Origin of the sequence: Duganella sp. Dugasp56, from assembly GCF_047304105.1 — a bacterium.
In the GTDB taxonomy this organism is placed as follows: Bacteria; Pseudomonadota; Gammaproteobacteria; order Burkholderiales; family Burkholderiaceae_D; genus Rugamonas; species Rugamonas hordei.
Window position 1 is genome coordinate 1 of the sequence record NZ_JBGLYQ010000036.1, and the last position, 56,653, is coordinate 56,653.

A 56,653-nucleotide genomic window follows, 5' to 3' on the forward strand; every position below is an offset into this window, starting at 1 on the left:
GGAGCGGGAGAAGAGTCTCGAACTCTCGACCTCAACCTTGGCAAGGTTGCGCTCTACCAACTGAGCTACTCCCGCGTCGCCGTCATCAACAACAGGCCAGCATTATAGAGGATCTGAGCAGGCTGTCAATGGTAAAAACTTTGTCGAATAAAAAATATTGTTTATTTAGTTTTTACCGCGCGCTCAGAGCTGGCCGGATTTTTCCTTGATCAGCGGCCACGCCAGGCGCAGGTAGTAGAACATCGACCAGACCGTCAGCACGGCCGCCACTTCCAGTAGGCGCGAGCCCCAGAACTGGGTGTCGATGGCGCCCCACAGCACGTCGTGGAACAGCAGCAGCGGGATCGCCGTCATCTGCGCCGTGGTCTTGATCTTGCCCAGCGAGCTGACCGCCACCGACTTGGACGCGCCGATCTGCGCCATCCATTCGCGCAGCGCAGAAATGGCGATCTCGCGGCCGATGATGATGAACGACAGCACGGCGTTGGCGCGGTCCAGCTGCACCAGCACCAGCAAGGCGCCGGCCACCATCAGCTTGTCGGCCACCGGGTCGAGGAAGGCGCCGAAGGCCGAGGTCTGGTTCCAGCGCCGGGCCAGGAAACCGTCGAACCAGTCGGTGATCGCGGCGACGATGAACACCAGCGTGGCCGCCAGGTTTTGATCCGCCACGGGCAGGACGGTGGTGGGCAGGTAGTAAACGCCTACCACCAGCGGAATCAGCGCAACGCGCAACCAGGTCAACAGTATCGGTATATTGAAAGGCATAAGCTCGGAAATTAGTGCAGCCGTGAAAATTTGTAATGCGCCGCTAGTCTACCTTGCCGCAGCACATTAAACCAGCGCACTGTTGCCATACATGAATTGAATCGGTCAACGCGGGTGTGGCTAGGCGCGGCGACGAAGACAGTGCGCCTGCACGGCAAGGAGCCGCAACAACGCCACGGCCGCGTTGACCGGTTCAATGGAGCTGTTTGTAGATCTCCTCGGCCAGGGCGCTGGAGATGCCTTCGACCTGCTTCAAGTCCTCGATGCTGGCGTCGACCACGCCGCGCAGGCCGCCGAAGCGCGCCAGCAGGCGCTGGCGGCGCTTGGCGCCTATGCCCTCGATCTCCTCCAGGCGCGAGGTCTGGCGCGTCTTGGCGCGCTTGGCGCGCATGCCGGTGATGGCGAAGCGGTGCGCCTCGTCGCGGATCTGCGCCACCAGCATCAGCGCCGCAGATTCCTTGCCCAGCTCCTGCGAGGCCCGGCCGTCGACGAACATCAAGGTCTCCAGGCCGACCCGGCGCCCTTCCCCCTTGGCCACGCCGACGATCAGGCTGATGTCCAGCCCCAGCTCGGCGAACACCTGGCGCGCCATTTCGATCTGGCCCTTGCCGCCGTCGATCAGCACCACGTCCGGCATGACGCCGTCGCCGTTGGCCACCTTTTCGTAGCGGCGCATCAGCACCTGGCGCATCGCCGCGTAATCGTCGCCGGGCGTGATGTCGTTGATGTTGTAGCGGCGGTATTCGCCGTTCTGCATCTGGTGGTGATGGAACACCACGCACGAGGCCTGCGTGGCCTCGCCCTGCGTGTGCGAGATGTCGAAGCACTCCACGCGCAGGGCGTCGATGTCTTCCGGCTCCAGCTGCAGCGCCTCGACCAGCGCGCGCGTGCGCGACTGCTGCGAGCCCTGCTCCTGCAGCAGCCGCGCCAGCGAGATCTCGGCGCCCTTCTGCGCCAGTTCCAGCCATTTGCGGCGCTGGTCCTGCGGCTGGAAGATCAGGTTGATGCGGTGGCCGCACTGCTCCTGCAAGGCCTGCATCAGCGCCGGGTGGTCGAATTCGATATTCAGGATCAGCGTGCCGGGGATGAATTTCTCGGTGTAGTGCTGGACCAGGAAGGCGGCCAGCACCTCGACCTCGATCGGTTCCTCGGCGATGGCGGCGGCGTCGCCGATATGGTTGGGGAAGTAGGCGCGGTCGCCCAGGTGGCGGCCGCCGCGCACCATGGCCAGGTTGACGCAGGCGCGGCCGCCCTGCACCAGCACGGCGATGATGTCGACGTCGGCGTCGCCGGTGGTCTCCATGCTTTGCTGGTGCAGCACGCGCGACAGCGACTGGATCTGGTTGCGCACCGCGGCTGCCTGCTCGAATTTGAGCTCGGCGGCGTAGGCGTGCATTTTCTTTTCCAGGTCTTCCATCACTTCGCTCTGGCGTCCGCGCAGGAAGCGGGCGGCGTTTTCAACGTCGACCTTGTAGTCTTCCTTGCTGATCAAATCGACGCAGGGCCCGCTGCAGCGGCCGATCTGGTGCAGCAGGCAGGGGCGCGTGCGGTTCGAATAGACGCTGTCCTCGCAGGTGCGGATCAGGAACACCTTCTGCAGGATCTGCATCGATTCCTTGACCGCCCACGAGCTGGGGAACGGTCCGAAATACTGGTTCTTCTTGTCGACCGCGCCACGGTAGTAGACCATGCGCGGCGCGTCGCCGCCGGTGATCTTCAGGTAGGGATACGATTTGTCGTCGCGGAACAGGATGTTGAAGCGCGGGCTGAGCGCCTTGATCAGGTTGTTCTCGAGGATCAGCGCTTCGGCTTCGCTGTGGGTGACGGTGGTTTCCAGCCGGGCGATGCGCTCGACCATCATGGCGATGCGCGGGCTGCTGAGGTTTTTCTGGAAGTAGCTGGACACGCGCTTCTTCAGGTCGCGCGCCTTGCCGACGTAGAGCACCTTGTCCTCGGCGTCGAAATAGCGGTACACGCCCGGCAGGTTGGGCAGCTTGGCCACGGTGGCCAGCACTTGTTCGCGCGGATCGGGCGCGATGGTTACTTCGTCAGTCAATTTCCATACCTCTAGCGCCGCCTGGCCGTCATTCCCGCGCAGGCGGGAATCCATGGAACGCGTGACATGACGCTCAGCATGGGTTCCCGCTTTCGCGGGAACGACGATGTATCTCTTAATTCGATTGTTCGACGATGACGAAAGCGACGGCGTATTCCTCCTCGTCGCTGACCGTCACCTGTGTCGTCAGCTTATTCTTTTCCATGAATTCCTTCAGCACCCCGCTGCAGACGATCATCGGCTTGCCGCTGGGGTGATTGAGCATCTGCGCGGCCGGCCAAGTCATCGGCATGCGGATGCCCAGGCCGATGGCCTTGGCAAACGCCTCCTTGGCGGCAAAGCGCGTGGCCACGAAGCGGATGCCGCGCACCGGGTTCTTGGCCTTGCGCGCCAAATACTTTTCCATCTCCTGCGGGCCCAGTATCTTTTTCGCGAAGCGGTCGCCGTGGCGCGCTAGCGCTTCCTCGATGCGGGGAATCTTGCAGATGTCGGTGCCTATGCCGTAGATCATTTCCGCGCGCCCAGCCGGGTCGACACCATGATGGCCTTCATCTCGCGCACGGCGTTCTCCCAGCCGACGAACACCGAGTGGGCAACGATGGCGTGGCCGATATTGAGCTCGGCGATTTCCGGGATCGCGGCGATCGCCTGCACGTTGGTGTAGTGCAGGCCGTGGCCGGCGTTGACCTTCAGACCCTTCGCCACGCCATACAGCACGCCGCGATGGATGCGTTCCAGTTCGGCGGCCTGCTCGGCGCCTTCGGTGTCGGCGTAGCGGCCGGTGTGCAGCTCGATCACCGGCGCGCCGATGGCGGCGGTGGCGTCCATCTGCTTTTCATCGGCGTCGATGAACAGGCTGACGCGGATGCCTTCGGCCTGCAGCTGCTTGACGGCGGCCTGCACGGCGTTGAAATGGGTGACCACATCGAGACCGCCTTCGGTGGTGACTTCGGTGCGCTTCTCCGGGACCAGGCAGACGTCGGACGGCCGGATCTTGCAGGCGAAGTCGATCATTTCCTGCGTGACGGCCGCTTCCAGGTTCATGCGCGTCAGCAGCCGCGGCGCCAGCGCGACGACGTCGGCGTCCTTGATGTGGCGGCGGTCTTCGCGCAGATGCAGCGTGATGCAGTCGGCGCCGGCCTGCTCGGCCAGCAGCGCGGCGCGGATCGGGTCGGGATAGCTGGTGCCGCGCGCGTTGCGCAGGGTGGCGACGTGGTCGATGTTCACGCCGAGGTCGATGATGGTGCCGCTTGGTTGCAGGAAGCTCATTGTTTTATACCGTTTATGTCGTTATAACTGTATTTAAAGCTGAATTCATAGTTGACTGAGATCGATCAGGATCTGCCGGGTGTTCAGCGGCGCGCCGCCCAGGTGGTGCGCCAGCAGGAAGCGCATCAGCTGCTTGCTTTGCGATTGCGTGGCGCTGTCCTGGTAGTCTTCGCGCTCCATGTCGAGCAAGGTCTTGCCGGCCACGCGGGGCCAGGGATCGGACGCGCGCTCGGGGCGCGGGCCGCGTTCCGGGTCCACCACGTAGACCACGTCGGCCTGCACGGCGCGGCGTGTTTCGGTGCAGCGGGTCAGGTCGGCGGAGACGCCTGTCTCCTTAAGTAGGGCTCGTTCAAATTTTCTCAAGACGATGGGCGCCGGCTCGTTGTGCGCAAGCTGGTTCAGCGTGGCGACGTAGTGGTCGAACAGGGCCGGGTGCGCGTCGTCGCGGGCCAGCAGCTTGACCAGCAATTCGTTCAGGTAGAAGCCGCACAGCAGCGCGGTTTTCTCCAGCGGCAGCATGCCACCCACCCATTCGGCGTCGGTCAAGGTGCGCAGTTCGGATTTGCCGACCCAGCTGGAGGACAGCGGCTGGAAGGTTTGCAGCACGCCGCGCAGCTGCGAATGCGGGCGCTTGGCGCCCTTGGCGATCAAGGCCACGCGGCCGAAGTCGCGCGTGAACAGGTCGATGATGAGGCTGGTTTCTTTGTAGGGATAGCTGTGCAGCACGAAGGCGGGCTGGCCGGCCACCTTGGTGCCGAAGGTGCGCTCGCGCGGCGGCGCGCGCAGGCGCTTGGGGGCGGGAGCCGCTGCGGCGGGCACCACCTCACGCTCCGCGACTGGTGCGGGTGCCGCTGCGATGTCGGCGTCTAGCGTGGTGGTGGACATCGCCTCTCTTTATTCGTAGCCGTAGGCGCGCAGACCCGCTTCGTTGTCGGCCCAGCCGGATTTGACCTTGACCCAGATTTCCAGGTACACGGGGCCGCCGAACAGCTTTTCCATGTCCAGCCGCGCCTGCGTGGACACTTCCTTCAGGCGCGCGCCCTTGTTACCGATGATCATGGACTTGTGCGTGTCGCGCTCGACCAGGATGGCGGCGAACACGCGGCGCAGGTCGCCCTCCTGCTCGAACTGCTCGATCAGCACGGTGCTGGTGTACGGCAGCTCGTCGCCGACAAAGCGGAACAGTTTCTCGCGGACGATCTCGGAGGCCAGGAATTTCTCGCTGCGGTCGGTGATGTCGTCCGGCCCGAAGATCGGCTGGTTCTCCGGCAGGAATTTCTTGATCTCTTTTTCCAGGCCGTCCAGCTGGAAACGCAGCTTGGCCGACACCGGCACGATGGCGGCGAAGTTGAACTTGGCCGCGACCTGCTGGGCGAACGGCAGCAGCACCGCCTTGTCCTTGACCCGGTCGGCCTTGTTGATGACCAGCACCACCGGCACTTCGGTCGGCAGCAGGTCCAGCACCTGCTGGTCGGCCGGGCCGAAGGTGCCCGCCTCGATCACGTACAGGATCAGGTCCGACGAGATCAAGGTGTTGGTGACGGTCTTGTTCAGCGTCTTGTTCAGCGCGTTCGCGTGGCGGGTCTGGAAGCCAGGCGTGTCGACGTAGATGAACTGGGCATCGTCATGGGTCTGGATGCCGGTGATGCGGTGGCGCGTGGTTTGCGCCTTGCGCGAGGTGATGCTGACCTTGGCGCCGATGAGCGTATTCATCAGGGTCGATTTGCCCACGTTCGGGCGGCCCACGATGGCGATATAGCCACAACGGAAGTTGGCGGAGGTCGTTTCGGTATTCATTTTATTTCTCTTTACTTGTTTGCTGCTTTGGCAGGCGGTGGCGACGGCTTGGGATCAACCGGCGCCTCGTTCGTCTGCACGGTGGCGATGCCGGCCAGCTTGAGCTGGGCGGCGCGCGGCTTGGTCTTGCGGCCGGCGGCCGGAGTCTTCAGCAACGCTTGTTCGGCCACTTCCAGCGCCAGCTTGGCGGCGGCCTGTTCGCCGGCGCGACGGCTGCCGCCGCGTCCGTAGACCTGGATGCCCAGCTTGGGCACCAGGCATTCGATTTCGAATTCCTGGCTGTGCGCGGCGCCGTGGGTGGCCACCACATTGTACAGCGGCAGCGAAATCTTCTTACTTTGCAGGAATTCCTGCAGCAGCGTCTTGGCGTCCTTGCCCAGCGTTTGCGGATCGACCGTGTCCAGGATGGGGATGTAGAAGGCGCGGATCACGTCGCGCGCGGGGTTGAAGCCGCCATCCAAAAAAATGGCGCCTAACAGCGCCTCAAGCGTGTCGGCCAGGATCGAGGGACGGCGGAAGCCGCCCGATTTCAACTCCCCTTCCCCGAGCCGCAGGAACTGCGACAGCTCCAGCTTCTGGGCGATTTCATACAGCGACTGCTGCTTGACCAGGTTGGCGCGCAGGCGCGACAGGTCGCCCTCGTCGATCGCCACGTAGCGCTCGTACAGGATCGAGGCCACCACGCAGTTCAGGATCGAATCGCCCAGGAATTCGAGTCGTTCGTTATGCAAACTGCTGTGGCTACGGTGCGTCAAGGCCTGCTGCAGCAGGCCAGCATCCTGGAACGTGTAGCCTAAACGGTTTTGCAATAACTGAAGATTCATTGTTCTGTTCGGTTCTGTTTTAGCTGACTGGTGTCTTATTGATCGGTCTTGGCGGGGGCGGCGGCGGTTTTCGACGTCGTGCCCTGGTACTCCAGCAGCAGGCTGGCCGGTCCGACCAGCGGGATTTTCTTTTCGTAGGCGAAGCTGATTTCCATCTCGCCGTTTTCCTTGCCGATGATCAGGTCGCGGCTGGTGATCGAGCTGATGTAACCGGTGGTGGCGCTGGCGTCGAACGATTTCTGGATCTCGATCACCGAGCCGCCGGTGGCCTTGGCGGTGACGATGGCGTTCTGGATCGCCCGGTACTCGGTGTAGGTCGGCACGATCTTCAAGCCCAGCACGCCGATAAAGCCCAGCGCCGCCAGCACGAGGATCAGTCCGACCAGGGAAATGCCGTTCTGCCGCTTCAAGCCTGCTTGCATCATCATATGCCCTTTCACCGCGGATTAATGGATGCTGCCGATGCGGCGCAGGTTACCCAGGTTCATCCACACGAAAAATGCTTTTCCAACAATATTCTTGTCCGGCACGAAGCCCCAGTAGCGGCTGTCCGCGCTGTTGTCGCGATTATCGCCCATCATGAAGTAGTTGCCTTGCGGAACTACGCAGGTAAAGCCTTCGTACTTGTAGGTGCAGTTTTCGCTGTGCGGGAACTTCTTCACGCCATCCAGGCTCAGCGTGGGCGCCGCCTCGTTGTTGAGGATGCGGTGGTTGACGCCGGTCAGGTTTTCCGTGAATTGCTTGTTATAAACAAGATGCTCGTCGTCCAGGTAATCGTCCAGTGGAGTGTACTTCACTTCCACGCCGTTGACCGTTAAGCGCTTGTTTTCATACGTGATTTTATCACCCGGCACGCCGATGACGCGCTTGATGTAATCCTGGGTCATATCCAGCGGATATTTGAACACCATCACGTCGCCGCGCTGCGGATCGTTGATCTGCACGATCTTCTGGTTGATCACCGGCAGGCGGATGCCGTAGGTGAACTTGTTCACCAGGATCAGGTCGCCCACCAGCAGGGTCGGCACCATCGACGACGACGGGATCTTGAACGGCTCGTACAGGAACGAGCGCAGGAAGAACACCAGCGCGATCACCGGGAAGAAGCTGCCCGAGTATTCGATCCAGGTCGGCTGGCGCAGCAGGTTGGCCTCGATCGCCGCGCGGTTGCCGGCGTTGTCGACCTTGATGCCGTCGGCGGTCAGCTTGGCGTTGCGGGCGTCGTAGTCGGCCAGCGCGCGGTCGGCGGCGGCACGGCGCTGCTTGGCCAGGTAGAACACATCGAGGAACCAGATCACCCCGGTGATCACCATCAGTACGAACAGAATTAAAGCAAAATTACCCAAGATCACTTGCAGGTTCATTTGTCGTCCACTTGTAAGATTGCCAGGAATGCTTCTTGTGGAATCTCCACCGAGCCCACTTGCTTCATGCGTTTTTTACCGGCCTTCTGCTTCTCCAGCAGTTTCTTCTTGCGGCTGATGTCGCCGCCGTAGCACTTGGCCAGCACGTTCTTGCGCAGCGCCTTGACGTTTTCACGCGAGATCACGTTGACGCCGATGGCGGCCTGGATCGCCACGTCGAACATCTGGCGCGGGATCAGCTCGCGCATCTTGGCCGCCACCTGGCGGCCGCGATACGCGCTGTTGGAGCGGTGCACGATGATGGCCAGCGCATCGACCTTCTCGCCGTTGATCAGCATGTCCACCTTGACCACGTCGGAGGCGCGGTATTCCTTGAACTCGTAGTCCATCGAGGCATAGCCGCGCGAGGTCGACTTGAGCTTGTCGAAGAAGTCCAGCACGATCTCGCCCATCGGCATTTCGTACACCAGCTTGACCTGGCGGCCATGGTAGGCCATGTCCATCTGCACGCCGCGCTTGCCGATGCACAGCGTGATCACCGAGCCGACGTACTCTTGCGGCATGTACAGGTTGACGGTGACGATGGGCTCGCGGATCTCGTTGATCTTGGTCGGCTCCGGCATCTTCGACGGATTGTCGACCTTGACGATGCTGTTGTCGCGCATCACCACTTCGTACACCACGGTCGGCGCCGTGGTGATCAGGTCCATGTCGAATTCGCGCTCCAGGCGCTCCTGGACGATTTCCATGTGCAGCAGGCCGAGGAAGCCGCAGCGGAAGCCGAAGCCCAGCGCCTGCGACACTTCCGGCTCGTACATCAGCGCGGCGTCGTTCAGCTTGAGTTTTTCCAGCGAGTCGCGCAGCGCGTCGTACTGGTTGGCCTCGACCGGGAACAGGCCGGCGAACACCTGCGGCTGCACTTCCTTGAAGCCCGGCAGCGGCGCCGCCGCGGGACGGTTGGCCAGGGTGACGGTATCGCCCACCTTGGCGGCCTTCAATTCCTTGATGCCGGCGATGATGAAGCCCACCTGGCCGGCCGACAGCTGCGGCAGCGAGACCGAGCGCGGCGCGAAGATGCCGACGTCTTCCACCAGCTGCAGCGAGTCGGTGGCCATCAGCTTGATCTTGTCCTTCGGCTTCAGCGTGCCGTTCATCACGCGCACCAGCATGACCACGCCGACGTAGGCGTCGTACCACGAGTCGACGATCAGCGCCTGCAGCGGCGCGTCCGGGTCGCCCTTCGGCGGCGGCACCTTGGCGATGATCGATTCCAGCACGTCTTCGACGCCCAGGCCGGTCTTGGCCGAGCAGTGCACGGCGTCGCCCGCTTCGATGCCGATCACGTCTTCGATCTCGGCAATGGCGGTCGGCGGGTCGGCGTTCGGCAGGTCGATCTTGTTCAGCACCGGCACCACTTCCACGCCCAGGTCGAGCGCGGTGTAGCAGTTGGCCACGGTCTGGGCTTCCACGCCTTGCGAGGCGTCGACCACCAGCAGCGCGCCTTCGCAGGCCGACAGCGAGCGCGACACTTCATACGAGAAGTCGACGTGGCCGGGCGTGTCGATCAGGTTCAGGTTGTACATCTGGCCGTCGCGGGCCTTGTATTGCAGGGCGGCCGTTTGCGCCTTGATCGTGATGCCGCGTTCGCGCTCCAGATCCATCGAATCGAGCACTTGCGACTCCATCTCGCGTTCGGACAAACCGCCGCACAATTGAATAATGCGGTCCGCCAGGGTCGATTTGCCGTGGTCGATGTGGGCGATGATGGAAAAATTGCGTATGTTGTTCATTAACAAATATTCAAAAACGGGTTTGAAACGACAGGGCGCGACCGGTACACGATACCTTGCGCAATACAAAAAAAGCGCTCCGTGCGGGGCGGTAATGCCCTGGCGAGCGCCTTGATGACAGCTAACCCCGCATTTTACCGGATTTCAGAGGGGAAAGGCCGACTTATGCAATGTGAAATGCATTTTCGCCCCCGGGGCGCTTATTTGTTGAGCACTTCCAGGACTTTGGCCTCGTCCAGGAAGTAGTGGCACAGTTCCGGAGCGGCCAGGTCGGCGTACAGCACGGGCACCAGCTCGTCGAAACGGGCCACCAGCGCGTCGTCCCCATCGACGTCGATGACATCGACGGTGATCGGGCGCTCCGGGCTCTGCAGGCGCATCAGCGCGTCCAGCATGTCCTGGCACAGATGGCAGTAGCTGCGGGAATAGAGGGTGAAATGCATCGAAAACGCCCCGCCGGCGGCCGGCGGGGCTTGCTCCTTACTTCACGCTGGGGCGCACGGAAATGTACTGCGTCACCTCGCCGCGGCGCACCAGCAGCACCGAGGCCTTCTTCGGATCGAGCTTGGCCACGGCCGCGTTGAACTGCTTGGCGTCCTTGATCTCGATGTTGTTCACCTGCAGCAGCACGTCGCCCTCGGCCACGCCGGCGCGGCCTGCCACGCCCTCGGCCGAGTCCACCACCACGCCGCCGTCGACGCCCAGCTCCTTCTTCTGCTCGGCCGTCAGGTCGCTGACCTTCAAGCCCAGCGCATTGGCCTTGACCGTTGCCTCCGGCTCGGCCTTGCCACCCTTGCCCTTGCCCGCCTTGGCGGTCTTTTCCGCTTCCAGCTCGGCCACGGTCACCGGCAGGTCCAGCTGCTGACCCTTGCGCCACACCGTCACGATGGCCTTGCTGGCCAGCGCGGTGCCGCCCACCAGGCGCGGCAGGTCGGACGAGCGGTTCACCGGCACGCCGTTGAACTTCAGGATGATGTCGCCCGCCTTGATGCCGGCCTTGTCGGCGGGACCGCCCGGCTCCACCAGCGACACTTCGGCGCCCTGCGCGCTCTTCAAGCCCAGCGATTCCGCCACTTCCTTGCTGACTTCGCCGATCTGCACGCCGATGCGGCCGCGCGTGACCTTGCCGCTCTTCTTCAGCTGTTCCGACACGCGGATCGCCTCGTCGATCGGCACCGCGAACGAAATGCCGTTGTAGCCGCCGGACAGCGTGGCGATCTGCGAGTTGATGCCGATGACTTCGCCGCGCATATTGATCAGCGGACCGCCCGAGTTGCCCGGGTTGACCGCGACGTCGCTCTGGATCAGCGCCAGGTAGTCGCCGGTGTCGCGCTGCTTGGCCGAGATGATGCCGGCGGTGACCGTGTTCTCCAGGTTGAACGGCGAGCCGATCGCGATCACCCATTCGCCGACGCGGATCTTGTCCGAATCGCCCATGACCAGGAACGGCAGCTTGTCGCCCTCGATCTTCAGCACGGCGACGTCGGTGCGCGCATCGGCGCCCAGCACCTTGGCCTTGAATTCGCGCTTGTCGGTCAGCGTGACGAACACCTCGTCGGCGCCGTCGACCACGTGGGCATTGGTCATCACATAGCCGTCGGCCGACAGGATGAAGCCGGAACCGACGCCGCGCTGCACCGGCTCGTCGGACGGCGCCTGGCGGCGGCCGCGCGGCGCGCCCTTGCCGCCCGGGACGCCCGGTTGCGGCAGCGCGCCGCCAAAGAAGCGACGCAGGAATTCCTGCATTTCCTCGTCGCCCGGCTGGCCCTCGGCGCCGTTGCGCCCGCCCAGCTTCAGGCGTTCGGTGGTGCGGATATTGACCACGGCCGGACCGACGCGGTCGACCAGGTCGGCAAAGTCGGGCAGGCCGATGACGGCGCCGGTCACCGGCGCGGCGGCCGTGGCGGCAGCCAGGCCGAGCACGGCGGGCGACATCCATACGCTTGCGCCGACCAGCAGCGCCAACAGGGTTTTACTACAAGGAGTTTTACCACCAACGGAGATATTATTTTTCATGGAAAGTATCAATCTTTGTAAAGTTCCGGAACGCAAACGCCCCTCGGCGGGGTCGCACGACGCGAGGCTAGCGTATGGTAAGCGAAAAGTCGCCGTAAAGCGCGCTCAAAGATTTTATAAGAGTATGCGGTTCAGGGCAAAATGACGTCCGCCCGAGACTTGGACTGGCCCGCCGGCGGCGCGGCGGAGTCGGCGGTGGTGTCGGCAGCGGCGCGCCCGGCGGGCGCAGGCGATGGCGTCAGGGGGGCTTCAGCCGCGAGGCGGGTCGCCAGGCTGGCGCTGAAGCCGTTGCTGAGCGCGCCGCTGGCCTGGTCGCGCAGCACGTCTCCGATCAGATGGTAAGCATTCCACGCGGCCTGCCCTTCCGCAGTGCCGAGCGCGGCCATCGCCAGTTCGCGCTCGCCGTCCGGCAGCTCACCATCGGCCAGCGCCGAGATGTTTTCGTGCAGTCTTTTCTGGGTATCCATCGCGTTTCCCGCCATGTCAAAACAAATCCGCTGCGCCGTTTGCACGCGCATTGCCAAAAACCAATGACAATTGCCATCATTCCATCCTTACCAGCGCTTGTCAATCGGCATATCCAGCAAGGGTTTCAGTTTTTCAGCGATGACTTCGCGGGCGCGAAAAATGCGGCTGCGCACGGTGCCGATGGGACAGGCCATGATGTCGGAAATTTCCTCATAGCTCAGCCCCTCGATCTCGCGCAAGGCGATCGCGGTACGCAAATCCACGGGCAAGGCATCCATCGCCGCATTGACGGTTTGGGCGATCTGCTTGCTCGCCAGCATGGATTCCGGCGTGTTGATGTCGCGCAAATGCTCGCCATCGGTAAATGCTTCAGCATGTTCGGCGTCGGCTTCGGTCGACGTAGGCGTACGCCTCCCCTGCGTCGCCAGAAAATTCTTGGCGGTATTGATGCCGATACGATACAGCCAGGTATAAAAGGCGGAGTCGCCGCGGAAATGCCGCAACGCGCGATACGCCTTGATAAAAGTCTCCTGCACCACATCCTCGGCTTCGACCGGATCGTGCACTATACGCGACAGCAGACGCATCAGGCGGCGTTGGTATTTCGCCACCAGCATGTCGAACGCCTGCTTGTCACCGGCACGGACCCGGTCGACCAGTACCTGGTCACACTCACGTTCTGTCGTCACTCCTGCATTCCTCGATGGCCTGCAGCGTAGCCGATACTTATAGCCATATGCTATAGAGTTAGCTCGCTGCAAGAAGTTCACAGTGTTTGCGGTTTTATTTCAGCCCGTGCGGCAATCGCCCGGCACGCCAGCGACAGGACGCGCCAATCGGCTCGCGTCACACTATCGGGCAGCACCAGCAGCAGCCGCACATCGCCGTCATCCCCGCCCAGCCGCAATAGCAGCAGGCCCGGCCATAAGGTCGAACCCTCCAGCAGGCGCAATGGCGCCCCGTTCTCTTGGTATACCGTCAGCCGCAACTGCCCGACACCGGATATATCAAGCCGGCGCACAATACGCCGCGAGCGGCCCGCCAGCAGGCCGGCCAACCCGGCCAACCCGCACAGCAATGGCGCAGCCCAGCCCGCGTCCAGGCAGAGGACGGACGAGGCCATCACGCAACAGCACAAGCCGGCATGCAGCGCGCGCAGGCCGGACGAGGGGCGAACGATGACAGAGACCGCAATCGACATGGCAGACGAGGCCTGGCAAACAACAGTCAATCAAACAGGGGGATTACATTCGGAAGCGCCGGCCGCGAAGGCCGGGCAATTCTGGCGCCGGCGAATGCCGGCGCCGAATCCACGCTCACCCTGTTTAGACAGGGATTGCGGGGATTAGTTCAACGCGGGGTCGAACTTTTTGAAGCTTAGATCTTGCCGAACACCAGGCTGCCGTTGGTGCCGCCGAAGCCGAACGAGTTCTTGACTGCATACTCGATCTTCATCGGACGGGCCACGTTGGCGCAGAAGTCCAGGTCGCACGCCGGGTCCTGGTTGAACAGGTTGATGGTCGGAGGCGACACCTGATGGTGGATCGCCAGCACCGTAAACACTGCTTCCAGGCCGCCGGCGCCCCCCAGCAGGTGGCCGGTCATCGACTTGGTCGAATTGACCACCAGCTTCTTGGCGTGGTCGCCGAAGGTGCGCTTGATGCCCTGCACTTCAGCCACGTCGCCCTGCGGCGTCGAGGTGCCGTGCGCGTTCACGTACTGCACCTGGTCCGGGTTGATGCCGGCGTTGGCCAGCGCGGCTTGCGCCGACTTGCTGCCGCCGCTGCCATCTTCCAAAGGCGAGGTCATGTGGTAAGCATCGGCGCTCATGCCGAAGCCGACCAGTTCCGCATAGATCTTGGCGCCGCGTGCCTTGGCGCGTTCGTACTCTTCGAGCACCATCACGCCGGCGCCTTCGCCCAGCACGAAGCCGTCGCGGTCCGTATCCCATGGACGGGATGCGGTCGCCGGATCGTCGTTGCGGGACGACAGCGCCTTGGCCGAGGCGAAACCGCCCAGGCCCAGCGGCGACACGGTCGATTCCGCACCGCCGGCCACCATGACGTCGGCATCGCCGTACTCGATCATGCGGGCGGCCGCGCCGATGCAGTGCAGGCCGGTGGTGCAAGCCGTCACGATCGACAGGTTAGGACCACGCATGCCGTACTTGATCGACAGGTTGCCCGAGATCATGTTGATGATCGAGGCAGGCACGAAGAACGGCGAGATACGGCGCGGACCGCGCTTGTCGTAGTCTTCCTTCTGTTCTTCGATCATCGGCAGGCCGCCGATACCGGAACCGATGATGACGCCGATGCGATCGGCATTCTCTTCGGTGACGACCACGCCGGAGTCCTGCACAGCCTGGATGCCGGCCGCCATGCCGTAATGGATGAAGGTATCCATGTGGCGGGCTTCCTTGGCCGAGATATAGTCCTCGATGTTGAAGCCTTTGACTTCGCCGGCAAAGCGGGTGCTGAAAGCTGTTGCGTCAAACTTGGTGATGGTGGCGATACCGGACTTGCCCTCGACAGCCGCGGCCCAGGTCTCAGCAATGTTATTGCCGATCGGGGTCACGGCGCCCAGGCCGGTAACGACAACACGACGGTTTTTAGAACCTCTCAAGCGATTCTCCTAAAGTCGATCGGGCAGAAATTACGCCTTGACGTGAGCGGTAGCGTAGTCGATCGCTTGCTGCACGGTGGTGATTTTTTCTGCTTGTTCGTCAGGGATTTCCATTTCGAATTCATCTTCCAGGGCCATCACCAGTTCCACGGTGTCCAGGGAGTCTGCGCCGAGGTCGTCGACGAACGAGGATTCGATCTTGATGTCTGCTTCGGCGACGCCCAGTTGCTCAGCGACGATTTTCTTAACGCGTTGTTCGATATCCGACATGTTATGGCTCCATTTTGTTTGTTACGGAAAGCGCGCATTTTATCAGGTTTGCGCACTGAAAAACTAATTTCGGTGAGTGCTGCGATTTTGTCGACAACTATTCCGAAATCACTGCTAAAAGACAAGAATCGGCTTCAATCCGAAGCCGCAACCCGTCAATTCATGTACATACCGCCGTTCACGTGAAGGGTGGTACCGGTAATATAGGCCGCTTGCGGCGACGCCAGGAAGGCGACGGCCGCAGCGATATCCTCAGGCTTGCCCAGGCGCGCCAGAGGAATTTGCGTCAGCAGGGCGGCATGCTGCTCTTCGCCCAGCGCTTTGGTCATGTCGGTGTCGATGAAGCCCGGCGCCACGCTGTTGACGGTGATGTTGCGGCTGCCGATTTCGCGCGCCAGCGCGCGGCCCATGCCTTCCACGCCGGCCTTGGCGGCGGCGTAATTCATCTGGCCAGGATTGCCGGAGGACGCCACCACCGAAGTGATGTTAATGATACGCCCAGTCTTAGCTTTCATCATGCCGCGCAAGACGGCGCGCGACAGGCGGCCGACCGAGCTCAGGTTGGTGGCGATGACGTTGTCCCACTCCTCGTCCTTCATGCGCATGGCCAGCTGGTCCTGCGTAATGCCGGCGTTGTTGACCAGGATGCCGACGGCGCCGAAGGTCTTGCCGATCTCGTCGATGACGGCGGCGCAGCGCTCGGCGTCGGTGACGTTCAAGACCATGCCCTTGCCCGCCTCGGCGCCGATCTCGGCCAGGTAGGCGCTGATCGCTTCCGCGCCCGCTTCGGTGGTGGCGGTGCCGATCACCTTGGCGCCCTGGCGCGCCAGTTCCTGGGCAATGGCCTTGCCGATGCCGCGCGATGCGCCGGTGACCAGCGCTACTTGATTTGCTAAATTCATGGATGTCCTTCTGTGTTGATGGAGTCTGCCTGAAGTCGCCGCTGCTTACTTGAGCAAGCTCAAGACGCGCTCCAACGAGGCTTGATCGGTAATCGCGTCGCCCACCAGCGTGGCATCGATGCGCTTGGTCAAGCCCATCAGCACTTTGCCCGGGCCGCATTCGACCACTTGCGTGATGCCTTCGGCGGCGACTTTCTGCATGGTTTCGACCCAGCGCACCGGCGAGGCGGCCTGGCGCACCAGCGCGTCCTTGATCGAGGCCGGATCGCTCAGCACGGCGACGTCGACGTTGTTGATCAGCGTGATTTGCGGCGCCGAGAAGGTCAGGCCGGCCATGTAGTCGCGCAGGCGGTCCGAGGCCGGCTTCAGCAGCGACGAGTGGAACGGCGCCGACACCGGCAGCTTCATGGCGCGCTTGGCGCCCTTGGCCTTGGCGATTTCGCAGGCGCGCTCGACGGCGGCGGTGTCGCCGGCGATGACCACTTGCGCGGGCGCGTTGAAGTTGACGGCCTCGACCACGGAACCCGCGGCGGCAGCGGCCGCTTCGGCGCAGGCGGCGCGGACGTCGTCGTCCGACAGGCCCAGCACCACGGCCATCGTGCCCTGCCCGACCGGCACGGCTTCCTGCATCGCCTGCGCGCGGAAGCGCACCAGCGGCACGGCATCCTTGAAGGCAATCACGCCGGCAGCCACCAGCGCGGAATATTCACCCAGGCTGTGGCCGGCAACGACGGACGGCAGCGGACCGCCGGCGGCGATCCACGCGCGATAGACGGCCACGGCGGCGGTCAGCATGACCGGCTGCGTGTTGGTGGTCAGGTCCAGCTCTTCCTTCGGCCCTTCGGCCATCAGCTTGCCCAGGTCGAACTGCAGCGCGTCGGACGCTTCGGCGATGGTTTGCGCCACCACCGGATTGCCGGCGAAGCCGTCCATCATCGCAATCGCTTGCGAACCCTGGCCCGGGAATACAAAAGCAAATTTAGTCATACTTGGTCCGTCTGATAATAATTGTGAGCACGCTAGCATGCCATCGTGACAGCATTACTACCGCCGAGCTCGTTAGAACTCTAATTCTAATCCAGGCTTAAAAAGGGGCTCAGAAACGCGCCAGGTCCTAGCGAGCAAGAAGGTTATCCGTTAACCTCGCTAGGACAGCGCCCCAGGTAAAGCCGCCGCCGACGCCTTCCATCATGATGTTCTGGCCCTTCTGGATGCGGCCGTCGCGCACGGCGACGTCCAGCGCCAGCGGGATCGACGCGGCCGAGGTATTGCCATGCTGGTCCACGGTGACCACCATTTTTTCAGCCGGCAGGCCCAGCTTCTTGGCGGTGCTGTTCATGATGCGCAGATTGGCCTGGTGCGGGATCAACCAGTCGATCTGGTCGGCCGTCATATTGGCCTTGTCCAGCGCCTCGTGGGCGACCTTTTCCAGCACCGACACGGCCAGCTTGAACACCGCCGGGCCGTCCATGTACAGGAAGGCGCTGCCGGCAACGGCGCCGCCGTCGACCGAACCTGGAATGCTGAGGATGTCCGAATGGCGGCCGTCCGCATGCAGCTTGGTGGCCAGGATGCCTGGCTCTTCCGACGCGCTCAGCACGATGGCGCCGGCGCCGTCGCCGAACAGCACGCAGGTGGTGCGGTCGTCGAAATTGAGGATGCGCGAAAACACTTCGGAGCCGATGACCAGCACGTTCTTGTGCACGCCGGCGCGGATGAAGGCGTCCGCGGTGGAGACGGCGTAGACGAAGCCGCTGCACACGGCTTGCACGTCGACTGCCGCGCTGTTGTTGGTCATGCCCAGTTTTTTCTGCACGATGCAGGCGGTGCTGGGGAAGCTGCCGAAGAAGTCCGGCGTCGAGCTGGCCAGCACGATCAGGTCGATGTCGTTCGGCTGCAGGCCGGCCATCTCCAGCGCCTTCTTGGCGGCGTTGACCGCCAGGTCCGACGATTTCTGTTCCGGCTCAGCGAAGTGACGCGCCGAAATGCCGCTGCGGCTGACGATCCATTCGTCAGAGGTCTCGATGCCTTTGGCGGCGAGTTGATCAGCCAGTTCCTGGTTGGTCACGCGCTTCTCCGGCAGATAGCTGCCGGTGCCGATAATTTTGCTGTACAAAGTCATGCCGTTCTACCGTCCACTAAATAGTTGAGCTAGGTACTTCCGGAGTTTCGGTGTTACGCGGCATGAGCTCGGCGATCAACGTCGAAATATGCGGCAACACATCATTTTTTGCAGCATCATACGCCCGCTTGATCGCCCATTCAAAGGAATATGCGTCGGCGCCGCCATGGCTCTTGAACACCAGGCCGCGCAAACCCAGCAGGCTGGCACCGTTATAACGCGACGGCGACAGGCGCTTCTTGATCGAATTCAAGGCGCCGCGACCGATCAGGGCGCTCAGCATCGTCAGTGGATTGCGGGTGAATTCGGACTTGACCGTGTCGGCAAAGAAGCGGGCTACGCCCTCGACCGCCTTCAGCGTGACATTGCCGACGAAACCGTCGCAGACGACGATGTCGGTGGTGCCCTTGAAGATGTCGTTGCCCTCGACATTGCCATAGAAGTTCAGCGCGCCGCGCTCATGGTCGGCCTGCAACAGCTTGCTGGTGGCCTTGACCACGTCGTTGCCCTTGATGTCCTCGGTACCCACGTTCAGCAGGCCCAGGGTCGGACGAGGAATATTTTCCATCGCCGACACCAGCACCGAACCCATGATGGCGAACTGGTGCAGGTGATGCGGTTCGCAGTCGACGTTGGCGCCCAGGTCCAGCATGTAGGTCGGGCCGCCCTTCTGGTTCGGCATGATGCTGCAGATGGCCGGACGGTCGACGCCGGTCATGGTCTTGAGCACGTAGCGGGCCACGGCCATCAGCGCACCAGTGTTGCCGGCCGAGACCGACGCCTGCGCCTTGCCGTCCTTGACCTGCTCGATGGCCACGCGCATCGACGAATCCTTCTTGCGGCGCAGGGCCACTTCGAGCGGATCGTCCATGGTGACCTGCTCGGAGGCGTGCACCACGCTCAGGCGTGGATGCGCGTCGGCGTGATGCTTCTTCAATTCGGCGCGGATGACGTCTTCCAAACCGACTAGTATCAGTTCAGCATCTGGTTCGCGTTTGACGAAGGAAATAGCTGCGGGGATAGTGACCGACGGGCCGTGATCTCCGCCCATGCAGTCGATAGAAATTTTGATTGTCATTTGTTTTGATTCAGTACCACGCTCCAGCCCTTGCGGGGCAAGCTGCGGCAAGCTGCGGACCTACACTGTCCAGGTCTACGCGTTTCAAAATGACGGTGTGCAAAAGAGGATTGCAGCCGAAGAAAAAGAAAAAGCGATGCATGCGAGTCAACCACGCAGCACCGCCTATTTCCGAGTCCAGCAAAAGCGTCGATTACTCGTCGTTTTTGGTTTTCAGGACTTTACGACCACGGTAGAAGCCGTTAGGGCTGATGTGGTGACGCAGGTGGGTTTCACCGGTGGTTGGCTCGATGCCCAGTTGTGGAGCAACCAGGAAATCGTGCGAACGGTGCATACCGCGCTTCGATGGGGACTTCTTGTTCTGTTGAACTGCCATGTTAATGACTCCTAATACATAAGTTCTAAAATTTTAACACATTCGACCAGCAAATACATGCGAATCGAGTATCCTGCCGGCAAAACTGAACCGGCATAGTTAAACTGAGATTTACTACATTTCACTGCTGACTTGCCATACTCGATTTACTACACGCGTTTGACACGTTCTTTACAACACTACTTATTCGGATTTGAGGCCCTTGAGGGCGTCGAACGGCGACAACTTCTCGCTTTTTGCCTTGTCCAGCAGGGCGGAATCGGGGCAGACATCGTGTTTCGGCGTATGCGGCAGGGCCAGCAGCGCTTCGTCTTCCACCAGATCCATCAGCTCCATGCTGCGGCTGCCGACGATGACATCGATCGTCTCGTCGTCGATCATTTCTTCAATTTCATCCGCCTGCTCATCATCCTTACCAAGCATCAACAGCGTCGAGGCGTCGATGGTGTGAGCATAAGGCGTCAGGCAGCGCTGGCAGACCAGTTGCACGGTGCCGGATACCGACAGCGTCATCTGCGGGAAGCCCATCTTGCTGGTGCCCCCTACTACCTTCCAGGAAATCGTGCCGGAAGTATCGGCGCAATCCTTGGTCAAACGGGTCATTTCGGCAACGGGCGTCACGCCTTCTCTGCTGCCGTTGCTCCGACAAAAATCAAAGGCGTCGATCACAATAGCATTCATTACAGAAAATTTCCCCGGAAAACCTGCGATAATAGCAGGGTTTTCGTCATCAAGTCAAAGCCTTAGCGTTTTTTTCGTTCTTTTTGCCGCTGGCGTTACCGGCGACAGAGCATATAACATTCCCCTCATGACATCAAGTTTACTCGTACTCGCCTCCAGTTCGGCCTATCGCAAGGAATTGTTATCACGGCTGCAACTGCCGTTCGAGGTCGCGGTGCCGGACATCGACGAAACGCCGCTGGCCGGGGAATCGCCCAGCGCCACCGCGCTGCGGCTGGCGCGCGAGAAGGCCGCCGCCGTGGCCGCCAAGATGCCGGGCTACATCGTCATCGGTTCCGACCAGGTCGCCACTTTGGACGGCGAGCAGATCGGCAAGCCGGGCAACCACGCCAACGCACTGGCCCAGCTGCAAAAGATGCGCGGCCGCGAAGTGATCTTCCACACCGCGCTGTGCGTGTTTGACGGGCGGAACGGCCAGGCGCAGGTCGAGGATATCCGGACCGCAGTCACCTTCCGCGACCTGCCGGACGCCGAGCTGGACGCCTACCTGCGCATCGAGCAGCCGTACGACTGCGCCGGCAGCGCCAAGAACGAAGCGCTGGGCATCGCCATCCTCGAGCGCATCGACAGCAGCGACCCGACCGCCCTCACCGGCTTGCCTTTGATCGCGCTGACAGGCATGCTGCGCAGGATTGGCGTCTCCTTTTTCAATACCTAAAGATTTTTATGCCCGGCACCCTCTTCTTAATACCGAACACCCTGGGCGAGACCGAAGCGCTCGCCAACGTGCTGCCCGAACAGGTGCAGCGCATCACCTCGCAACTCGACTACTTCGTCGCCGAGAACGCCAAGACGGCGCGCGCGTTTTTAAAACTGGTGAACGCCCAGCATCCGCTGGCCAAGCCGCTGCAAGAGATCAAGATTTCCGAACTCAACGTCAACACCCCGGCCGCCGCGCTGGCGGGCCTGCTGGCGCCGCTGCTGGCGGGACAGGATGGCGGCCTGGTGTCGGAAGCCGGCGTGCCGGCGGTGGCCGACCCCGGCGCCGACCTGGTGCGGCTGGCGCACCAGCACAACATCCCGGTGCGGCCGCTGGTCGGGCCGTCGTCGCTGCTGCTGGCGGTGATGGCAAGCGGCCTGAACGGACAGAGCTTCGCCTTCAACGGCTACCTGCCGACCGACGCCGCGCAGCGCGCCGTCCGCATCAAGGAGCTGGAGCAGCGCTCGCGCAAGGAAAAGCAGACGCAGCTGTTCATCGAAACGCCGTACCGCAACGCCGCCATGCTGGAAGCGCTGGTGACGGCCTGCGCGCCGGGCACGCTGGTCTGCGTGGCGACCGACCTCAGCCTGCCATCGGAAACCATCCGCACGATGACGGCGGCCCAATGGAAAACCGCCAAGGCGCCCGACTTCCACAAGAAGCCCACCGTGTTCCTGCTGCTGGGCCAATAAAATCCGGGGTCAGATGTGGCGGGCGTACTCGGTCACCCATTCGATGGCGGCCAGCTGGATCGCGTACAGTTCGGACGGCTTCAGGGCCAGCTGGTGCAGCAGCGGCGCCAGCGTCTTGCCATCGCCGGCTTTTTCGATGTGCTCGATCAGGTTCAGCATGCTGCCGTAGTCGCCGCTGCGATGCAGTAACGCGGCGCGCACCTCGTCCAGCACGTTGACGCTGTCGAGCACGTCACGCATGTGGATAGAGAACAGCGTGTCCATCAGCGACATCACCCCCACCGTGAAGCCGATGTCGGCGCTGACGCGCTGCCCCGGCCGCAGGTGCTCGACCATCAGCTCCATCGTCTTGCCGCGCGTGGTGGCCAGTTGCAGCAGCGGCGACGTGAATTCCTGTGTGCCGCCGTTCTTCACGTACAGCAGGATCTGCAGCCAGCGCTGCAGCTGGCGCCGGCCCAGCACCATCAACGCATGGCCGACCGAGTTGATCCTGTAGCGGGCGCCCACCGCCGGCGTGTTCACCAGCCGCAGCAGGTTCAGCGTGATGAGCGCATCGTGCTTGACGCTGCGCTCGATCTCCTGGCTGGTGGCGTCCGTGTTAAGCAAATCCAGCAGGTGCAGCACGCTGCGCTGCGACGGCGAGATCTTCTTGCCGCTCAGGATCACCGGCCGCGCAAAATAATAGCCCTGGAAATATTCGAAGCCCAGCTCCATGCATTGCTGGAACTCCTCGATGGTCTCGACTTTCTCGGCCAGCAGCTTTTGCCTGGGGTTCTTCAGCACCCGCGCCAGCGCCTGCAAGGTGCCCGGCTGCATGTCCTTGATGTCGACCTTGATCACGTCGCACAAGGGCTGCAGCTTTTGCACGTCCTCGGAATGGCCGATCACGTCGTCCAGCGCGAACTTGAAGCCGGCCTGCTTGAGCTCACGCACGCGGTCCATCACTTCCGGCGTGGCCTTCACCGTTTCAAGGATTTCAAGGATGACTTTATCGTTCGGCAGGAAGCGGATGAAGTCGCTCATCAGCCCGACGGCGTCGACGTTGACGAAGGCCATCTGGTCGCCGACCACCTGCCCCATGCCCAGCTCGGAGGCATGGGCGATGACGGTGGCGGTCGCTTCCGCATCGTCGGTGACGTCGGCTTCGTTGCGCTGCCGCGCGTCGCGGAACAGCAATTCGTAGGCCACCAGCCGCTGTCCCCGATTGAGGATGGGCTGGCGCGCCAAAAAGAAATTGTCAGCAAAGTTGGACGGTACCGGCGTAGTCGTCATCATCATGGGAAGCTCCCAATCTGCAATCTGCTTGATTACCGGGCGGCTGTCTCCTGCAGCGGCCCGCTATCCACCAGACTAACCGTACTATACCGTCCTGACAACATTTTTCTATCGTGTAACGGGGCGGCGCACGGCGTTGTTGCGCGTAGCCGTCGGTGTGCCGCTCTCGAGCGTGAAGCGCGCGCCGGAGTCCTTGCCCAGCACCTTGACCAGGTAGGGCATGGCTTCCTTCAGCATCGGCTCCAGCGTGTACGGCGGATTGAGGATGAACATGCCGCTGCTGTGCAGGCCGAAGCCGTCCGGCATCGGCGTGTTGGTGGTCAGCACGACGTTGAGCCAGCTCGACGCCTGCAGCTGCTTGAGCTTGTCGGCGAACTGGCGCGACTCCATGCGCTGCAGCAGCGGGTACCAGACGGCATAGGTGCCGGTCGGGAAACGCACCAGCGCGTCGGCCAGCGTGTCCTTGACCTTCTTATAGTCCATCTTGTCTTCATACGGCGGATCGATCAGCACCAGCGCGCGGCGCGACGGCGGCGGCAGCAGCGCCTTCAGCGCCTGGAAGCCGTCGCCACGGGTGATCAGCACGCGCTTGCCGCGCGTGGTCGGACGGATGCCCTGCTGCGCGGCGTGCTCTTCGAGCTTGCGGAAGTTATCGGCCAGCAGTTTCGAATCGGCCGGATGCAGCTCGAACAGGCGCAGGCGGTCCTGCTCGCGCGCGACCTGGTCGGCGATGTACGGCGAACCGGGGTAGTAGCGCATCTTGCCGCTCGGGTTCATGGCGCGCACCAGGTCGACATATTCCTTGACCGCCGCAGGCATGTCGGTGCGTTCCCACAGCGGGCCGATGCCGGTATCGTATTCCGCGTTCTTGGAGGCGAACGTACCGTCGAGCGCGTACACGCCGGCGCCGGAGTGGGTGTCGATGTAGCTGTATGCGGTATCTTTTTGATTCAGATACTGCAGCAACTGGATGGTCACGAAATGCTTCAACACATCGGCGTGATTACCCGCGTGAAAGGCGTGGCGGTAACTCAACATAAGCTTGGTATTTCCTAAATGGGTGGTGCGGAACAATCCCGCATTATCCACTAGAAAGGCGATCCAGCCAAAAAAGCGCACACATCGTTTGCATCAAAGCGTACGCCAGTGTGGGGGCTAGCATGGAACTGCCGCGCTGCATTTGCATGCGCGGAGACTTTTCAAGGAGGAGATCATGTCTTTCAATAACGTAGGTCCGCTGACCTTCCTGGCGCCCGGCCAAACGGCGTTCTGGAGCTACAGCTACGGCAGCGATCACGGCACGCAGTTTGCCTCGGCCGATGTCAAGGCGCCCAACCAGGGCGCGGTGCACATGGCGGACCAGCAAAGCAAGCGCAAGGAAAACGACGGCAACGCCACCTATTTCGTGCAGATCCACAACCAGGGCGTGGGTGGCGCCTTCCACAACCTGCAAGGCGGAGGCATGTCATGAAGATGACCATCGTAACGGATGCGCACGGCAACGTGCTGGGCGCCGTCCAGGGACATTCCCTGTCGGAGAAAAAGGGCGATGTGGAAGCCAGCGTGTCGTTCGCTCCCGGCCACAGCACCCACATGATCGACGTGGACGACGACCTGGCCACGGTTGACGATATCGACGAGTTCCAGCGGCGCCTTCGTCACCACCTGCAGCAGCATCAACAGCAACCCTGAAGTAAAACAGCCGCAGCGCCGGCAACTCCCTCTACGCTGCGGCCTTCCCTCAGGCCACCTTCTTGTCGAAGAATTGCTCGTCTTCAGTCGAGCCGTGCAACGCGGTGGTCGACGACTGGCCGTTCTGGATGGTCTGGGTCACCGCATCGAAGTAGCCGGTGCCGACTTCGCGCTGGTGCTTGACCGCGGTGAAGCCCTTCTCGGCTGCGGCGAACTCGGCTTCCTGCAGCTCCACGAAGGCCGACATCTGGCGGCGCGCGTAACCGTGCGCCAGGTTGAACATGCCGTAGTTCAGCGCGTGGAAACCGGCCAGCGTGATGAACTGGAACTTGTAGCCCATGGCGCCCAGTTCTTTCTGGAACTTGGCGATGGTGGCATCGTCCAGGTTTTTCTTCCAGTTGAACGACGGCGAGCAGTTGTAGGCAAGCATCTTGCCCGGGAATTTGGCGTGCACGGCATCGGCGAACTGCTTGGCGAAGGCCAGGTCCGGCTTGCCGGTTTCGCACCAGACCAGGTCGGCGTACGGCGCGTAAGCCAGCGCGCGGGAAATCGCCTGGTCGATGCCCGGCCTGACTTTGTAGAAGCCCTCGACGGTGCGCTCGCCGGTGCAGAACGGGCGGTCGTTGTCGTCCACGTCCGAGGTCAGCAGGTCGGCCGCCTCGGCGTCGGTGCGGGCGATCACCAGCGTCGAGGTGCCCATGACGTCGGCCGCCAGCCGGGCCGCCGTCAGTTTTTCCACGGCTTCGCGCGACGGCACCAGCACCTTGCCGCCCATGTGGCCGCATTTCTTGACCGAAGCGAGCTGGTCTTCGAAATGCACGCCGGCGGCGCCGGCGTCGATCATCGACTTCATCAACTCGTAGGCGTTCAGCACGCCGCCGAAGCCGGCTTCGGCATCGGCCACGATGGGCGCGAAGAAGTCGATGTCATCCTTGCCTTCGGACCACTGGATCTGGTCGGCGCGCTGGAAGGTGTTGTTGATGCGCTTGACGACCATCGGTACCGAGTTGGCCGGATACAGCGACTGGTCCGGGTACATTTCGCCGGCCAGGTTGGCGTCGCCCGCAACCTGCCAGCCGGACAGGTAGATCGCCTTCAGGCCGGCCTTGACTTGCTGCATGGCCTGGTTGCCGGTCAGCGCGCCCAGCGCATTGACGAAGGGCTCGTTGTTGACCAGGTCCCACAGCTTTTCCGCACCGCGCTTGGCCAGCGTGTGCTCGATCTGCAGGGAACCGCGCAGGCGTACCACATCCTCGGCCGTGTAGGTGCGGGTGACGCCCTTCCAGCGCGGGTTGCTATCCCAGTCTTTCTGCAGGGCTGCGATTTGCTGTTCACGAGTTGCCATGGTGTTCTCCTTAGTTAAATGCGACATCTGTTAAACAAATGGTAGACCTTTTTGTGCTCGGCACCAATTGTCTTATATAAGACATATAACTAAATTAAAACCCATACAAATCAACTGGTTAATTATTATTTTCCACGATACGGAAAGAAATTTCTCTCCATGGAAGAAAATCATGCTGCGCTCACACATCAAATTTCGCGATGTGGAACGGCATTTTCGTCAGATGAAAAAACGGGAGAGATTGATGGTAGCGCCCAACAGATCGCTCGAATTTGTTGGGCGGCAAGAAAAGAAGGAGGGAGTCAGAACAGTTTTTGCTGCGCCACCAGGATGCCGTCGGCGTCGGCGTAGATCCAGTCGCCCGGGTTGACCGGCACGCCGGCGATGTGCACCCGCAGGTTGCGCTCGCCCGCGCCCTTCTTGCTGCTCTTTTGCGGATGGGCGCCCAGCGCGCGCACGCCGATTTCGCAGGAGTTGAGTTCGTCGGTGTCGCGGATGCAGCCGTCGACCACAATGCCGGACCAGCCATTGTCCTGGGCCAGCAGGCCGAGCTGGCCGCCGACCAGCGCGCGGCGCATGCTGCCGCCGCCGTCGATCACCAGCACGTTGCCGTCCCCCGGCGTTTCCAGCATTGCGCGCACGATCGCATTGTCCTCATGCACCTTCAGCGTGGTGACGCGGCCGGAGAACTGCACGTGCTTGCCGAAGTGGCGGAAGACCGGCGGCAACACGGCCAGCCGGCCGTCGTCCAGCAGCTTGCTGTTGTCGTCGCATAAATCGGTGGTGGCAAAATTCATCATAGTCCTCGGCGTTATAAAGATGGCACCGATTCTATGCCGAAAGACCGCGACTGTTCAACCCGCACAAAAGTTAATACCGCACGAAGTCCGCTTCGTCCGGCTCCAGCATGCTTTGGCCGCTGGCCAGCGTGCGCAGGCTCGACGCCTGCCGCGGCCGCATCAGCCTGACGCTGCCGCGCTGCGGCGCCGGCGTCCGCGCGCCGCCGCCGATCGAGAAGAAGCCCATGGTCTGCTGCAATTCCTCGGCCTGGCTGCTCATTTGTTCGGCTGTCGAGGCCAGCTCTTCCGAGCCGGACGCGTTCTGCTGGGTGGTCTGGCTCAGCTGGCTGATGGCCGAGTTGATTTGGGTGAGGCCGGCGGACTGCTCTTCCGAGGCGGCCGTGATTTCCTGCACCAGGTCCGAGGTCTTCTTAATGTTGGGCACCATCGAGCCCAACATCTGCCCGGCCCGCTCGGCCAGCTCGACGCTGCCGCTGGCCACCTGGCCGATTTCCTGCGCCGCCACCTGGCTGCGTTCGGCCAGCTTGCGCACCTCGGCCGCCACCACGGCAAAGCCCTTGCCGTGCTCGCCGGCGCGGGCCGCCTCGATCGCCGCGTTCAGCGCCAGCAGATTGGTCTGATAGGCGATGTCGTCGATGATCAAGACCTTGGCCGCGATCTGCTTCATCGCCGCCACGGTCGAGCGCACCGCCTCGCCGCCCTCGCTCGCTTCGCCGGAGGCCTTGCTGGCCATGGCGTCGGTGACCTTGGCGTTCTCGGTGTTCTGCGCCACCGAGGCCGTCATCTGCTCCACCGAGGCCGAGGTTTCCTCGACGTTGGCGGCCTGCTCGGAGGCCGCCTGCGCCAGCGCCTGCGCGGTGGCGCTGACTTGCTCGGACGCCGCCGCCAGCGCTTCGGCGTTGTTGTTGACTTCGCTAACCACCTGCGCCAGCTTGGCCACCGTGTTGTTGGCGTATTCCTTCAGCTCGGCGAACGCGCCTTCATAAGGCTTGTCGATGGTCTTGGTCAGGTCGCCTTCGGACATGGCGCCCATCACCCGCACCACGTCCGCGATGCTGGCGCCGGTCGTGGTGGCCAGCTGGTTCAAGCCTTCGCCCATTTCGCGCTGGAAGCCCTGCAGGCCGTTGAGGTCGACCCGCGCCTCAAAATTGCCGCGGTTGGCGGCCGTCACCACGCTGCGCTGGCCATCCACCACCTGGCGCAGCTTGCCCATCATTTCCTTGACGGCATACAGCATGCTGCCGCTGTCACCCGGCCGCGTCACCACCTCGGCATTCAGATCTCCTTGCGAAATGCGCGCCATCAGGTCCGCCGCATAGCCCGGTTCGCCGCCCAGGCGCCGCACCAGGTCGCGCGTGATCAGCCAGGCGATCGCCACCGCCGCCAGCACCGCGGCCGCCGACAGCAGTATCACCAGCTGGCGCGTGGCGGCGTAGACGTCATCGGCCCCTTGCGTCTCCTTGTCCATCTGCTCGCCCTCGTACTTGGCGATGGCTTCCAACGCGGCCCAATAGGCGTTGTTGGCCTGGACAAAATCGCCCTTCATGTATTCCACCGCGCGCTTCGGGTCGGACTTGGCCAGCGCATACAGCTGGTCATATTTGGGGGCCAGCAGATTGCCTTTGTCTACGATGTCGCGATACATCTGGCGGCCTTTTTCGCTGGCGGTCACCTTGTCCAACTTGGCCAGCTCGTCGGCGACCTTGCCGCGGTTGGCGGCCACGATGGCCTTGAATTTTTCACGCTCCTCATCGCTGTTGGCCAGCAGCATGCTGCGCAACTCGCTGCCGTTGTCGATGGTTCGCTTGACCATTTCATTTGAAAGTACGACCTTGGGATAGCGGTCCTCGGTGATGCGGCGGATGCCGTCGTTGAGCACCGCCAGGCGCATCAGGCTGACGACCGACAGCACCAGCAGCAGGATGATGACGACGCCAAAGCCAAGCCCGAGCCGGGTTGCAACCTTCATGTTTGCAAGCATCATGTCTCTCCAAAAAAACCGCACATCGCTGCGTGTGTCGCTTCTATTTTGCAAGACAATCCGATGTGCCTGTGCAAAAAAATCGATAGGCAATCATGGCATGCTGGCTTGAATATTGATACGTTTTTCCGAGAACTGTGAACCCTGCGCGACGCTGTCGAAACTATATCGCCTCGGGAATCCCGGCCATGCGGCGCCTGCCGCCGACGCCTATCGTGGTCAATATCACCAGCGCCTGGAACACGCCGATGCCGATGAACACGCCGGCCGGATGGTTGGCGTCCATCAGCGCGCCGAACAGCAGCGGGCCTAGCGCCAGGCCGCTGTCGAGCCCGGAATAGACAACGCCGAACACGCGACCGGTGGCGTTGGCCGGCGCCGCGCCGCGTATCATCAAATCACGCGACGGACCGGAGATGCCGGTCACCAAACCGATCAGCGCCATCAGCATGACGGCCGCCCAGGCGGGCACCACGGCGGCGGCCAGTATCAACGCCAGCACGACGGCAGTGCCGAAGGCGACGATGATGATGCGGTCGTGATGGCGGCTGCCGGCGCCGAGGAAGCCGCCGTACAGCATGCCAAACGCCGAGGCCACCATGTACGAGGTATAGGCTGCGGTGGCCCAGGCCAGCGACATGCCGTACAGACTCACCAGGCTGGTGGCGGCAAAGGTCTGGATGCCGGCCAGCGCCACGGCGGAGATCAGGAAGAAGGCAAAGCACATCCATACGACGCGCAGCCGCAGGAAGCCCAGCGTGCCGGACGTTTTACCGGATGCTGCACTTGATGCGGCAACTTCGGCGGCAACTTCGGGACGCAGCGCATGGCGATTCCATACCAGCAGCGCCAGCACGCTCAGCGGCAGCAACGCCGCGCACAGCAGCGCGGTGCGCCAGTCTGTGCGGGCGGCAACGTAGGTCAGGAACAGCGGCGACACCGCCCAGCCGATATTGCCGCTGATGCCGTGCACCGAGAAGCCATGCGCCAGCCGCGCCTTGGACACGCGCTGGTTCAGCAGCGTGTAGTCGGCCGGATGGAACACGCTGTTGCCGCAGCCGGCCAGCAAGGCGCCCAGCATCAGCTGTACATAGCTGTGTGCGCTCGACAGCAGCACCGCCGACAAGCCCAGCAGCGAGATGCCGCCGAACAGCACCGCCCGGGCGCTGAAGCGGTCCACTACAAATCCCGCCAGCGCCTGTCCGATGCCCGAGACCACGAAGAACACGGTCATCAGCAAGCCCAGCTCGGAATAACTCAGGTGGAATTCCGGTTTCAGCCAGGGAATCAGCGCCGCCATGATCACGTGATAAAAGTGCGACGTGCCATGCGCCAGCCCGACCAGGCCGATGACCCTGGCGTCCTGCCGCAGCAACGATTTGTCGTCCATACCGCTCCCCTGCTGAAAAAGAAAACACAGTGTAAGCATTTCCGCCCCGGCTGATTTAAGATAGAGAGTCAACATTTATCGAATTTCCGCCATGCCCATCCCTGTCGTCACGCACACGCAGTTCAACTGGGATTGCGACTATCCCACCCCGGCCCGGCCGCTGACCATGTCGGGCCGCGACCTGCCTGCCGACGCCGTGCTGCTGCCGCACCATCACCCGTGGGGCCAGTTCACCTATGCGCTGCAAGGCGTGATGCGGGTGACCGCCAACAACAGCAGCTGGATCGTGCCGCCGCAGCGCGCCGTCTGGATCGCGCCGGACGTGGTGCACGCGGTCACCGTGCTGGAGCCGACCCGCCTGCGGCCGCTGTGCGTGCACGCCAGCCGCTCGCCCTTTGCCGACGACTGCAAGGTGGTCGAAGTGTCCGGCCTGCTGCGTGAACTGATGGCCGCGTTCGAACAGCACGACCAGCACGAGCAATCCAGCCGCGAACAGCTGTTGGCCGACATGATCCTCGACGAACTGCCGCGCTGCGCCGAGCGCCCGCTGCGCGTGCCGCTGCCGCAGGACAAGCGCCTGAAAACCCTGTGCAACGCGCTGATCGACGATCCCGGCGCCGAGCTGACGCTGGAAGCCTGGTCGGCCCGCGTCGGCGCCTCCGAACGCACGCTGACGCGCCTGTTCGAACGCGAGCTGGGCATGAGCTTCAGCCAGTGGCGCCAGCAGGTCCGGCTGGCGCACGCCGCCCCGCTGATCACGCGCGGCGTGCCGTTGTCGCAGGTGGCCGCGCAGCTGGGTTACGCCAGCCAGTCGGCGTTCTCGGCGATGTTCAAGAAGACCTTCGGCAGCACGCCGACCGCTTTTTTCGGACAAAAATAGATATTTGGTCAAGTTTTGCAGAAATGTACCGTTAACGTTGTCTTGGACGAAAGTACGGTATATAAGTGAAAACTCAACAACTGGAACAGCGGGACCGCATGACGGATTTGTCGCAACTCTCGACCGGGCAGATCGCCGCGCTGCTGGCCGCGCTGCCGGATCCGGCATTCATCATCACGCGCAGCGGCCGCTACGCGGCGCTGTTTGGCGGCACCGACGCCCGCTACTATCACGACGGCAGCAGCCTGGTCGGCAAAAGCATCCCGGAGGTGCTGAACCGCGACAAGGCCGGCTGGTTCATCGAGCAGATCGCCCATGCCCTGGACAGCCCCGGTTTGCACGCGGTCGAGTATCAACTCGCCCGCGCCGACGTCAAGGGCCTGGACAGCGACGGCCCGGAAGACACGGTATGGTTCGAGGGGCGCGTGCAGGCGCTGGGTCACCTGGTGCAGGGAGAAGAAGCGGTGCTGTGGGTCGCCAGCAATATCACCGCCAGCAAGAAGCTGGAGGCGCTGCTGCGCATGCAGAGCGAAACCGATTCGCTGACGGGACTGTCGAACCGGCGCAAGCTGATGGCCGCGCTGACCGAGCACTACGAGCTGTACGCCCGCTACGAGACGCCGACTTCGGTGCTGATCTTCGACATCGACCAATTCAAAGGCATCAACGACGAATACGGCCACCTGAGCGGCGACAAGGCGATCGTCACCACGGCCGAGGTGTGCCGGCATGAACTGCGCAGCACCGACTTCGCCGCGCGGCTGGGCGGCGACGAATTCGTGATCCTGATGCCGCACACTCGCTGGCAGCAGGCGATGCCGATCGCCGAGCGGCTGCGGCTAAAAGTGGCGGAGGCCCTGCGCGAGCTGGGCACGCTGGGCCGCGGCGCCACCATCAGCGGCGGCTTGAGCGAACTGCTGCCCGGCGACGGCTCCTACGAAGATGTACTGAAACGGGCGGACGACGCGCTGTACCGCGCCAAACGCGACGGCCGCAACCGCATCGTCCACCACTAGCCCGCTAAGCTCAGGTAAAGGCCAGCTCGCCGCTGACCGGATCGGCGTCGATGTGGATGGTGTCCTTCGGACCGAAGCGGCCCTGCAGGATCATCTTCGACAGCGGATTTTCGATCTGCTGCTGGATCGCCCGCTTCAGCGGCCGCGCGCCGTACACCGGATCGTAGCCCGCTTCCGCGATCTTGTGCAGCCCCGCCTCGGTGATCGTCAAGGTCATCTCCATCTTGGCCAGGCGCTGCTCCAGGATCGCCAGCTGGATCTTGGCGATGGCGCCGATGTTCTTCTCATCGAGGCCGTGGAACACGACGATTTCATCGATACGGTTGATGAACTCCGGACGGAAATGCGAGCGCACCTCGGCCATCACCGCCAGCTTCACCACGCCCGGGTCGGATTCCTCCATCGCCTGGATCTTGTGCGAGCCCAGGTTGGACGTCATGATGATGACGGTATTCTTGAAGTCCACCGTGCGCCCCTGGCCGTCGGTCATGCGGCCGTCGTCCAGCGCCTGCAGCAGCACGTTGAACACGTCCGGATGCGCCTTCTCCACCTCGTCGAGCAGGATCACGCTGTACGGCTTGCGGCGCACGGCCTCGGTCAGGTAGCCGCCCTCGTCGTAGCCCACGTAACCCGGCGGCGCGCCGATCAGGCGGGCCACCGAGTGCTTCTCCATGAATTCGCTCATGTCGATGCGTATCATCGATTCCTCGGTGTCGAACAGGAAGCCGGCCAGCGCCTTCGACAGCTCGGTCTTGCCGACGCCCGTCGGCCCCAGGAACATGAAGGAACCATACGGACGGTTCGGATCGGACAAGCCGGCGCGCGAACGGCGGATCGCGTCGGACACGGCGTCGATCGCCTCGTCCTGCCCCACCACGCGCTCGTGCAGCTTCTCTTCGATGTGCAGCAGCTTGTCGCGCTCGCCCTGCATCATGCGCGACACCGGAATGCCGGTCGCGCGCGACACCACCTCGGCGATCTCCTCGGCGCCGACTTCGGTGCGCAGCAGTTTCGGCTTGGCCGCCTCGCCTTCCTTGGCGCTCACGCTCTCGGCTTGCTTGAGCTGCGCTTCCAGCTCCGGCAGGCGGCCGTACTGCAGTTCCGACACGCGCTGCCAGTTGCTCTCGCGCGTGGCCTGCTCCATCTGCAGCTTGATGCGGTCGATCTCTTCCTTGATGTGGGTGCTGCCCTGCACCACCGCCTTCTCGGCCTTGAGGATTTCCTCGTAGTCGTTCAGTTCGCGCCCCAGCTTGACGATCTCCTCGTCGATCAGGTCCTGGCGCCGGCGCGAGGCCTCGTCCTTTTCCTTCTTGACGGCTTCCTTCTCGATCTTCAGCTGGATCAGGCGGCGTTCCAGCTTGTCCATCACCTCCGGCTTGGAGTCGATCTCGATCTTGATCTTGGACGCGGCCTCGTCGATCAGGTCGATCGCCTTGTCGGGCAGGAAGCGGTCGGTGATGTAGCGGTGCGACAGTTCCGCCGCCGCGATGATGGCGGCGTCAGAGATGGCGACCTTGTGGTGCAGCTCATACTTGTCCTGCAAGCCGCGCAGGATGGCGATGGTGGCTTCCACCGACGGCTCGTCGACCAGGATCTTCTGGAAGCGGCGCTCCAGCGCGGCATCCTTCTCGATGTATTTGCGGTACTCGTCCAGGGTGGTCGCGCCGACGCAGTGCAGCTCGCCGCGCGCCAGCGCAGGCTTGAGCATATTGCCCGCGTCCATGGCGCCGTCGGCCTTGCCGGCGCCGACCATCGTGTGCATCTCGTCGATGAAGACGATGGTCTGGCCCTCGTCCATCGCCAGCTCCTTCAGCACGGCTTTGAGCCGTTCCTCGAACTCGCCGCGGTACTTGGCGCCGGCCACCAGCGCCGCCATGTCCAGCGACAGCACGCGCTTGCCCTTGAGCGAATCGGGCACCTCGTTGTTGACGATGCGCTGCGCCAGGCCTTCGACGATGGCGGTCTTGCCGACGCCGGGCTCGCCGATCAGCACGGGATTGTTCTTGGTACGGCGCTGCAGCACCTGGATCGCGCGGCGGATCTCGTCGTCGCGGCCGATCACCGGATCGAGCTTGCCGGCGCGGGCGCGCTCGGTCAGGTCCAGCGTGTATTTTTTCAGCGCCTCGCGCTGGCCTTCGGCCTCCTGCGTATCAACCTTGGCGCCGCCGCGCACGGTGTCGATGGCCGCTTCCAGCGACTTGCGGGTCAGGCCGTTCTCGCGCGCCAGCGTGCCGGCGTCCGATTTGTCGTCGGTCAGCGCCAGCAGCACCATCTCGCTGGAGATGAACTGGTCGACGCGCTTCTGCGCTTCCCTGTCCGCCAGGTTCAGCACCGAGACCAGCTCGCGGCTGGCCTGCACGTCGCCGCCGGTGCCGGACACCTTGGGCAGGCGCTCCAGCGAGGAGCCCAGCGCCTTGGTCAGGCCGCCGACGTTGACGCCGGCGCGCTGCAGCAGCGAACGCGCGCTGCCGTCGCTCTGGTTCAGCAGCGCCGTCAGCAGGTGGACCGGTTCGATGTATTGATTGTCGTTGCCCACGGCCAGACTCTGCGAGTCCGACAGGGCTTCCTGGAGTTTGGTGGTGAGTTTGTCTTGCCGCATGGAATTGCTCCGATATATTTAACTTATCGCATACATAGGGATGTGCGATCAGTTTTCAAGGAGACACCTATTTATTCAACAAATCCATGACTTACATCAAATCAGCTCGGTGTGCTCCATTTTTTCAGCGCCGCGTCATCGCTGACACGGGCGTCGACCCAGCGCGCGCCGTCCGGCGTCTGCTCTTTTTTCCAGAACGGCGCTTCGGTCTTCAGGTAGTCGATGATGAATTCGCAGGCGGCGAAGGCCTCGCCGCGATGCGCCGACGTCACCGCCACCAGCACGATCTGCTCCATCGGCTTGAGCGGCCCGACCCGGTGGATCACCAGCGCGCCGAACAGCGGCCAGCGCCGGGAGGCCTGCTCGATGATGGCCTGGATGGACTGCTCGGTCATGCCGGCATAGTGTTCCAGCTCCATCTCCGCCACGCTGGCGCCGTCGTTCAGGTCGCGCACGGTGCCGACAAACGTCACGATAGCGCCAATCTTGGGGTTGGCGGCGCGCAGTTGCGCCAACTCGGTGGAGAGGTCGAAATCCTCGGTCTGGATGCGTACCTGGACCTGGTTACCGGTCGCGGTCATGCACGCTCCGAGGCGCCGATGCGGCGGAACAGCTGCTCGATGCGGCTGGCGGTGCGATCGTCGGCCAGCGCCGGCATGGCGCACAGCTGCAGGTAAGCGGCGCCGGCGCTCTGCGGTTTCTGTCCGGATTTCAGCGACGATTGCAGCACCTCGACCTGCATCTTCAGGCGTTCGCGCGCGAATTCGGCGCCGCTGTCGACGCCGGCCACGATCTCCAGCCGCAGCACTTCGTCCAGCAGCTTGGCGCGGTTGCGCTCCAGTTGCTCGGCATAGGCGCCAAGCTTGCCATCCAGCGCGCCCAGGGCGGCGCTGAGCCGGCCATGCAGCGCGCGTTCGTAATCGGCGGCCAGCGGCGGCAACGCGGCCCAGCGTGCTTGCCAGTCGGCGCCGTCGATGGCGGTCTCGCCCGCGCCGATGGCGCTTTCCAGCGCCTGGCACAGCCGCAGCTTGTCGCGCAGCGCGTTGGCCTGGGCGGCGCCGGCGCGACGCTTGATGGCGTCTGCCTGGCCCTGCACCGACGTCACGGCGGCCTGGTAACGCTGGGTGATGCGGGCTTCCGCCGAACGCGGCACGCTGCCGGTCCCGCTCCAGGCCGAGGCGGCGTCGCGCAGCGCCTTGGCGATGGCCGCCAGTTGCGCCTTGTCGTCGCCGGTGAAGGTGGCGCTTTCCAGTTCCTTGCAAATCGCCTCGCGCGCATGCAGGTGCGCCTTGCGCTCGTGATCGGCGGCGTGCGCCGTCTCCTTGCGCTTGGCGAAGATCGCGTCGCAGGCCGCGCGGAAACGCTGCCACAGCGCCTGCTCGGCCTTGCGTTCCAGCGGCAGCGCCTTGGCCTGTTCCTGCCAGCGTTCCTGCAGGCGGCGCAGGTTGTCCAGCGTGTGGCGGTCCGTGGCCTGCATCTGCTCCGCTTCGGCGATCAGCTGTTCGCGCTTGGCGGTCTCGACCTTGCGCTGTTCGGCCAACGGCGCCAGCATCTGCGCCAGCGCCTTGTCGAAGGCCTGGTCGAGCTTGCGTTTTTCCTTGCGGTCGATGGTGCCGAGGCGGCCCCACACCTGGCGCAGGCGCTGGCCGGCGGCGGCGACATTCTTCAGGTCGGCGCCTTCGCCGGCGGCGCTGGCGGCCATGGCGCGGGTCTCATCGATCAGCGCCTGGGCCTTGGCAGCGTTGGCGTGGCGTTCCTCGGCCAGCTGCTTGAAGTGGGCGGCGGCCGGCGCGTAGGCGGTGGTGCAGGCGTTGTCGAAACGCTCCCACAAGCTCTTGGGCGCGTGGCCGGAGACGGCGTCCAGCGCCTTCCAGCGGTCGCGCATGCTGCCGACCTTCTTGGCCAGTTCGCTCATCGCCAGGCCCAGCGCCGGCAGGTCTTCCACCGCCTTGACCAGTTCCTCGCGCGAGACGTTGCCGCCCCAGCGCGCCCAGTCGCCCAGGCGTTTGAGCTCGGCGCGGACGTGGTTCAGGCGGTCGGTCTGGGCCGGCGACAGGCGGGTCTTGTGCTCCTTGAGCCATTTGTCGTGGTCGGCGGCGGCGTGCAGATGGCCCTGCTCCAGCGCGGCTTCCATCGCATCCAGCGCTTCCAGGAACTTCTTGTCGGTTTCCTTCGGCGCGGCGGCCTTGGCCGGATTGCGCGGGTTATCCTTTTTCGGCTCGCGCGCGGCCGGTGGCGTATTGGCGGCTGCGGGAGAAGCAGCGGCGGCACCGTCGGCGGCCTCCGGCGCTGCCGGGGCTTCCGGCGCGGCGGCGCGCTGCACCGGCGCCACCAGGGCTGCACGGCTTTGCTCGACCGCCTGCGCGTAGTCGCTCAGCAGATGCTTGGGCAGCGCATTGTGTTCGGGCGCGGCCTGGTAGTCCGCCAGGGCGACGGTGTGAAGTTCCAGCGCCTGCAGGGCCTCGTCCTGCGGCAGTCCGGCCGACGGCAACTGGCGCACCGCGGCCATCGCATCGATAATGGTCCGCTGCAGATTGACCTGCGCCTCCAGCCGGGCGGCCAGCGCGGCGCGCGCGACGGCGTACGGCTCGGCCAGCGACGGCACCGGCGCGGTGATCTTCCACTGCCGGTCCAGCTCGGCCACCTGATTCGGTGTCAACTTTTCGTCCTGCAACAATTTATTCGCCAGATCCAGGCAGGCCTGCGCCTTCTGCTGCTCGGCCTGCTGATAGCGGATCGCTTCCAGCCGGCCCTGCATCAGCTTGGCGACGCGGCGGTCGGTATTGCGCATCGCCTGCTGCACCTGCTCGAGGAATTGCTGCGACCGCACATGTTCGGCCGCCGCCAGCCGCACGCCGGCGAATTCGCTGTGCAGGATCAACTCCACGGCCGCAGCCTCGTCACCGGCCAGCGTGGCGGCAAGCTGCGCCTGCTCGTCGCGGCGGCTCGCCGATGCGGCGGACGCGGCCTCGCCGGCGCCCTGCCCGGATGCTGCGCCGTCAGCCTGCGGATCGGCCGTCTGGTCGTTAGTGCGCTTGAAGATGAATTCGAACATGGTGCGCTATGAAATGGCTAAAACCACCATCATAGCAAAGCAATGGGAATTTGCCCGAAGCGTGTGCTATTTGGCGGTAACCGGCTGTGGCCGGAGATGGTCCGGGCTGGGCTCCAGGCTTATAGTCGGCAATACTTGCAGGCCAGGAATACTGATCTGGCCATCCTTATCGGTGCGCAAGCCGCTGGACAGCGTGCGCACGGCGGCCACCCTGGCCTTCGGTTTGGCGGCCTCGGCCGGCGGTACGCCGGTGCGCTTCATTTCTTCCAGGTGCTTGTCATGCATCATCAACTGATTGGCGATCGAGAACCAGGTTTCGCCGGCGATCGCGCTGCGGGCGATGGAAAACAGTTCCTGCTCTTCCTTCTCCAGCCGCTTCAGCAGCGAAGTGCAAAACGTTTCGATGCTTTCGCAAATCTGGTTGACGTGCTCGTCGCGCACGTCGGCCAGCGTGCCCAGTTTTTCCTGCAGCGTGCGGATGGCCGCCAGCGCCGACTGGTTCAGCCGGTTCAGTTCGTCCAGCAAATGATCGGCGCGCTCGGTCGCCTCGCGCAGCGCGGGGATCAGGTACATCTCGGTCTTGCGCCAATGGCAGGCCTGGTACAGCGTGTTCAAATTCTCGCAGGCATACTCCAGTTGCGACAAAGAGATGCTGTTCTGATGCATCAATGTCGAACGCACATATTTTTGAAAAGACTGCAGACTGAGGCGAACACTCGAGTGCTCGACCGACAGTGCTACCAGTGTATATGTGGCGGTTAACATTCTGACTCCCAAAGCTGAAGTTACGCACATCCCCTGATTGGGCGGCACAAGCGGAAGTGAAAGTGTAAATAAACCCGACAGGTGCGCTTTGACCTAAAACAAACTTGGCCTGCGCTTATATGATTTGTGTATAGCCGACATGCCCAATATATATCAAGCTCGGCAGGAATGCTATCGTAAAGGCAATTGGAGCCGCACCATTCCCGCTTCAGGATGCGGTAAAACCACGCCGCCGAAATCGCGCACCAGTTTTTGCACGCCCAGGTTCTCCGACAAGGCGTCGCCAACGATCTCTGCAGTGCCCTGGCTGCGGAAGTAATCGACCAGCTTCTGGAACAAAATATAGCCCAGCCCCTGCCCTTTCAGGTCGGAGCGCACGATGATGGCGAATTCGGCCGACTGGTTGTCGGCGTCGGCGATGGCGCGCACCACGCCCAGCGTTTCCGGCTTGTTGTCGGCGCCGGTGCGGGTGGCGATGAAGGCCATCGCGCGGTCGTAGTCGATCTGCGTCAGCCGCGCCAGCTGGGCCGGCGGCAGCTCGCGCATCGCCGAGAAAAAGCGCAGCCGCACGTCGTCCGGATCGAGCGCGTTGAAGAACACCTGGTGCTGCGGCGCGTCCTCGGGCCGGATCGGCCGCAGCAGGATGCGGCTGCCGCGCCAGTCCAGCGGCTGTTCCAGCGCCTGCGGATACGGGCGGATCGCCAGCGTCTTCTCCGCGCGCGCCGGCGCCAGGCGCACCCGCGCGGCCAGCGCCACCACGCCGCCGCCCAGCGCCAGCAAGGGATTCAGGTCCAGTTCCGCCAGTTGCGGCAGGTCGGCCACCATGTCGGCCACCTGCACCAGCGTGCGGCACAGCGCCTCGGCGTCGGCCGCGGTCTGGCCCTGCGCCAGCAGGCGCGCCACGCGCGTGCGGCCGACCATGTCGCGCGCCAGCACCATGTTCAGCGGCGGCAGTCCGGCGGCGCGGTCGGCCGCCACTTCCGCCGCGATGCCGCCCTGGCCGAAAAATACCGCCGGCCCGAACACCGGATCGGCGACGATCTGGATGCGCGCCACCGCCAGCGTCTGGCCGGCCAGCGCGGCCTGTTGCGGCGTGGCCAGCGCGATGCCGTACGCCGACAGCAGAGCGCGCGCATCGTTGTCGGACAACTCGCTGCGGCCGGCCGCCAGTTGCGACGCCACCAGCGCCTGCGCCGCCGCGCGTTCGGGCGCGCCGGTGGCGGCCGACGCGGCCGGCACCTCCATCAGCAGCTCCTGGTTGCGGCGGTACTGGGCGATCTGCAGGAAGCCGTGCACCGCCTTTTCCGGCGTGTCGTAGGTGGCCAGGCCGGCATCGGCGAAGATCTTGCGCGCGGCGGCCACCGAGCGCCCGCCCAGCCAGCAGGACAGCACGTTCTTGCGCGCCGCCAGCATCAGCGGCGCCACCGCCTCGGCGATCAAAGTGCTCGACACCATGGCGGTGGGCGCGTGCAGGAACAGCAGCGCGTCGGCCTGCGTTTCGCGCAGCAGCGCCTCGACCGCGCCGGTGTAGCGCTCGACCGGCACGTCGGCCAGCAGGTCGGCCGGATTGGCCTGCGGCGCCTCGGCCAGCTTCAGGCGCTTGAGGGTGTCGTCCGACAACGGCGCCAGTTGCGCGCCGCCGCATGCCAGCGCATCGGCGGCGATCAGTCCCAGGCCGCCGCCATTGGTCAGCACCGCCAGCCGCTCGCCGCGCTGCGGCCGCTGGCGCGCCAGCGTTTCGACCGCGTCGAACAAATCCTCGGTGGAATACACGCGCAGCATGCCGGCGCGGCGGATCGCGGCGTCGAACACCAGGTCGGCGCCGGGCGCGGCGTCGCGCCCCACTTTCAGCACGATCACCGGCTTGCCGCGCGCCGCCAGCCGGCCGGCCGACATGAACTTGCGCGCGCAGCTGACATGCTCGATGCACAGCAGGATCGCCTCGGTGCCGGCGTCGGCCGCCAGGTAGTCGAGCAGGTCGCCGAAATCGACGTCGGCGCCATCGCCCATGGCGACAAAGCGCGAGAAGCCGATGCCGCGCAGGCTGGCCCAGTCCAGCACCGCCGTGCCCAGCGCGCCCGATTGCGATACGAAGGCCAGCTTGCCGCTGTCGGCGGCGATGTGGGTGAAGCTGGCGTTGAGCCCCAGCGCCGGCGATTGCAGGCCCACGCTGCCGGGACCGAGGATGCGCAGCAGGTGCGGCCTGGCCGCGTCCAGCATGGCCTGCTCGATGGTGCGGCTGCCGGCCTTGATCTGGTCCAGCCCCGCCGTCATGACGATGGCGGCCCTGGTGCCGCGCGCGCCCAGTTCGGCGATCAGGCCGGGAATGGTGGCCGGCGGCGTGCACAGGATCGCCAGGTCGGGTGCCGACGGCAGCGCCGCCACCCTGGCGTAGCAAGGCATGCCGTGCAGCGACTGGTGCTTGGGATTGACCGGCCAGACCGTGCCGAAGCCGGCATCCACCAGGTTGGCCAGTACTTTGGTGCCGATGCGCTGCGGATTATCGGACGCGCCGATCACCGCCACCGAAGCGGGTTGGAACAAACGGTCGAGATTCCTGATGCTCATGGCTGGCGCCTCCGGCAGTCTACCAACGTGAGGTATGGTCCTCGGTCACGCCCATCATCTGCGTGACCACGCGCTTGGGCTGGTCCGGCGCGCTGCGCACCCAGCCGGTGAAGGTGCCGATGGGCTGCAGGTACTTGCTGGCCGCCACCACCAGGTTCTTGTTGTCGCGGCGCGCGCCTTCGGGCGTGAAGTACAGCTCCAGCAAGTCGTCCTCGGTGAAGATGTGCCATTGCGACAGCGCGTCGCTCTTATCATAGATGAAATGGGCCGGCGCCAGCGCATGCACCTGGCCGTCCAGCCACAACGCGTTTTCGTGGCCGCCGAAATAGCCGGCCTGCAGGTTGAAACCCATCTCCAGATTATGCGCCGAGGCCCAGCGCCAGTCGGTGTTGCGCGCCAGCAGGCCGTTCGAGTAGTCGAAGCTGGCCACGCCGCCGGCCAGGTCGTAGTCGTCGCGGAAGGTGCGCACTTCGCCGCTCAGCGGCAGGCCGGACGACTTCTGCGTCGCATGCACCGAGCCGCGGGCGATCGGCCCGGAAGCCAGCAGCAGCGGCGAAGCGCCGGGGCCGAAGCTGGCGTCGATCTCCAGGTATTCGCAGCGCAGTTCGAGGTTGAAGCTGCCGTCGCCGTTGCTGTCGATGGCGATGCGGCTCTTGCGTGTCCTGAACAAACTCGATTCGCCGGCGTGGTTGGCCAGCCGCGCCGACAAACCAGGCAAGCCGTCCTGCGAGAAATTGGCCAGCATGTCGCCGTCGTCGCGGTCGAAGGCGTAGGCGAAGGCGGTGCTGGTCCAGCCCAGGTCGACGATGGCGACCGCGCAGAAGATCCGCTCGGTGCACAGCGCGACGTAGTGCCAGCGCTTGTGATGGAAGCGGCGCCACAGGCGGCTGCGGGCGAACGGCGCGGCCAGTTCGCTCCAGTCGATGCGGCCGACCTGTCCGGCGTAGCGGCCGAAGCGCGGCTGGCCGTCGGGGCCGAGCAGGCTGGCGGGCGCGGTGGGCAAAGTCATTATGCGGCTTCCTTGTCATTTTCATTATTGAGCGCGGCCCGCAGCAGCGGCGCGAAGCTGTCCGGCGTGGCCTGCGCGATCCGCACCTCCGAGCACTCGTGCCAGTTGGCCAGCCGCTGCAGCGCGCCGGCGACGTCGCGCACGAAGCGGTCGCTCACGCGCACTCCAGGCTCCAGCACCAGCGACTTCAGTTCAAACATGCCGTTGCGCCGGTGCGCCTTGGCGTCGACCCGGCCGACCAGCGCTCCGCGCCGCAGTATCGGCAGCGTGAAGTAGCCGTAGCGCCGCTTCTCGGCCGGCGTATAGCATTCGAGCCGGTAGTCGAAATCGAACAGCTCCTGCGCGCGGCGGCGGTCCCACACCACCGGATCGAACGGCGACAGGATAGTGGTCAGGGTCGGCGCCAGCGTGCCGGCGGCGGCGGCTTGCAGCAGCCCGGCGTGATCGGGATGGACGTAGATCGGATCGTCCCAGTCGTCGACCCAGGCGCGCAGCAGGGCGCCCTCCTCGACCAGGCTTTCCGGATCGAGGCGCGGCGGCCTGGTGCGGAAGTAGTCGCTGATCCACGGCGCGCGGGCGCAGCCCAGCGCCTTGACCGCCTTCAGCACCAGCGCGCGGCGCGTGTCGTCCAGCGCCGGCAGCTGGCCGTCGTCCCAGTGCGGCAGCACACGCTCGGCCAGGTCGTAGATGCGCTGGAAGTTGTGGCGCGCGGCGATCATCAGCGCGCCGGTGGTGAACAGCACCTCGAGCGAGCGTTTTTCCGGCTTCCAGCTCCACCAGCCGCCGCTTTCGCCGTCGGTGCGCTCGAAATCGGACGAACGGGTCGGGCCGTTGGCGCGGATATGCTCGAGCACCTTGTCGACGTCGGCGCGGCGTTCCTTCATCCAAGTGGCCGAATACTTCCAGCCCATCGCCTCCGGATCGAGCATGCGGTGGCGGTACAGGCCATAGTCCTCGATCGGCACGAAGCAGGCCTCGTGCGCCCAGTATTCAAATAATTCACCTTCGGCCAGCGACTGTTCCAGCCACGGCTGAGGATAATCGCCCAGCCGGCTCCACAGCACCAGGTAGGGACTGCGCGCAACCACATGAATGGTATCGATCTGCAGCACGCCCATCTGGCGTATCGTTTCCAACACGTCGGCCTTGCGCGCCTTGCGGCGGCGCGGCTGCAGCATGCCCTGCGCCGCCAGATGCAACGCCCGCGCGGCGGCCAGGCTGATTATCAATTCTGTCATGAGCGCTATTCTAATAAAGAAATCAACATTGCCTGTGAACGGAAGACGATTTTTTTTGACTGGCGGGCCACAAACCTGATATTTCCGTGCAGAATATCCACACATGGCGTTCATGCTCCCCTCGCAAGGAAAACAAGCCAGAGATGAATCGCACTTCCGCACGCCCGACGCTGGTCTTATTACGCAAACTGTATCGCGCGATACTGCTGCCGGTGTTTGCGCTGGCGCTGCTGGCGACGATGTGGACGGCGGTGGACTACCAGCTCGGCCAGGAACTGCAAACCGCCCGCTACGAGGCCGGCCTGCACAGCCAGTCGCTGGCGCGCACGCTGGCCGAGCACACCAACCACCTGCTGCGCCAGACCGACCACGCCACCCAGCTGTTCAAGCTCAAGTTCGAGGAGACCGGCGGCGCGCTGCGGCTGGCCGAGTTCACCCGCAAGAACGGCCTGCTCGATTCGCTGCTGCCGTCCAAGCTGGAGCTGCCGCTGGCGCTGCTGGGGTCCGACGGCCGCCTGCTCGACAGCCGAAACGCCTACTTCCCGCCGAACATGGCCGACCAGCCGTTCTTCCGCAAGCATGCCGACAATCCGGCCGATACGCCGCAGGTGGCCACGCCGGTGGTCGAACCGCGGACCAAGAAATGGCAGATCCAGATCTCGCGCCGGCTCAACGACCGCAACGGCGCGTTCGCCGGCGTGATCCTGGTGATGATGGACCCGGCCAATTTCGTCGAGGACTACGACCGCCTGAACGTCGATCCCGGCGGCGCGGTGATGCTGATCAGCCGCGACAACGGCATGTCCACCGCCCGCGTCGACGAGCAGCTCATCATCAGCGACGCCATCGATTTCACCGTGCGGCAAGGCAGCCACGCGCAGGAAGAGCTGGTGCCGACCCGGCCCTTCGACAACGTCGACCGCATCTACGGCTACACCGACATGCCGCGCTACCTGCTGATGGCGGTGGTCGGCAATCCGGTGCGCTCGGCGTTGACGCGCTTCGAACACCACCGCGACATGTACTACGCCGCCGTCACGGTGGCCTCGCTGCTGGTGCTGCTGTTTTGCGGCCTGCTGATGCAGCAGGCGCGCCGGCTACGCCGCAGCACCCGCATGATCAGCGAGGCGCAGACCATGCTGCGCGCGGCGGCCGACGCCAGCATGGACGCGGTCTACCTGTTCAAGGCCTGCCACGTGCGCGGCCCGGGCAAGGAAATCGTCGATTTCACCATCACCGACCTGAACGAGCGCGGCGCCGTCCTGCTGGGCAGCACCAGCGAAGAGCTCAAGGGCAAGCGGCTGCTCGAGGTGCTGCCGGCGCTGCACAGCCACGGCTTCGTGGAGAAATTCAAGAAGGTGCTGGCCAGCGGCCGGCCGCTGGAAGAGGAGTTCGAGGCGGACTTCCTGCCGGCGGCGGGCCACCACTGGCTGCACCACCAGATCGTCGCCATCGACGACGGCGTCGCCGTGACCACGCGCGACATCACGCCGCGCAAGGAGGCCGAGCTGGCCATGCGCAAAAACCAGGCGGAGCTGGCCGCCGTCAACGACGCCTCGCCGCTGGGATTGATGCGCGCCGACGCCGCCGGCCGCTGCACCTATGTCAACCGCACCTTCGAATTCATCACCGGCCTGACGCGCCAGGAAGCGCTGGGAGATTCCTGGATGCGCGCGATCCATCCCAACGACCGCGCGGTGCTGAAGGCGGCGCTGAACCACATGGCGCAGACCCGCGTGCCCTACCAGGATACGGTGCGCTGCGTGCACCCGGACGGCATGATCATCTGGGTCTCGTTCAAGATCGCCGCCATGGTGGTCGACGGCAAGGTCTATGGCTACGTCGGCACGGTGGACGACATCACCCACGTACGCAAGTCGGTCATGGCGCTGCGCGAAAGCGAGTCGCGCCTGCGCACCATCGCCGACACGCTGCCGGCGATGGTGGCGTATATCGATTCCGAGGAAATCTACCGCTTCCACAACCTGGCCTACGAGCGTGAATTCAACCGCACCGGCGTCGCCGTGCTGGGCAAGACCGTCGAGCAGACCATGGGCGCCGAGCGCTACGCCTTCCTGGAGCCCTACGTCAAGCGCGCGCTGGCCGGAGAGACGCTGACGTTCGAGGAGGACGACATCAGCGGCATCACCGAACGCACCTTCGAAGTGGTCTACATCCCGCAGATGGACGAGGAAGGCCTCAGCGTGATCGGTTTCCACGTCATGCGCCAGGACGTCACGGCGCAAAAGCGCGAGAAACAGCGCCTGCTCAAGCTGTCGCAGGTCGACGCGCTGACCGGCCTGACCAACCGCGCCGGCTTCCTGCAAAAACTGCACGATGCGATGAACGCCAGCCGCGAACACGGCGGCCTGATGGCGGTCATGTACATGGATATCGACCGCTTCAAGCCGGTCAACGACACCTATGGCCACAGCGTCGGCGACGCCCTGCTGAAGGCATTCTCGGCGCGGCTGACGCACACCATGCGCGCCAGCGACACCATCGCCCGCCTCGGCGGCGACGAGTTCACCATCATCATGGAGCGCATCGGGCGGGTCGACGACGCGGCCGCGCTGGCCGCCAAGATCGTCAGCGCGATGCAGGCGCCGTTCGACCTCGATGGCAAGGTGGTATCGGTGTCGGCCAGCATCGGCCTGACCTACTACCGCGACGAGGAAGTGTCGCCGGCCGAGCTGCTGAACCGCGCCGACATGCTGCTGTACGAGGCCAAACAGGCCGGCCGCAACACCTATCGCGCCGGCGCGGTGATGCCGCCGCCGGCCACCAATGCGGCATAGATGGCGGGTAGTCCATCTTTATCAACTCATCCGGACCCGTCTTGCGCTATATTGTGCGCTTCCCGGCTGTTTTGATTACACATTTTCATGCGTCTGCTGCACACCTCCGACTGGCATCTTGGCCAATCCCTGCATAATTTCGAGCGTCATTACGAGCACCAGCGCTTCCTCGACTGGCTGCTGGACACGCTCGTCGCCGAACAGGCGGACGCGCTGCTGATCGCCGGTGACATCTTCGACAACGCCAATCCGTCGTCCGCGTCGCAAAAGCAGCTGTACCGTTTCCTGCAGCAGGCCAGGGAGCGGGTGCCGCACCTGAACCTGATCGTCATCGCCGGCAACCACGATTCGCCGAGCCGGCTGGAGGCGCCGGGACCGCTGCTGGAAGCGCACGGCACGCGCGTGGTTGGCACCGTGCAGCGCGACGCCGACGGCGATATCGACCTGGAACAGCTGGTGCTGCCGCTGACCGGCCGCAGCGGCGCGGTCGAGGCCTGGTGCCTGGCCGTGCCCTTCCTGCGTCCCGGCGACGTGCCGCGCATCGAGGATACCGCCGCCGATCCTTATGTGGCCGGCATCGCCCTGCTCTACCGCCAGGCGCTGGAACTGGCGCTGGCCAGGCGCCAGGACGGCCAGGCGATACTGGCCATGGGCCACTGTCATATGGTCGACGGCCAGATGTCCAACGATTCCGAGCGCCGCATCGTCATCGGCGGCACCGAGATGCTGCCGGCCGGGATCTTCGATCCGGCCATCGTCTACGCGGCGCTGGGCCATTTGCACCTGGCGCAAAGCGTCGGCAAGCAGCAGCACATCCGCTACTGCGGCAGCCCGATTCCGCTGTCGTTCGCCGAGGTGGGCTACCAGCACCAGGTCCTGCGCATCGATATCGACGGCGCCGCCGTGCGCGAGATCGTGCCACTGCCGGTGCCGCGCGCGGTCGAGCTGCTGCGGATTCCTGCCAAGCCGGCATTGCTGCCGCAGGTGCTGGAAGAACTGGCGGCGCTGGCCGTCGACGAAGCGCCGCCGGAGCGCCAGCCCTTCCTGGAAGTGCGCGTGCTGCTCGATGCGCCGGAACCAGGCCTGCGTTCGCGCATCGAGGCGGCGCTGGACGGCAAGCCGGTGCGGCTGGCCAAGATCGAAACGTCCAGCGCGGCGCGCGGCTCGTCCATCGACGACGACGTGATGACGCTGGACCAGCTGGAGCAGCTCAAGCCGGACGACATTTTCCGCCAGCTCTACCGGCAGCGTTTCGACAACGACGCGCCGCCCGATCAACTGAGCGCGTTCGCGGAGCTCATGCTGTCACCGAGGCTGCCATGAGAATCCTGAAAATCGGCGGCAAGAACCTGGCCTCGCTGGCGGGCGAATTCAGTGTGGACTTCGAGCAGGAGCCGCTGGCATCGACCGGCCTGTTCGCCATCAGCGGCCCGACCGGCGCCGGCAAGAGCACCTTGCTCGACGCGCTGTGCCTGGCCTTGTACGATGCCACGCCGCGTCTGTTGAAGGTCGCAGGCCGCAGCATGCTGACCGACGTCGGCGCGGAAACCGTGTCGACGCAGGACACCCGCACGCTGCTGCGCCGGGGCACGGCGGAAGGCCATGCCGAAGTGGACTTCGTCGGCAACGACGGCGCCTCCTACCGCGCGCGCTGGAGCGTGCGGCGCTCGCGCACCAAGGCCGAAGGCGCGCTGCAGCCCACCGCCATGACGCTGCACCTGCTGCCCGCGCTGCAGCCGATCGGCGGCACCAAGACCGAAGTAAAAGCGGAAATCGAAAAACGCATCGGCTTGTCGTTCGAACAGTTCACGCGCGCGGTGCTGCTGGCGCAGAATGAATTCTCGGCCTTCCTCAAGTCCGAGGACAACGAGCGCGGCGAACTGCTGGAAACGCTGACCGGCAGCACCGTCTACACCGAGATTTCGATGCGCGCGTTCGAGCGCGCCAAGCTGGAACAGGCTGCCCTGCTGCGGCTCAACGTGCGGCTGGCCGACCAGAAACCGATGAGCACCGACGAGCGCACCGAACTGGAGGCGCAAGGCGCCGCCGCCACTGCGGCGCTGCAGGCGCTGGATCAGCGCAAGACGGAGCTGGAACACGAACTGCGCTGGCACAAGCAGGCCGGCCAACTGGCGGAAGACGAGCAGCTTGCGCAACAAGCCAGCCAGACGGCTATCGCCGATGTCGATGAGGCCGCGCCACGGCGCGCGGCGCTGGCCCGCATCGCCGCCGTGCAGCCGGCGCGCCCGCTGGCTGACGATAGCCGCCGCATCGACGCCGAGATCGCCGACACGCAAGGCGCCATCGACGCCGGCACCCGGGATGCGGCAACAGCGGCGCAGGCATTGGAGCACGCCGCCGCGGCGCAGACTCAGGCCGCCGCGCGGCTGCAGGAAGCCGAAACGGCACAACGCGCCGCAGCGCCGCAGCTGGACCGCGCCAAGGCGCTGGATGCCCGCATCGAAGCGATGCTGCCGGCCTGGCGCCAGGCGGCGGCAGCCGGCGAAGCGGCCGATCATGCCGACACCGCCGCGCAGGCCGCGCTGCAATCCCGCCAGGATGAACGCGACCGCCTGTCGGCGCAGCACGACGCCGGACTCGCCTGGCTTGCGCAGCACAAGCAATGGCAAACGCTGGCGCAGTCGTGGGAGCGCTGGGATGTGCTGTTCGCGCAGGCCGGCCAAGCCACATCGCAGGCAGAGAAGCTGGCCGCCGCGCTGGCCCGCATGCAGCGCAACGCCAAGGCGCATCATGACGACGCGACCGAGGCCGGCGCCAAACTGGCGGTTTCGGCCGCCACCCTGCAGACGCTGGAAGCGCAGCGCCAGGAAGCAGTGCGCGCGCTGGCCGCGTTCTCCACCGAGCAATTGCAGGCATCGCGCCACAACATGGAACAGCGCCGCGACCTGCTGGCCGGCGCGGAAAAAATCTGGATCGAGCTGGACGCGCGGCAGACGCGCAGCGCGCACATCGAATCGCAGTCCGCACAGCTGCGCGAGGCGATGGCGGCGGCCGAGGTTCAGCTCACGACGGCGGAACAGGAAGGCGTCGCCATCCTCGCCACGTTCTCCCAGGCTGAACGCTCACTGAAACTGGCGGAAGCCGCATGCGGCGAGACGGTCGAAACGCTGCGCGCGGCGCTGGAGGACGATACGCCCTGCCCCGTGTGCGGCGCGCACGAGCATCCATACCGGCACGACGACGGCGGCCTGCACGCGATGCTGGCCGAACTGCAGGCGGAAGTCACACGCTGCCGCCGGCGGATGGAGGCCAATGTCAACCAGCAGGCGGCCCAGCGGGCGACCAAACAAGCCTGCCTGGAGCAGCTGAACGCGCTGGCCGCCGAGAGCCGCACCGTGGGACAGGCGCTGGAGCGCGTCGCCGCCGCGTGGCAGGCCCACGCAATGTCGACGACGGCGTTGCCGCCCGAGCCTGAGCGTACCGGCTGGTTTGTCGCGCAACTTGAACTGGTGCGCGACGAACTGCAAGCCATCGAACGGCAAGAGCACGCGCTGCACGCAGCCCGCATTGCCCGCGACCAGGCGCAAGCCGCCTGCGACACGGCGGCGACGGAACACGCGCGCCTGCAAGGCGTGGCGTCGAACGCACAGACCGCGCTGGCGCTCGCGAACACCGAGCACAAGGCCCTGGACGAACAGCGCATCGAGGTGGCGCTCACACTAAGCGGTTTGCTGTCCGACCTGGACGCGGCCTTCAGCGGGAGCGACCTGCCCAGCGAAGACTGGAAGGACGAATGGAAAGCCGGCCCCGCCCGATTCCATGAGGCGCGCCGGGCCGAGAGCAAACAATGGCTGGGCCAACGCGCCGCGCACGACGAACGCGCCGTTATCCTCGCCAACCTCGACATCGAATTGAAGGCGCTGAAAGACGCGCAGGCCAAGGCCGGGCAGGATGCCCTGGCCGCTCGCGGCGCCTATAAAACCGCCGACGATGCACTCAAGGACATGCAGCAGCAGCGCATGGCGCTTTGGGGCGGCAAGGAAGTGCGCGACGTCGAAGCCGCGCTCAACGCCGCCATCGATGCCGCGAAGTCGCAGCTGGCCGATCTGCAAACGGCCGCGCAGCAAGCGGCGCAGGCCCGTGCCCGCGCCGACGAAGCGTTGGCGCAAGCCGCCAACCGCCTGACGACGCTGCATGCGGGCGCTGCTGCCGCTGCGGCCAGACTGTCCGACTGGCTCGACGCATTCCAGCAGCGCCAGCCAGATGCCGACCTGCGCGACCTCGCCCATCTGCACGAACTGCTGTCGCATACGACCGCCGACATCGAAGCCGAACGCACCGCATTGCAGGCCATAGAGCGCAACGCCGACAACGCCGCCACCATCCTCAAAGAGCGTCAGCGCCAGCGCGAACAGCACCAGCTCTCCGCACCGCCGGCCCCGCAGTTGGACGCCGAACAAAACCCCATCGCCGCGCTGGCCGATGCGCTCAACCAGCTGGCGGCCGAACGCAAGACCGCCCACGACAGTGCCGCCGCCCTGCAGCTCGCGCTGGCGCAGGACGACGCCAAGCGCCGGCAATCGCAAGCGATGTTGGCCGACATCGCGCAACAGGAAGCGATCGAACAGCGCTGGTCGCGCATGAATGAGCTGATAGGCTCGGCCGACGGCAAGAAGTTCCGCAACTACGCGCAGCAGTTCACGCTGGACGTGCTGCTCGGTTATGCCAACGCGCACCTGAACCATCTGGCGCGCCGCTACCAGCTGGAGCGCATCCAGAATGCCGCCGCCCCGTCCCTCGCGCTGCTGGTGCGCGACCAGGACATGGGCGGCGAAATGCGTTCGGTGCATTCGCTGTCCGGCGGCGAATCGTTCCTGGTCTCGCTGGCGCTGGCGCTGGGACTGGCGTCGCTGTCGTCGAACCGCGTGCGCGTCGAGTCGCTGTTCATCGACGAAGGCTTCGGCAGCCTGGACGCCGAGACGCTGCGCGTCGCCATGGATGCGCTGGACGGGCTGCAGGCGATGGGCCGCAAGGTCGGCGTGATCTCGCACGTGCAGGAAATGACTGAGCGTATTTCCACAAAAATATTGGTACAACCGTCCGCGGGCGGCAAAAGTTCAGTCACCGTGCAGTAGAATAGTGCTTTATTGATAATTCAAGGCCATCCATGAATTTGCTGCTTCGTCTGTGCTGCTGTCTGTCGATCGCTCTGCCGGCGGTCTGCGAGGCGGCCTGTTACGCCCCGACGTTGCAGACCGATGGCTGGGAACTGTCGGTGCCCGGCGCGTCGGGCTTCGACGCCAACGCGCTGTGCGTCACGCTGACCGCGCTGGATCGGGGCCGGGACAATATTCACAGCATCGTCATCGAACGCCACGGCAAGCTGGTGGCGGAGATGTACCGCAGCGGCAAGGACCGTTCGCTGCAACGGGGACTGGGCGTCTGGCCGCCGTTCGCGGCAACCGTGGAGTTCGGACCCAACACCTTGCACGACACGCGCTCGATCGGCAAGAGCGTCATCAGCCTGCTGGTCGGCATCGAAAAACAGCGCGGCAAAATCGCCTCGCTCTCCACGCCGGTGCTGGACTACTACCCCGAAGACCAGGACCTGCGCTCACCGCAGCTGAGCGCCATCAACGTGGAGCACCTGCTGACGATGAGCGGCGGCTGGAAATGGGAAGAAGGCGCGCAACCCAACAACGAGCTGCGCTTGTTCTGGAAATCCGACCGCGTGCGCTATGTGCTGGAGCAGCCGATCGTCGCGCCGCCCGGCACCGTCTGGAACTACAACGGCGGCGGCACCAACATCCTGGCCGACATCGTCGCGCGCGTCAGCGGCCTGTCGTGGGTCGACGTCGCCAGGACCGAGCTGTTCGAACCGCTGGGCATCGCGCGCTGGGAATGGGTGACCGACCTGCGCGGCAGGCCGATGCCGTTTGCCGGACTGCGCATGCGTCCGCGCGACATGGCCAAGCTGGGGCGGCTGATGCTGAACCAGGGGCGCTGGAACGGGAGGCAGATCGTCGCCGAGGAATGGGTGGCGGAGTCGCTGAAGCCGCGCCTGAGCGTGGGTTTCAAGAGTCCGGGCAACCAGCCGGACGAACTGCATTACGGCTATCAGTGGTGGACCGGCACGGCCGCCTGGCACGGCCATCGCACCGCCTGGAGCGCCGCCTTCGGCAACGGCGGCCAGCGCATCTTCATCGTGCCGGAGCTGGACCTGACGGTGGTGGTCACCGCCGGCGACTACGGCTCCGATGCGATGGGCGCCAAAGTCAACCAGCTGCTGCACACGCTGATCGCCACCATCAGCGACTGAGATCCTGGTCGCGACGTTCCATCTTCAACATCTCCCAACCCAGCTCGCGCCGGATCTGCTTGGCGTCCGGCGGAGGACGCCGTTCCTCTATCTGCGTCTGCAACCACTGTCGTACGGTTTCCTTGCTCGGCTGCTGTTTCTGGTCCATGGTCTTGCCTCTTGTGTGGAAGATTAATCCCTAGGTAGTCCTTCAACGCGGCGGCGCCAAATCAGTTGACGCGAAGCCGTCCATAAAAAATTGCGCTATCATCCAAACATCATGAGCATCGGCGCCATATCACCGAGTTCCGCCAGCCTGCCACCGGCCCGCGAAAAGCAGCCGGCGCAGGTGCCGTCGTCCATCACGCCGGCGGGGCCGGCCTCGGCGTCGACCGCCTCCTCGCCGAACACCAATTTCTCCGGCAGCGACACGGCCACCAACCTGACGCCCGAGGCGCTGGCCCTGGTTTCCCAGCTCAAGGCCCGCGACACCGAAGTACGCCAGCACGAACAGGCCCACCTGGCGACGGCGGGCGGACTGGCCACTTCGGGCGCCTCCTACACCTACCAGCGCCGGCCGAACGGCGTCGACTACGCCATCGGCGGCGAAGTCCATATCGACACCTCGCCCGGGCGCACGCCGCAAGAGACCATCGAGCGCGCCCGCACCATCCAGGCCGCAGCGCTGGCGCCGGCCGATCCGTCCGGCGCCGACCGCGCCGTCGCGGCGCAGGCGGCGCAACTGGAATTGCAGGCCCGTGCCGAACTGGCGACGCAGCAGGTCGAGCAGGCCACGTCCAAAGTCCAGCGGACCTATGGCCAGGAACCGCTGGTGCCGCCCAAGCTCGACATCTACGCCTGAGTGATAAAATCCCGCCTTTGCCGTCACCCGTAAAGCGCAATCATGTTAAAAGCACCACGCACCCTGACCTTCAAATGCGCCAAATGCGCCAAGGCCGTCCAAGTCCGCCTGCAGAAAGTATCGGCCTGCTCCCACATCCAGCCTTACCTGGGAATTTGCCAGTGCGGCGAGGTCAAACACCACGCCATCGGCCAGAAAGAAGCCGTCGCCTCCTACCTGGCGGCGCCGGAAGGCTGGACCCACCATCATTAAATCTGCACGCGGCCCTCAAGAAATCGGCGGGCATACCGTTATAGAAGTAATATCAAACGGAATTTGCCATGTCTACCATCCCCGCCCTTGGCGCCCGCTCCTTGCCGGCGTCCACTCACGCCGCCAATCCATACGGCGATAGCAAGAGCAGCGCCACGAGCGCCGGCAAGCTGGCCAAGAGCACGGACTCTGCGCCGACTTCGCTGTCCAGCGACGGCCTCGACCTGCAAAAGCACGTGGCGTCGGTAGGCAATGCCACCGTCGATTTCGCCCAGAATTTCGTCAGCAGCTTCACCAACTCGCTGTTCGGCGACGCCGCCAAGGGCGCGGTCATCGATTTCGACTCGGCCAGCCTTGAAACCGAATCGAGCTTCGGCGTGGCGGTCCAGCACAGTTCCGGCCCGAACGGCAGCAGCGACGCCGCCGCCTTCCAGCTGAGCGACAGCTCGCACTTCATCGGCAAGGGCACGATCACCACGGCCGACGGCCGCAAGTTCGACTTCGAGGTGGAAGTCCAGTACAACTACGACCTGACCGCCGGCGCCAGCCAGTCCTCCGGCGCGGCCCAGCAGCCGGACACCCAGGCCGCCGGCAACAAGCCGGTGGCCTCCAACAGCGCCGGCAGCGACAACCTGCCGACCGTGCAGGTACCGAATATCGACTTCCCCGGCACCCTGGCCGACCTGTTCAAACTGATCGGCCGCGACCTGCAGACCGCGCTGTCGACCGGCGACGACAAGAACAGCCAGACCAGCAACGGCATCGACCGCAACACGCTGCGCAACCTGTCGCTGCGCCTGCTCAACCTGGTCGACAGCAAGGACACCAATACCTACAGCGCCCCGTCCAGCGCCGACAAGGCCAAGTCGGCCGCCGACGCCTACGGCGCGCAGGCCGCCGATCCGGTCGCCGCGCCCGCCGCCAGCGACGCCACGCCGGACGCCAAAGCCGCCACAGCCTGACCGCCAAGTATAATAAGCACCTCATTACAAGAACACCGGCAGGGATGAGTCCCGTCGCCGGTGTTTTTGCCGCTTATTCTTCCTACCGATTGCCCCGACATGCCCGCACAAACCACCGCCTCCCCGACGCAGCAACAGATCCACTGGGAGGAAAACGGCGTGCAGCACAGCGCCCGCTGGCGCTCCGAAGCCGGCATGCCGCCGCCGAAACGGGTGATGATCGCCGACGACCGCACCAACGCGGACGTGGCCTACCGCCTGGCCTGCGAAGGTACCGCCCTGCTGTGGCGCGGCGACTTCCAGAACGCCCGCCAGCTGCTGCAGGCCCTGGCGCGCCGCGCCGACCACAAAAGCAAGCCGGCCAAGAAAGCCAAGCCGGCCAAGACACCCGCCACGCCGACCGAAGCGTTCCACCTGCACCGCCAGGCGCAATCGCAGCGCGCCCGCACGCTGGCCATGCTGCTGATTCCGTTCGACGCCGGCTACACCATCCCCCTGCGCCGCGCGCCGGACGTGCAACTGGCCTGCAACGAAGCCTACGGCCGCTTCGAGGAGCCCTTCGTCGCCTCGCTGCGCGAGCTGCTTGGCCTGATCGGCGCGCATGAATGGCGCCGCACCGGGGTCGAGATTCCGGCGCTGGATGCGCGCATCCATCCGCATTACGGCGTGTTCTCGCCGGTGCGCGGAGAATACGTGGAACTGGTGGCGAATACGCCGCTGCCGGCCGGCGTCAAGCTGGCATACGACATCGGCGCCGGTACCGGCGTGCTGTCGGCGGTGCTGGCCAAGCGCGGCGTGGCGCGCATCATCGCCACCGACCAGGACCAGCGCGCGCTGAGCTGCGCGCGGGAAAACCTGGCGCGGCTGGGCCTGGACGGCCAGGTCGAGCTGCTGGAAGCCGACCTGTTCCCCGAAGGCCGGGCGCCGCTGGTGGTGTGTAATCCGCCGTGGGTGCCGGCGCGTCCGAGCTCGCCGATCGAATACGCGGTCTACGATCCGGACAGCCGCATGCTGCGCGGCTTCCTGGCCGGCCTGGCGGCGCACCTGACGCCGGGCGGCGAAGGCTGGCTGATCCTGTCCGACCTGGCCGAGCACCTGGGCCTGCGCCCGCGCGAGGAACTGATGGCATGGATAACCGCTGCCGGCCTGAAGGTCGTCGACCGCCACGACGTCCGCCCGACCCACCCGCGCGCCGCCGACACCACCGATCCCCTGCACGCCGCCCGTGCCGCCGAGGTGACGTCGCTGTGGCGCCTGGCGGCCGCGTAGAATGCGATAAACATAAGGACCACTTAAAAAAATTATCGAAATATAAGTGGCTCTTATTTTGACCCTTGCGGAATGCAAAAGGGCTGTGTATAATTCGGGCCTCAGACGCGGGGTGGAGCAGTCTGGCAGCTCGTCGGGCTCATAACCCGAAGGTCACAGGTTCAAATCCTGTCCCCGCAACCAGATTCGATAAGCCGTTGATTCTTCTCAAGAATCAACGGCTTTTTCTTTTCAGGCGCCTGGTTTCCGCCATTGCCATAACAAACTGCTCATTCCCTGATATACACAACCCGTCACAAAACTGTCACAATTGTCCTTTTTGGTTAGCCTAGGAGGCGTGTGTGAAGGATCAAGTTCAGGTAGCAGCACAGCAGGATCAGGACGTTCCCGCCAATCCCTCACGCCGACGCATCTTCCAGGCCGCCGCCGCAACCGGCATGGCCGCTTCCCTGCCCGCGCTGGCCACCGCCGCGCCGGCCAAGCAGCCGGCCAAAGGTTCGCTGGACGCCAAGCTCAAGGCCAGCGTCAAGAACGTGGTCATCATCTACCTGGAAAACCGCAGCTTCAACAACCTGTTCGCCAACTTCCCGGGTACCGCCGCGCCACTGTCGGCCGTGCCGCCCGCCGCCTGCCTTCAGCGCGACTTCGACGGCTCGGTGCTGCCGGCGCTGCCGAAGGTCTGGGGCGGCATGGTGCCCAATACCCAGGATATCGGCGGCAAGAAGTACGCGCTCAAGGAAGACGACATCAAGAACCTGCCGAACGGCCCGTTCAAGCTGGTCG

At 64.4% G+C, this 56,653-nt stretch carries 52 protein-coding genes and 2 tRNA genes (1 of these 54 cut by a window edge); 16 read left to right on the forward strand and 38 right to left on the reverse strand.

What is annotated here, in order from left to right; all coding sequences use genetic code 11:
• Window positions 1-2 precede the first annotated feature (2 nt).
• The 24 genes from ACCD07_RS22980 to ACCD07_RS23095 form a co-directional block, all read right to left on the reverse strand.
• A tRNA-Gly gene (locus tag ACCD07_RS22980) sits at window positions 3-75 on the reverse strand.
• 108 nt (window positions 76-183) lie between these two features.
• The gene (gene pgsA / locus ACCD07_RS22985) at window positions 184-765 is read right to left on the reverse strand and encodes a CDP-diacylglycerol--glycerol-3-phosphate 3-phosphatidyltransferase (RefSeq protein ID WP_176651594.1); all 582 of its coding nucleotides are present in this window, start codon (window positions 763-765) and stop codon (window positions 184-186) included.
• A gap of 193 nt (window positions 766-958) precedes the next feature.
• Window positions 959-2,821 (reverse strand): excinuclease ABC subunit UvrC, encoded by a 1,863-nt coding sequence (uvrC, locus tag ACCD07_RS22990; RefSeq protein ID WP_413448662.1) that lies wholly within the window; start codon window positions 2,819-2,821, stop codon window positions 959-961.
• Between the two features lie 115 nt (window positions 2,822-2,936).
• A complete protein-coding gene (gene acpS / locus ACCD07_RS22995; RefSeq protein WP_413448663.1) occupies window positions 2,937-3,332 on the reverse strand; it encodes a holo-ACP synthase in 396 nt (131 codons plus the stop codon).
• A complete protein-coding gene (gene pdxJ / locus ACCD07_RS23000) occupies window positions 3,329-4,090 on the reverse strand; it encodes a pyridoxine 5'-phosphate synthase (protein WP_413448664.1) in 762 nt (253 codons plus the stop codon). The genes acpS and pdxJ overlap by 4 nt, the downstream gene beginning before the upstream one ends.
• Window positions 4,091-4,135: 45 nt before the next feature.
• The gene (recO, locus tag ACCD07_RS23005) at window positions 4,136-4,975 is read right to left on the reverse strand and encodes a DNA repair protein RecO (protein ID WP_413448665.1); all 840 of its coding nucleotides are present in this window, start codon (window positions 4,973-4,975) and stop codon (window positions 4,136-4,138) included.
• 9 nt (window positions 4,976-4,984) lie between these two features.
• On the reverse strand, window positions 4,985-5,887 hold the full coding sequence (gene era, locus ACCD07_RS23010; RefSeq protein WP_176651599.1) for a GTPase Era: 903 nt from the start codon (window positions 5,885-5,887) through the stop codon (window positions 4,985-4,987).
• A gap of 11 nt (window positions 5,888-5,898) precedes the next feature.
• On the reverse strand, window positions 5,899-6,696 hold the full coding sequence (gene rnc, locus ACCD07_RS23015) for a ribonuclease III (RefSeq protein WP_413448666.1): 798 nt from the start codon (window positions 6,694-6,696) through the stop codon (window positions 5,899-5,901).
• 50 nt (window positions 6,697-6,746) lie between these two features.
• On the reverse strand, window positions 6,747-7,133 hold the full coding sequence (locus ACCD07_RS23020) for a DUF4845 domain-containing protein (RefSeq protein WP_413448688.1): 387 nt from the start codon (window positions 7,131-7,133) through the stop codon (window positions 6,747-6,749).
• Window positions 7,134-7,157: 24 nt separating this feature from the next.
• A complete protein-coding gene (lepB, locus tag ACCD07_RS23025) occupies window positions 7,158-8,075 on the reverse strand; it encodes a signal peptidase I (RefSeq protein WP_176651601.1) in 918 nt (305 codons plus the stop codon).
• On the reverse strand, window positions 8,072-9,865 hold the full coding sequence (gene lepA / locus ACCD07_RS23030; protein WP_176651602.1) for a translation elongation factor 4: 1,794 nt from the start codon (window positions 9,863-9,865) through the stop codon (window positions 8,072-8,074). The genes lepB and lepA overlap by 4 nt, the downstream gene beginning before the upstream one ends.
• Before the next feature lie 200 nt (window positions 9,866-10,065).
• Entirely contained in the window at window positions 10,066-10,308 is a 243-nt protein-coding gene (locus ACCD07_RS23035; protein ID WP_353403072.1) for a glutaredoxin family protein, read from the reverse strand.
• A 37-nt stretch (window positions 10,309-10,345) separates the two neighbouring features.
• A complete protein-coding gene (locus ACCD07_RS23040) occupies window positions 10,346-11,800 on the reverse strand; it encodes a Do family serine endopeptidase (RefSeq protein WP_176652119.1) in 1,455 nt (484 codons plus the stop codon).
• 212 nt (window positions 11,801-12,012) lie between these two features.
• Window positions 12,013-12,348 carry a sigma-E factor negative regulatory protein gene (locus tag ACCD07_RS23045; RefSeq protein ID WP_413448667.1) on the reverse strand — a complete coding sequence of 112 codons (336 nt, stop codon included), beginning with the start codon at window positions 12,346-12,348 and terminating at the stop codon, window positions 12,013-12,015.
• An 87-nt stretch (window positions 12,349-12,435) separates the two neighbouring features.
• The gene (rpoE, locus tag ACCD07_RS23050; RefSeq protein WP_176651605.1) at window positions 12,436-13,038 is read right to left on the reverse strand and encodes an RNA polymerase sigma factor RpoE; all 603 of its coding nucleotides are present in this window, start codon (window positions 13,036-13,038) and stop codon (window positions 12,436-12,438) included.
• A gap of 77 nt (window positions 13,039-13,115) precedes the next feature.
• Window positions 13,116-13,550 (reverse strand): protein YgfX, encoded by a 435-nt coding sequence (locus ACCD07_RS23055; RefSeq protein WP_176651606.1) that lies wholly within the window; start codon window positions 13,548-13,550, stop codon window positions 13,116-13,118.
• A 176-nt stretch (window positions 13,551-13,726) separates the two neighbouring features.
• The gene (fabF, locus tag ACCD07_RS23060) at window positions 13,727-14,974 is read right to left on the reverse strand and encodes a beta-ketoacyl-ACP synthase II (RefSeq protein ID WP_176651607.1); all 1,248 of its coding nucleotides are present in this window, start codon (window positions 14,972-14,974) and stop codon (window positions 13,727-13,729) included.
• A 30-nt stretch (window positions 14,975-15,004) separates the two neighbouring features.
• A complete protein-coding gene (acpP, locus tag ACCD07_RS23065) occupies window positions 15,005-15,244 on the reverse strand; it encodes an acyl carrier protein (RefSeq protein ID WP_008449912.1) in 240 nt (79 codons plus the stop codon).
• A 155-nt stretch (window positions 15,245-15,399) separates the two neighbouring features.
• The gene (gene fabG / locus ACCD07_RS23070; RefSeq protein ID WP_176651608.1) at window positions 15,400-16,146 is read right to left on the reverse strand and encodes a 3-oxoacyl-ACP reductase FabG; all 747 of its coding nucleotides are present in this window, start codon (window positions 16,144-16,146) and stop codon (window positions 15,400-15,402) included.
• A 45-nt stretch (window positions 16,147-16,191) separates the two neighbouring features.
• A complete protein-coding gene (gene fabD / locus ACCD07_RS23075) occupies window positions 16,192-17,133 on the reverse strand; it encodes an ACP S-malonyltransferase (protein WP_176651609.1) in 942 nt (313 codons plus the stop codon).
• Window positions 17,134-17,260: 127 nt separating this feature from the next.
• Entirely contained in the window at window positions 17,261-18,268 is a 1,008-nt protein-coding gene (locus ACCD07_RS23080) for a beta-ketoacyl-ACP synthase III (RefSeq protein WP_413448668.1), read from the reverse strand.
• 16 nt (window positions 18,269-18,284) lie between these two features.
• On the reverse strand, window positions 18,285-19,346 hold the full coding sequence (plsX, locus tag ACCD07_RS23085; protein ID WP_176651610.1) for a phosphate acyltransferase PlsX: 1,062 nt from the start codon (window positions 19,344-19,346) through the stop codon (window positions 18,285-18,287).
• A 193-nt stretch (window positions 19,347-19,539) separates the two neighbouring features.
• The gene (gene rpmF / locus ACCD07_RS23090) at window positions 19,540-19,722 is read right to left on the reverse strand and encodes a 50S ribosomal protein L32 (protein WP_008449924.1); all 183 of its coding nucleotides are present in this window, start codon (window positions 19,720-19,722) and stop codon (window positions 19,540-19,542) included.
• Between the two features lie 183 nt (window positions 19,723-19,905).
• Complete coding sequence (locus ACCD07_RS23095) at window positions 19,906-20,403, reverse strand: YceD family protein (protein WP_176651611.1); 498 nt, start codon at window positions 20,401-20,403, stop codon at window positions 19,906-19,908.
• Window positions 20,404-20,530: 127 nt separating this feature from the next.
• Between ACCD07_RS23095 and ACCD07_RS23100 the strand changes: the two genes are divergently transcribed.
• Together ACCD07_RS23100 and ACCD07_RS23105 are read left to right on the forward strand one after the other, a co-directional pair.
• Window positions 20,531-21,121, forward strand: a complete 591-nt coding sequence (locus tag ACCD07_RS23100; protein ID WP_413448669.1) for a Maf-like protein — start codon at window positions 20,531-20,533, stop codon at window positions 21,119-21,121.
• A gap of 8 nt (window positions 21,122-21,129) precedes the next feature.
• Window positions 21,130-21,855, forward strand: a complete 726-nt coding sequence (locus ACCD07_RS23105) for an SAM-dependent methyltransferase (protein ID WP_413448670.1) — start codon at window positions 21,130-21,132, stop codon at window positions 21,853-21,855.
• A gap of 9 nt (window positions 21,856-21,864) precedes the next feature.
• Here the strand turns inward: ACCD07_RS23105 and ACCD07_RS23110 are convergent, their stop codons facing one another.
• A complete protein-coding gene (locus ACCD07_RS23110; protein ID WP_176651614.1) occupies window positions 21,865-23,133 on the reverse strand; it encodes an EAL domain-containing protein in 1,269 nt (422 codons plus the stop codon).
• Window positions 23,134-23,238: 105 nt separating this feature from the next.
• The gene (locus tag ACCD07_RS23115) at window positions 23,239-24,168 is read right to left on the reverse strand and encodes a 23S rRNA (adenine(2030)-N(6))-methyltransferase RlmJ (protein ID WP_176651615.1); all 930 of its coding nucleotides are present in this window, start codon (window positions 24,166-24,168) and stop codon (window positions 23,239-23,241) included.
• A 175-nt stretch (window positions 24,169-24,343) separates the two neighbouring features.
• Between ACCD07_RS23115 and ACCD07_RS23120 the strand changes: the two genes are divergently transcribed.
• Together ACCD07_RS23120 and ACCD07_RS23125 are read left to right on the forward strand one after the other, a co-directional pair.
• Window positions 24,344-24,601, forward strand: coding sequence for a hypothetical protein (locus tag ACCD07_RS23120; protein WP_176651616.1), 258 nt, complete (start codon window positions 24,344-24,346; stop codon window positions 24,599-24,601).
• Window positions 24,598-24,822, forward strand: a complete 225-nt coding sequence (locus ACCD07_RS23125; protein ID WP_176651617.1) for a hypothetical protein — start codon at window positions 24,598-24,600, stop codon at window positions 24,820-24,822. Before ACCD07_RS23120 ends, ACCD07_RS23125 begins: the two co-directional genes overlap by 4 nt.
• 49 nt (window positions 24,823-24,871) lie before the next feature.
• On the opposite strand, the gene aceA is transcribed toward ACCD07_RS23125, so the two are convergent.
• The 4 genes from aceA to ACCD07_RS23145 all read right to left on the reverse strand — a co-directional run bounded on the left by aceA (window position 24,872) and on the right by ACCD07_RS23145 (window position 30,338).
• Complete coding sequence (gene aceA / locus ACCD07_RS23130; RefSeq protein WP_176651618.1) at window positions 24,872-26,167, reverse strand: isocitrate lyase; 1,296 nt, start codon at window positions 26,165-26,167, stop codon at window positions 24,872-24,874.
• 302 nt (window positions 26,168-26,469) lie between these two features.
• On the reverse strand, window positions 26,470-26,964 hold the full coding sequence (rraA, locus tag ACCD07_RS23135) for a ribonuclease E activity regulator RraA (protein WP_413448689.1): 495 nt from the start codon (window positions 26,962-26,964) through the stop codon (window positions 26,470-26,472).
• A gap of 73 nt (window positions 26,965-27,037) precedes the next feature.
• Window positions 27,038-28,948 (reverse strand): methyl-accepting chemotaxis protein, encoded by a 1,911-nt coding sequence (locus ACCD07_RS23140; protein WP_413448690.1) that lies wholly within the window; start codon window positions 28,946-28,948, stop codon window positions 27,038-27,040.
• A 163-nt stretch (window positions 28,949-29,111) separates the two neighbouring features.
• A complete protein-coding gene (locus ACCD07_RS23145) occupies window positions 29,112-30,338 on the reverse strand; it encodes an MFS transporter (protein WP_413448671.1) in 1,227 nt (408 codons plus the stop codon).
• Window positions 30,339-30,429: 91 nt separating this feature from the next.
• On the opposite strand from ACCD07_RS23145, the gene ACCD07_RS23150 reads away from it, so the two are divergent.
• The gene (locus ACCD07_RS23150) at window positions 30,430-31,218 is read left to right on the forward strand and encodes an AraC family transcriptional regulator (protein ID WP_176651620.1); all 789 of its coding nucleotides are present in this window, start codon (window positions 30,430-30,432) and stop codon (window positions 31,216-31,218) included.
• Window positions 31,219-31,283: 65 nt separating this feature from the next.
• Window positions 31,284-32,234, forward strand: coding sequence for a GGDEF domain-containing protein (locus ACCD07_RS23155; protein WP_413448672.1), 951 nt, complete (start codon window positions 31,284-31,286; stop codon window positions 32,232-32,234).
• A gap of 10 nt (window positions 32,235-32,244) precedes the next feature.
• On the opposite strand, the gene clpB is transcribed toward ACCD07_RS23155, so the two are convergent.
• The 7 genes from clpB to ACCD07_RS23190 all read right to left on the reverse strand — a co-directional run bounded on the left by clpB (window position 32,245) and on the right by ACCD07_RS23190 (window position 43,468).
• Window positions 32,245-34,833: an ATP-dependent chaperone ClpB gene (gene clpB, locus ACCD07_RS23160; protein WP_353403057.1), complete on the reverse strand. Its 2,589-nt coding sequence runs from the start codon at window positions 34,831-34,833 to the stop codon at window positions 32,245-32,247.
• 101 nt (window positions 34,834-34,934) lie between these two features.
• A complete protein-coding gene (gene moaE / locus ACCD07_RS23165; protein ID WP_176651622.1) occupies window positions 34,935-35,414 on the reverse strand; it encodes a molybdopterin synthase catalytic subunit MoaE in 480 nt (159 codons plus the stop codon).
• Entirely contained in the window at window positions 35,411-37,888 is a 2,478-nt protein-coding gene (locus ACCD07_RS23170) for a DUF349 domain-containing protein (RefSeq protein WP_413448673.1), read from the reverse strand. Before ACCD07_RS23170 ends, moaE begins: the two co-directional genes overlap by 4 nt.
• A gap of 66 nt (window positions 37,889-37,954) precedes the next feature.
• Window positions 37,955-38,554: a hypothetical protein gene (locus tag ACCD07_RS23175; RefSeq protein WP_353403054.1), complete on the reverse strand. Its 600-nt coding sequence runs from the start codon at window positions 38,552-38,554 to the stop codon at window positions 37,955-37,957.
• A 270-nt stretch (window positions 38,555-38,824) separates the two neighbouring features.
• Complete coding sequence (locus ACCD07_RS23180) at window positions 38,825-41,221, reverse strand: bifunctional acetate--CoA ligase family protein/GNAT family N-acetyltransferase (protein ID WP_413448674.1); 2,397 nt, start codon at window positions 41,219-41,221, stop codon at window positions 38,825-38,827.
• A gap of 19 nt (window positions 41,222-41,240) precedes the next feature.
• Window positions 41,241-42,230 (reverse strand): DUF2804 domain-containing protein, encoded by a 990-nt coding sequence (locus ACCD07_RS23185; protein WP_176651626.1) that lies wholly within the window; start codon window positions 42,228-42,230, stop codon window positions 41,241-41,243.
• Window positions 42,230-43,468 carry a winged helix-turn-helix domain-containing protein gene (locus ACCD07_RS23190; RefSeq protein WP_413448675.1) on the reverse strand — a complete coding sequence of 413 codons (1,239 nt, stop codon included), beginning with the start codon at window positions 43,466-43,468 and terminating at the stop codon, window positions 42,230-42,232. The genes ACCD07_RS23185 and ACCD07_RS23190 overlap by 1 nt, the downstream gene beginning before the upstream one ends.
• Before the next feature lie 143 nt (window positions 43,469-43,611).
• Here ACCD07_RS23190 and ACCD07_RS23195 point away from each other — a divergent pair, with 143 nt between their 5' ends.
• The 4 genes from ACCD07_RS23195 to ACCD07_RS23210 all read left to right on the forward strand — a co-directional run bounded on the left by ACCD07_RS23195 (window position 43,612) and on the right by ACCD07_RS23210 (window position 52,546).
• Window positions 43,612-46,266 carry a diguanylate cyclase domain-containing protein gene (locus ACCD07_RS23195; protein WP_353403051.1) on the forward strand — a complete coding sequence of 885 codons (2,655 nt, stop codon included), beginning with the start codon at window positions 43,612-43,614 and terminating at the stop codon, window positions 46,264-46,266.
• 87 nt (window positions 46,267-46,353) lie between these two features.
• On the forward strand, window positions 46,354-47,589 hold the full coding sequence (locus ACCD07_RS23200; RefSeq protein WP_413448676.1) for an exonuclease SbcCD subunit D C-terminal domain-containing protein: 1,236 nt from the start codon (window positions 46,354-46,356) through the stop codon (window positions 47,587-47,589).
• Window positions 47,586-51,362: an AAA family ATPase gene (locus ACCD07_RS23205; RefSeq protein ID WP_413448677.1), complete on the forward strand. Its 3,777-nt coding sequence runs from the start codon at window positions 47,586-47,588 to the stop codon at window positions 51,360-51,362. The genes ACCD07_RS23200 and ACCD07_RS23205 overlap by 4 nt, the downstream gene beginning before the upstream one ends.
• Before the next feature lie 32 nt (window positions 51,363-51,394).
• Window positions 51,395-52,546 (forward strand): serine hydrolase domain-containing protein, encoded by a 1,152-nt coding sequence (locus ACCD07_RS23210; protein ID WP_413448678.1) that lies wholly within the window; start codon window positions 51,395-51,397, stop codon window positions 52,544-52,546.
• Here ACCD07_RS23210 and ACCD07_RS23215 read toward each other — a convergent pair.
• Entirely contained in the window at window positions 52,536-52,694 is a 159-nt protein-coding gene (locus tag ACCD07_RS23215; protein ID WP_176651632.1) for a hypothetical protein, read from the reverse strand. The two genes, ACCD07_RS23210 and ACCD07_RS23215, sit on opposite strands and share 11 nt — an antisense overlap.
• Before the next feature lie 111 nt (window positions 52,695-52,805).
• On the opposite strand from ACCD07_RS23215, the gene ACCD07_RS23220 reads away from it, so the two are divergent.
• From ACCD07_RS23220 to ACCD07_RS23245, 6 genes are all read left to right on the forward strand, one after another.
• Window positions 52,806-53,387, forward strand: a complete 582-nt coding sequence (locus ACCD07_RS23220) for a putative metalloprotease CJM1_0395 family protein (RefSeq protein ID WP_413448679.1) — start codon at window positions 52,806-52,808, stop codon at window positions 53,385-53,387.
• Between the two features lie 42 nt (window positions 53,388-53,429).
• Entirely contained in the window at window positions 53,430-53,639 is a 210-nt protein-coding gene (locus tag ACCD07_RS23225) for a hypothetical protein (protein WP_176651634.1), read from the forward strand.
• Window positions 53,640-53,707: 68 nt separating this feature from the next.
• Window positions 53,708-54,601: a hypothetical protein gene (locus ACCD07_RS23230; RefSeq protein ID WP_413448680.1), complete on the forward strand. Its 894-nt coding sequence runs from the start codon at window positions 53,708-53,710 to the stop codon at window positions 54,599-54,601.
• 99 nt (window positions 54,602-54,700) lie between these two features.
• A complete protein-coding gene (locus ACCD07_RS23235; RefSeq protein ID WP_413448681.1) occupies window positions 54,701-55,870 on the forward strand; it encodes a methyltransferase in 1,170 nt (389 codons plus the stop codon).
• 106 nt (window positions 55,871-55,976) lie between these two features.
• Window positions 55,977-56,053: transfer RNA gene (locus tag ACCD07_RS23240), tRNA-Met, on the forward strand.
• 158 nt (window positions 56,054-56,211) lie between these two features.
• On the forward strand, window positions 56,212-56,653 hold the beginning of the coding sequence (locus ACCD07_RS23245) for an acid phosphatase (protein WP_413448682.1). It continues 1,220 nt past the right edge of the window; the window shows 442 of its 1,662 coding nt (coding positions 1-442); its start codon is at window positions 56,212-56,214; its stop codon lies beyond the right edge, outside the window.

Excerpts from the sequence above, each read along its gene's own strand:
- ACCD07_RS23235 (WP_413448681.1), top strand. The coding sequence starts at position 54,701 with ATGCCCGCACAAACCACCGCCTCCCCGACGCAGCAACAGATCCACTGG.
- ACCD07_RS23195 (WP_353403051.1), top strand. The coding sequence starts at position 43,612 with ATGAATCGCACTTCCGCACGCCCGACGCTGGTCTTATTACGCAAACTG.
- moaE (WP_176651622.1), bottom strand. The coding sequence starts at position 35,414 with ATGACCGCGACCGGTAACCAGGTCCAGGTACGCATCCAGACCGAGGAT.
- recO (WP_413448665.1), bottom strand. The coding sequence starts at position 4,975 with ATGTCCACCACCACGCTAGACGCCGACATCGCAGCGGCACCCGCACCA.
- rpmF (WP_008449924.1), bottom strand. The coding sequence starts at position 19,722 with ATGGCAGTTCAACAGAACAAGAAGTCCCCATCGAAGCGCGGTATGCAC.
- ACCD07_RS23100 (WP_413448669.1), top strand. The coding sequence starts at position 20,531 with ATGACATCAAGTTTACTCGTACTCGCCTCCAGTTCGGCCTATCGCAAG.
- ACCD07_RS23185 (WP_176651626.1), bottom strand. The coding sequence starts at position 42,230 with ATGACTTTGCCCACCGCGCCCGCCAGCCTGCTCGGCCCCGACGGCCAG.
- rraA (WP_413448689.1), bottom strand. The coding sequence starts at position 26,964 with ATGAATTTTGCCACCACCGATTTATGCGACGACAACAGCAAGCTGCTG.
- ACCD07_RS23170 (WP_413448673.1), bottom strand. The coding sequence starts at position 37,888 with ATGTTCGAATTCATCTTCAAGCGCACTAACGACCAGACGGCCGATCCG.
- ACCD07_RS23055 (WP_176651606.1), bottom strand. The coding sequence starts at position 13,550 with ATGTCGATTGCGGTCTCTGTCATCGTTCGCCCCTCGTCCGGCCTGCGC.
- ACCD07_RS23140 (WP_413448690.1), bottom strand. The coding sequence starts at position 28,948 with ATGCTTGCAAACATGAAGGTTGCAACCCGGCTCGGGCTTGGCTTTGGC.
- ACCD07_RS23225 (WP_176651634.1), top strand. The coding sequence starts at position 53,430 with ATGTTAAAAGCACCACGCACCCTGACCTTCAAATGCGCCAAATGCGCC.
- lepA (WP_176651602.1), bottom strand. The coding sequence starts at position 9,865 with ATGAACAACATACGCAATTTTTCCATCATCGCCCACATCGACCACGGC.
- acpP (WP_008449912.1), bottom strand. The coding sequence starts at position 15,244 with ATGTCGGATATCGAACAACGCGTTAAGAAAATCGTCGCTGAGCAACTG.
- ACCD07_RS23020 (WP_413448688.1), bottom strand. The coding sequence starts at position 7,133 with ATGCAAGCAGGCTTGAAGCGGCAGAACGGCATTTCCCTGGTCGGACTG.
- ACCD07_RS23205 (WP_413448677.1), top strand. The coding sequence starts at position 47,586 with ATGAGAATCCTGAAAATCGGCGGCAAGAACCTGGCCTCGCTGGCGGGC.
- ACCD07_RS23145 (WP_413448671.1), bottom strand. The coding sequence starts at position 30,338 with ATGGACGACAAATCGTTGCTGCGGCAGGACGCCAGGGTCATCGGCCTG.
- lepB (WP_176651601.1), bottom strand. The coding sequence starts at position 8,075 with ATGAACCTGCAAGTGATCTTGGGTAATTTTGCTTTAATTCTGTTCGTA.
- era (WP_176651599.1), bottom strand. The coding sequence starts at position 5,887 with ATGAATACCGAAACGACCTCCGCCAACTTCCGTTGTGGCTATATCGCC.
- ACCD07_RS23150 (WP_176651620.1), top strand. The coding sequence starts at position 30,430 with ATGCCCATCCCTGTCGTCACGCACACGCAGTTCAACTGGGATTGCGAC.
- ACCD07_RS23105 (WP_413448670.1), top strand. The coding sequence starts at position 21,130 with ATGCCCGGCACCCTCTTCTTAATACCGAACACCCTGGGCGAGACCGAA.
- pdxJ (WP_413448664.1), bottom strand. The coding sequence starts at position 4,090 with ATGAGCTTCCTGCAACCAAGCGGCACCATCATCGACCTCGGCGTGAAC.
- ACCD07_RS23045 (WP_413448667.1), bottom strand. The coding sequence starts at position 12,348 with ATGGATACCCAGAAAAGACTGCACGAAAACATCTCGGCGCTGGCCGAT.
- ACCD07_RS23175 (WP_353403054.1), bottom strand. The coding sequence starts at position 38,554 with ATGCATCAGAACAGCATCTCTTTGTCGCAACTGGAGTATGCCTGCGAG.
- acpS (WP_413448663.1), bottom strand. The coding sequence starts at position 3,332 with ATGATCTACGGCATAGGCACCGACATCTGCAAGATTCCCCGCATCGAG.
- fabG (WP_176651608.1), bottom strand. The coding sequence starts at position 16,146 with ATGAATTTAGCAAATCAAGTAGCGCTGGTCACCGGCGCATCGCGCGGC.
- ACCD07_RS23110 (WP_176651614.1), bottom strand. The coding sequence starts at position 23,133 with ATGATGATGACGACTACGCCGGTACCGTCCAACTTTGCTGACAATTTC.
- ACCD07_RS23190 (WP_413448675.1), bottom strand. The coding sequence starts at position 43,468 with ATGACAGAATTGATAATCAGCCTGGCCGCCGCGCGGGCGTTGCATCTG.
- ACCD07_RS23230 (WP_413448680.1), top strand. The coding sequence starts at position 53,708 with ATGTCTACCATCCCCGCCCTTGGCGCCCGCTCCTTGCCGGCGTCCACT.
- ACCD07_RS23040 (WP_176652119.1), bottom strand. The coding sequence starts at position 11,800 with ATGTCGCCCGCCGTGCTCGGCCTGGCTGCCGCCACGGCCGCCGCGCCG.
- ACCD07_RS23120 (WP_176651616.1), top strand. The coding sequence starts at position 24,344 with ATGTCTTTCAATAACGTAGGTCCGCTGACCTTCCTGGCGCCCGGCCAA.
- fabD (WP_176651609.1), bottom strand. The coding sequence starts at position 17,133 with ATGACTAAATTTGCTTTTGTATTCCCGGGCCAGGGTTCGCAAGCGATT.
- ACCD07_RS23180 (WP_413448674.1), bottom strand. The coding sequence starts at position 41,221 with ATGAGCATCAGGAATCTCGACCGTTTGTTCCAACCCGCTTCGGTGGCG.
- ACCD07_RS23210 (WP_413448678.1), top strand. The coding sequence starts at position 51,395 with ATGAATTTGCTGCTTCGTCTGTGCTGCTGTCTGTCGATCGCTCTGCCG.
- ACCD07_RS23125 (WP_176651617.1), top strand. The coding sequence starts at position 24,598 with ATGAAGATGACCATCGTAACGGATGCGCACGGCAACGTGCTGGGCGCC.
- ACCD07_RS23095 (WP_176651611.1), bottom strand. The coding sequence starts at position 20,403 with ATGAATGCTATTGTGATCGACGCCTTTGATTTTTGTCGGAGCAACGGC.
- plsX (WP_176651610.1), bottom strand. The coding sequence starts at position 19,346 with ATGACAATCAAAATTTCTATCGACTGCATGGGCGGAGATCACGGCCCG.
- ACCD07_RS23220 (WP_413448679.1), top strand. The coding sequence starts at position 52,806 with ATGAGCATCGGCGCCATATCACCGAGTTCCGCCAGCCTGCCACCGGCC.
- clpB (WP_353403057.1), bottom strand. The coding sequence starts at position 34,833 with ATGCGGCAAGACAAACTCACCACCAAACTCCAGGAAGCCCTGTCGGAC.
- ACCD07_RS23200 (WP_413448676.1), top strand. The coding sequence starts at position 46,354 with ATGCGTCTGCTGCACACCTCCGACTGGCATCTTGGCCAATCCCTGCAT.
- aceA (WP_176651618.1), bottom strand. The coding sequence starts at position 26,167 with ATGGCAACTCGTGAACAGCAAATCGCAGCCCTGCAGAAAGACTGGGAT.
- pgsA (WP_176651594.1), bottom strand. The coding sequence starts at position 765 with ATGCCTTTCAATATACCGATACTGTTGACCTGGTTGCGCGTTGCGCTG.
- ACCD07_RS23080 (WP_413448668.1), bottom strand. The coding sequence starts at position 18,268 with ATGACTTTGTACAGCAAAATTATCGGCACCGGCAGCTATCTGCCGGAG.
- ACCD07_RS23035 (WP_353403072.1), bottom strand. The coding sequence starts at position 10,308 with ATGCATTTCACCCTCTATTCCCGCAGCTACTGCCATCTGTGCCAGGAC.
- ACCD07_RS23115 (WP_176651615.1), bottom strand. The coding sequence starts at position 24,168 with ATGTTGAGTTACCGCCACGCCTTTCACGCGGGTAATCACGCCGATGTG.
- ACCD07_RS23215 (WP_176651632.1), bottom strand. The coding sequence starts at position 52,694 with ATGGACCAGAAACAGCAGCCGAGCAAGGAAACCGTACGACAGTGGTTG.